Source organism: Aeromonas sp. S18(2024) (assembly GCF_041402525.1).
GTDB classification, from domain to species: Bacteria; Pseudomonadota; Gammaproteobacteria; order Enterobacterales; family Aeromonadaceae; genus Aeromonas; species Aeromonas enteropelogenes.
The window spans coordinates 339364-397034 of the sequence record NZ_JBGLQV010000002.1 but is presented as its reverse complement, the minus strand read 5'-3'; the positions used below and the strand labels follow the sequence as shown (position 1 = coordinate 397034).

The window sequence follows — 57671 nt, the reverse complement described above, 5'->3', positions numbered from 1 at the left end:
AGCAAGACCTTTACTGCGACCCTGGGCACCTACGCGATCGTCAAAGGGGGCTTTCGGCTGGATGACAAGGTGAGCCAGCACGCGCCCTGGTTGCAGAATTCGGCGTTTGATCGGGTCACCATGGCCCAGCTGGCGACCTACAGCGCAGGGGGCTTGCCGTTGCAGTTTCCCGATGCGGTCGACTCAAACGAGAGAATGCGCCAGTACTACCGGCAGTGGTCACCGCTTTATGTGGCGGGTACTCATCGCGAGTACTCCAACCCCAGCATAGGTCTGTTCGGCCATCTGGCGGCGAGCACCCTGGGCCAACCATTCAGACAACTGATGAGCCAGACCCTGCTGCCCAAGCTCGATTTGCAGCACACCTATCTCGAGGTGCCAGACGCAGCCATGGTTGACTACGCCTACGGCTATTCGAAGGAAGACAAACCCGTCAGGGTCAATCCCGGAGTGCTGGCGGACGAAGCCTATGGCATCAAGACCAGTGCGGCGGATCTCATCAAGTTTGTGGGCGCCAACATGACAGGCAGTGGCGACAAGGCGGTGCAGCAAGCGCTGGCCATGACCCGAACCGGTTTCTACTCGGTGGGAGAGATGACCCAGGGGCTGGGGTGGGAGAGCTACGCCTATCCCGTGACCGAACAGGCGCTGCTGGCGGGCAATTCACCGGCGGTGAGCTTCAAGGCCAATCCGGTCAAACCCTTTGTGGCTCCCAGAGTGATGGGGAACGAGCGACTCTACAACAAGACGGGCTCGACCAACGGCTTTGGTGCCTATGTGGTGTTTGTTCCGGCCAGAGGCGTGGGCATCGTCATGCTGGCCAATCGCAACTACCCCATCGAGGCCAGGGTCAAGGCTGCCTATGCCATCCTGCGCCATCTGGCGCCCTGATGGCCGCATTCAATGTTTGGCCATGATAAGTAGCTGGTTGACGTAAACAATGACGCCGGGCTGATCCCGGCGTCGTTGTTTACGGGGCTTGGAGGGGGATAAGCGGATTAGCCGTATTGCTCTTCCATCCAGGCTTCGACGATGAGCTGGGCGGAGACGCCGTCCACGCTGCCTTTCTCCAGGGCGCGATAGCCACCCTGCGCGAACAGGCGGGCCCGGGCATCCGTGGTGGTGAGCCGCTCATCCTTGAACTCCACCGGCTTGCCGAAGCGGCCGTGCAGGCGATTGCCGAACTTGCGGGCGCGCACCGTGATCTCCTGATCGGTGCCATCCATGTTGAGCGGCAAGCCGACAATGAGTAGGTCCGGTTGCCACTCCTTGAGCAGCTTCTCTATCTCGTCCCAGTTGGGGATGCCGTCGTTGGCCTTGAGGGCGCGCAGCGGGCGGGCCGTGCCGGTGAGCTCCTGGCCGATGGCGACCCCTATGCTCTTGGTGCCGTAGTCAAAGCCCATGATACTGCGTGATGACATTGAATAATTTCCTCAAAATGCGTCGCAAAATGCACAGCAGATTGCATCAGCCGTGGCCGATGTCGCTGGACAGGTGAACGGGATTGACGCCAATGCTGGCGGCTGCCCGCTGCCAGCGCTGGTGGATGGGGGTCTTGAACACCAGATCCGGATTGGGAGGGATCACCAGCCAGGCTCCCTCGACCAGCTCCTGCTCCAGCTGACCTGCACTCCAGCCGGCATAGCCCAGGGCGACCAGCCAGTGATCCGGCGCCTCGTCGGTGCCCAGGGTCTCGAGAATGTCCTTGGAAGTGGTCACCATCACCTCGTCCCCCACCTGCAGGGTGGAGTTGAACCCGGGGCGGAAGCTGTGCAGCACGAAGCCGCGATCGGCGTGCACCGGTCCCCCCTGTAGCACGGGCTGCTTGAGTTCCGGGTTGGCGGGCGGTGCCAGCTTGAGTTGCTCCAGCATGGTCTCCAGCGTCATATCCACCGGAATATTGACCACCAGCCCCATGGCGCCTTGTTCATTGTGTTCGCACAGGTAAACCAGCGAACGCTCGAAATAGGGGTCGGTGAGGCTCGGCATGGCGAGCAGGAAGTGATTTTGCAGTGTTTGCATATGGGCCAAATATTGCAAAGGTATTTGCGTCAATTATGGCAGCTCGCTTCGTCTGGCAAAACCGCTTTTTGGCGGCCGGTTCAGGCCTATCAATCTATTTCGGGTGGAGAGAAAGCCATGGAAGGTATTTCAATCAAGCAGAAGCTTATCCTGGGCTGCGTAGTCCCCCTGCTGGCGCTGTTGCTGCTGGTCATAGGGGCAACCCAGGCGATGTCCCAACTGATGACGGGGATAAACGCCATGTATCAGGGGGAGGTGGTCCAGCTCAAGGAGCTCAAGCAGATCGCCGATCTCTACGCGGTCAAGGTGATCGATGCTGCCAACAAGGCCAATGTCGGGGGCTTTGAACCTGCCCGCTCCAAGGCCGACATGAGCGCCGCCCAGCAGGAGATAACCCGGATCTGGCGCCAATATCGCAGCCACAACATGAGCGACGAGGAGCGCAGGCTGGCGGACAAGGTGGAAGGGTTGTTTGCCGCCGCCAATCACGAGATAGACAGCGTGATGCAGTTGCTGGATCGCTCGCAGGGGCAGGATCGCACGGCCCTCTCCGCCGCCATCATGCCCCTTTATCAGGTGATCGACCCGGTCAGCGATGCGGTGAGCGTGCTGGTGGAATATCAGCTGACGGAAGCGGAGAAAAAAGTGGCCGAGCTCAACCAGCTCAGGCAGCAGCTGACCCAGCTGTTTATCGCGCTGTTTGTGGTGGTGGGTGGCTGCGTGCTGTTTATCGGGATTTGGGCCGGGCGCAGCGTCAGCCAGCCGCTGGCGGCCATGGGCCAGATTCTGCGCGGTATGCAAACGGATCTCGACTTGAGCAAGCAGGCCCCCGTACTGCGCAAGGATGAGATGGGCAGCCTGGCGCACTCCCTCAACGAGGTGATCCGCCATTTCCGCGGCCTCATCGCCCAGATCAACGACATGGCGGAGCAGCTTGCCAGAGAGTCGGCCCAGCTGGCCCATATCGGGGTCGAGAGCCGCCAGCGTTTTGCCCAGCAGCAGGCGGAGACGGATCAGACTGCCACCGCCATGAACCAGATGAGCAGCACTGTGGCCGAAGTGGCCAACAGTTCCAACAACGCCGCCGATGCGGCCCGTCATGCCGATGACAGCGCGCGGCACGGCTACAAGACAGTGGAAGACGCCATCCACCGGATGTCCGGCCTCTCCTCCCAGATTCAGAACACGGCAGCCATGATCACCCAGCTTGCCGATGACAGCCGGGACATCGGCAGCGTGATGGACGCCATTCGCGGCATTGCCGAGCAGACCAACCTGTTGGCCCTCAACGCCGCCATCGAAGCGGCCAGGGCGGGGGATCAGGGACGCGGCTTTGCGGTGGTCGCCGATGAGGTTCGCACCCTGGCCCAGCGCACCCAGCGTTCCACCGAAGAGATTGGCAAGACCATCATCAAGTTGCAGCAGGGGGCAAACCAGGCGGCCAGCAGCATGGAGCAGGGGCTGGAGCAGGTCGAGGAGTCCAACCGCACCGTGCTGGCCTGTGGTCAGGCGCTGGGGGATATCGTCAGTTCGGTTAACGTGATCAACGAGATGAACACCCAGATTGCCACGGCGGCGGAGGAGCAGAGCAAGGTGGCCGAGGAGATCACCCGCAACGTGGTCAATATCGCCCATATCTCGACTGAGTCGACCGAGGCCGCCACCCAGCTCAACCAGAGTTGCCACGAGCTGGAGCAGCTGTCGAACGATCTCAAGGCGAAGGTGGGGCAGTTCCGCTGCTAAGAGCGTACCGCCCGGGTGTGACGGCCCGATCCGTGAGCGGGGCTGAATGGATCATGATGATTCCCGCGTCAGCGGCAGAAACCGGAGGCAAAAAAGAGGCGGCACAGGGTGCCGCCTCTTTCGTTGCTGTTTGTTCGCCAGCAGAACCTGTGATCAGGCCTTGGCCAACCGGCGCTCGATGGCGTCCATCAGCATGCCGGTGATGTGCACCGGGAAGGCCGCTTCGATCTCGCGGATGCAGGTCGGGCTGGTCACGTTGATCTCGGTCAGGCGATCGCCAATGATGTCGAGTCCGACGAAGATGAGCCCCTTCTCCTTGAGAGTCGGCCCCACCGCGCGGGCGATGGCCCAGTCGGAGACGCTCAAGGGGCGTGCCTCGCCACGACCGCCGGCGGCCAGGTTGCCGCGGGTTTCGCCCTGGGCCGGAATGCGTGCCAGGCAGTAGGGGACCGGCTCGCCGTCTACCACCAGCACCCGCTTGTCCCCCTCCTTGATGGCCGGCAGATAGGTCTGCGCCATGCAGTAGCGCTCGCCGTGCTCGGTCAATGTCTCGATGATGACGCCGACGTTGGCATCATCTTCCTTCATACGGAAGATGGAGGCGCCACCCATGCCGTCCAGCGGCTTGAGGATGACGTCCTTGTGCTCGGCGTGGAAGGCGCGCAGCTTGTCGGCACGACGCGTGACGAGCGTGGTCGGGGTGTGCTCGGCAAACCAGGCGGTGTAGAGCTTCTCGTTGGCGTCGCGCAGGCTCTGGGGCTTGTTGACGATGAGGCAGCCCTCGTCCTCGGCCCGCTCCAGCATGTAGGTGGCGTAGATGAACTCGGTGTCGAAGGGGGGATCCTTGCGCATCAGGATCACGTCCAGGCTGGAGAGCGGCTGATCCACCACCTCGCCGAGGCTATACCAGTCGGCATAGTCATATTTGACGGTGAGCGGACGCATGGTGCCAAATGCCCGGCCTTCCTGCATGTAGAGATCCTTCATCTCCAGATAGAAGAGCTCGTAGCCGCGCTTTTGCGCCTCTTCGAGCATTGCGAAGCTGGAATCCTTCTTGATGTTGATGGACGAGATGGGGTCCATCACGATGCCGAGTTTAATGGTCATCCGCTGTTCCTTTTTAATGGCTCGATAGGGTTGTAGGGTCGATTAGCGCAGCGTAATCGTCCGCTTGCGGCTGCGTCGATGCAGCCATGGGGCTGATTGATGCGGCCGATAGTATCAAGCGAGATCGCCGAAGCGACACTGCAGTGCCGTAATGGCGGTCAGGGCGGCGGTTTCGGTGCGCAGCACCCGTGGCCCCAGTAGCATCTCCTTGAAATCTTCCTGCACGGTACGGGCGATCTCGTCGCTCGACAAGCCCCCTTCCGGGCCGATCAGCAGGCGCACGCCATGCTCCGGTACCGGCAGGGTGTTGATGCTGTACTCGGCGCGTGGATGCAGGTTGAGCTTGAGCTCTTTGGTCTCTTCCGCCAGCCAGGCGTCCAGCTCCATCGGCATGCGCACTTCGGGCACCACGTTGCGGCCGCACTGCTCGCAGGCGCTGATCACCACTTTCTGCCACTGCTCGCGTTTTTTCTCCAGCCGATCCGCCGGCAGCTTGACGCCGCAGCGCTCGGAGAAGAGCGGGGTGATGCAGGTGACGCCCAGCTCCACGGATTTCTGGATGGTGAAATCCATCTTGTCGCCACGGCTGATCACCTGACCCAGGTGAATGGCGAGCGGTGACTCCACCGAGCGCTGTTCGCAGCTGTCTATGGTCACGTCCACCGACTTCTTGCCGACGCTGGTGATGGTGGCGGGGTACTGGTTGCCGTCGCCGTTGAACAGCTCGAGCTGTTGGCCCGGCTGCATGCGCAGCACCCGGCCGATGTGGTTGGCACCGTCTTCCGACAGGGCGAGGGTCTGGCCCACCTGCAGGGTGGCCGGTTCATAGATACGTGGAATGCGCATGGCGGCTTATCAGTCTCTTGCTCGTTCAACAGGCGAGGATGCCTGATCCTCGTCATTAGATAGGGTTATTGGCACTGCTTTTCAATAAAGGGGTTGGTATTGCCCTGCAGCTTGCCGATGCGACGGTTGCGCTCGCACTCCCAGCCCTCGGCCGGGTACTGGCGATCCCAGGCTTCGAACAGTCTACGCTGTTGCGCGGCGAGGCGCAGCCCATACTGCTGGCTCATGTAGAGATAGGCACGGGCGATCTGGCCGCGTACCGGCCCCTTGGGCGCCTGTACCCGGCGCTCCTTGAAGTCCACCAGAATCTGGCACTGGCCGTATTGATCCGGCTTGCCGTTCCAGTCGGAGAAACGGAAGTTGGCGCGATCGCCGTTCACCTCGCCGATGGCGGGGTAGAGGTTGTGCATGTCCCCCTCCATCTTGTTGAACTCGTCGCTCTTGCCGCAGTTTTTGCGGCCTCCTTCCTGCCAGCATTTGAGCTGGTGGCCGAACTCCCAGGCGGGCACCACGTGTTCCCACTCGATGCGGGCGGCGCGCTTGGGTTGCTTGCGTGGTTCATAGCCGCAGCTGGCGAGATCCGGGCTCATTTTCCTGCCCTGATAGTCGATGTCGCAGCCACAGTAGAAGCTGGTGACGGCGGGTTGGGTCTGGTAGAGCCTGACCAGATCCTGCTTGGCTTCGCGAAAGGTCTGGGCATGCAGGGGGGCGCTGAGCAGCGGCAAACCGGCCAGCAGGGTCAGAGTGAGGGACAACAGCGGACGAAACATGGAGATCCTTGAAAATAAAGCGGTTTAACGTAACGAAGCGGGCACCCTAGCACAGAGGTGCGACACAGGCTGGCTTATTCCGTCTGGGCTCGCTCCAGTGCCGTATGGCAGCGGCGACAGTGATAGCGAGCCTCGCCGCGCATCACCTTGTTGTGGCGACGGATCGACAGCTGATGGAGCTGGCACTGACAGCGATAGGGCACGGTCGGCTGTGCCAGTACCGCGAGATCGAAGTTGTGGGTGGTTCTGGGCTCAAGGCCGAACACTTCCCGCATCACCGACTGCCACTGCCGGCCGTGGGGCAGTACCCGCGCCTTGCCGCGCCCTTCACCCCAGAGGGCATAGACCAGCAGGTGGGCGACCTCGTGGGGCACCACCTCGGCCAGAAAGGCCTGCTGGTTGGCCTGATAGAGGGCGGGGTTGAAGCGCAGCTCCCAGGTTTGCAGCCGCGCCGACCCGGCTGCCCGGCCCCGCATGTTGCAATGAATGCGCGGGCGGGGGAAGGTGCGGCCAAGGCGCGCCTCGGCTTGGCTGAAGCAGGCGTCAACGCGTTGATGGAGCTGGGATTCTAGCTGGGCAGACATGGGACTTCCGGTGGTCGGCAGACAAGCAAAAGGGGAGCCAGGCTCCCCTTTATATCACAACCGTGAGCCTTACAGGCCGGCGGCAGCGCGCAGCAGCTCGGCCTTGTCGGTCTGCTCCCAGGGGAACTCGTTGCGACCGAAGTGACCGTAGGCGGCGGTAGCCTGGTAGATGGGACGCTTGAGATCCAGCATCTCGATCAGGCCATACGGGCGCAGTTCGAAGTGTTCGCGCACCAGCTTGACCAGCAGATCCTCGGCCACCTTGGCGGTACCGAAGGTCTCGACGCTGATGGAGGTTGGCTCGGCCACGCCGATGGCGTAGGAGACCTGCACTTCACAGCGATCGGCCAGGCCGGCGGCGACGATGTTCTTGGCCACGTAGCGGGCAGCGTAGGCGGCGGAGCGGTCAACCTTGGACGGATCCTTGCCGGAGAAGGCGCCACCACCGTGACGGGCCATGCCACCGTAGGTGTCGACGATGATCTTGCGACCGGTCAGACCGCAGTCACCCATGGGGCCGCCGATAACGAAACGGCCGGTCGGGTTGATGAAGTATTTGGTGTCCTTGGTGATCCACTCTTGCGGCAGCACCGGCTTGATGATCTCTTCGCGTACAGCTTCCACCAGATCGCTGTGGCTGATGGAGTCACAGTGCTGGGTGGAGAGCACCACGGCGTCCACGCCCAGGATCTTGCCTGCGTCGTCGTAGGCGAAGGTCAGCTGGCTCTTGGCATCCGGACGCAGCCACGGCAGGGTGCCATTCTTGCGTACTTCGGCCTGGCGCTTGACCAGCAGGTGGGAGTAGGTGATGGGTGCCGGCATCAGCACGTCGGTTTCGTTGGTGGCGTAGCCGAACATCAGGCCCTGGTCACCGGCGCCCTGCTCCAGCGGGTCGCTGCGGTCAACGCCCTGGTTGATGTCAGGGGACTGCTTGCCGATGGCGTTCAGCACGGCGCAGGAGTCGGCATCGAAGCCCATGTCGGAGTGGGTGTAGCCGATTTCGCGCACGGTATTACGCACGATCTCTTCGATATCGACCCAGGCAGAGGTGGTTACTTCACCGGCCACCATGACCATGCCGGTCTTGACCAGGGTCTCGCAGGCGACGCGCGCCTTGGTGTCTTGCTGGAGAATGGCGTCCAGCACCGCATCGGAGATCTGGTCCGCGATTTTATCGGGATGGCCTTCGGAGACCGACTCGGAAGTAAACAGCTTTGCCATGATGAAATTCTCAGTTTGTCCGGGTTATCGCCAGTGCAATAACCGGGTGATATTGGGATGACTGTAGAGGTATCTACATCTGGACGTCTATTCTAGTTAGCGCCCCCCTTGAATGCCAGTACTATTTTCCCGCTACCGGCCAGTTTGGTTTCTTATGACGCCTGGCTATCTCCAAAGGGATGGAGATCAAACGTTTGCAGTCGGTTTGGGCCGCCAACGCAAGGCGAGAAAAGCGATTGTCCTCCCAAAGCCACTTTATTCATCCAGATAACATTTGCACGGCGCGCGCCCTGCTGGGACAATAACGCGCCTTAATCTTGGCCATCAAATGAAGCAATCGCAGGAGATACAGATGCCTTCTCGTAAAGAGCTTGCCAATGCCATTCGCGCATTGAGTATGGATGCCGTTCAAAAAGCCAACTCCGGTCACCCGGGCGCCCCCATGGGAATGGCGGATATCGCCGAAGTATTGTGGCGCAGCCACCTGAAACATAACCCGAACAACCCCAAGTGGGCCGACCGCGACCGTTTCATCCTCTCCAACGGCCACGGCTCCATGCTGCTGTACTCCCTGCTGCACCTCTCCGGTTATGACCTCTCCATCGATGATCTGAAAAACTTCCGCCAGCTGCACTCTCGCACCCCGGGTCACCCGGAATACGGCTACGCGCCGGGCGTCGAGACCACCACTGGCCCGCTGGGTCAGGGCATCACCAACGCCGTGGGCATGGCGATCGCCGAGAAGGCCATGGCCGAGCAGTTCAACCAGCCGGGTCACGACATCGTTGACCACTACACCTACGCCTTCATGGGCGACGGCTGCCTGATGGAAGGTATCTCCCACGAGGCTTGCTCCCTGGCCGGCACCCTGCAGCTGGGCAAGCTGATCGCGTTCTGGGATGACAACGGCATCTCCATCGACGGTCACGTGGAAGGCTGGTTCACCGACGACACCGTCAAGCGCTTCGAAGCCTACGGCTGGCACGTCATTCCGGCCGTTGACGGTCACAACCCGGAAGCGATCAACGCTGCCATCGAAGCCGCCAAGGCCGAGACCGGCAAGCCGACTCTGATCTGCTGCCGCACCATCATCGGTTACGGTTCCCCGAACAAGTCCGGTTCTCACGACTGCCACGGTGCACCGCTGGGCAACGACGAGATCGCCGCTGCCCGCGCCTTCCTGAAGTGGGACCACGCACCGTTCGAGATCCCGGCCGACATCGCTGCCGAGTGGAACGGTCGCGAGAAGGGCGCTGCGCTGGAAGCCGACTGGGCTGCCAAGTTCGCCGCCTATGAAGCCGCTCACCCGGCGCTGGCTGCCGAGTTCAAGCGCCGCAGCGCTGGCGAACTGCCGGCCAACTGGGCTGCAGAATCCGCCAAGATCATCGAAAACCTGCAGGCCAATCCGGCCAAGATCGCCACCCGCAAGGCCTCCCAGAACGCTCTGGAAGCCTTCGGCAAGTTGCTGCCGGAATTCATGGGTGGCTCCGCGGATCTCGCGCCGTCCAACCTGACCATGTGGTCCGGTTCCAAGTCCCTGACCAACGACGATGCCTCCGGCAACTACATCCACTACGGTGTACGCGAGTTCGGCATGTCCGCCATCATGAACGGTATCGCCCTGCACGGTGGTTTCATCCCCTACGGCGCTACCTTCCTGATGTTCATGGAGTACGCCCGCAACGCCCTGCGCATGGCCGCCCTGATGAAGCAGCGTTCCATCTTCGTTTACACCCACGACTCCATCGGTCTGGGTGAAGATGGCCCGACTCACCAGCCGGTCGAGCAGATCGCCTCCCTGCGTCTGACTCCGAACATGAGCACCTGGCGTCCGTGTGACCAGGTTGAATCCGCCATCGCCTGGAAACACGCCATCGAGCGTACCGACGGCCCGACCTCTCTGATCTTCTCTCGTCAGAACCTGGCCCAGATGGACCGCACTGCCCAGCAGCTGGCCGATGCTGCCAAGGGTGGTTATGTGCTGAAGGATTGTGCCGGTACCCCGGAGCTGATCCTGATCGCCACCGGTTCTGAAGTGGAGCTGGCCGTGGCCGCCTATGAGCAGCTGACTGCCAAGGGCCGTGCCGTGCGCGTGGTTTCCCTGCCTTGCACCGACGTATTCGACGCCCAATCCGCCGAATACAAGGAGTCCGTCATGCCAGCGGCCGTCACCAAGCGTGTGGCCATCGAAGCGGGTATCGCCGACTACTGGTACAAGTACGTGGGCTTTGGCGGCAAGATCATCGGCATGCGCTCCTTCGGCGAGTCCGCGCCGGCCGAGCTGCTGTTCAAGGAATTCGGCTTTACCGTGGAAAATGTGGTTGCGACTGCAGAGTCCCTGTAACAGCCCCTGTAATAGCTGACCATTGGGTCGCGCAGGCCCAATAGCCGGAAAATAAAACGCCCTCCATCGCAAGATGGGGGGCGTTTTTATAAGAAATTTCTGATTGGGAGATATAGCTGAATCAGGGAATATATCTCTGACTTAAATTTCCTAATTTTGAACAGTCTCACTTTTATCTTAACCATGTTACATGATTGGTGTCATACGATGCTTTTCATAATATATTATGTGCCTGAATGGCGATTTTTTCGCGCTCAATGAAGTATCGTTTTTGGTTATAAAGGGCAGGTGAATTACAATTTCGAATTGTCATGCTAGTGATTGGTTTAATTATAAATAAATCAGGTGATATATAGCCTTTTAAAAGGATAGGAGTATCTATAATGGTTTGTTCTATCGTAGTTGATCAGTCAGAAAGAAAATTGAAGATAAATGCTGATTCGTATGATGTGAACCGAATTTCTGATGTCCAAGTGAAAGTGCTTACATGGAAGGATAATTTGATAAATATGCTATTGCTTGGGCTGATCACATCAAGCATTCTCTTCTACTTTATCCCACCTGAAGCGCAGGGCAAGGGAATGACATTATTTCTGCCCGCGGTGGCTTTTCTGGTAGGAATGGTGATGGCCCTGATCACCAGTGCCAAGTACGTCTTCAGACTGGAATTTAAAAATGCCGATGAAACTGGCGTGCAATGGATCACTGTCGCCAAGAGTAGAAATGCGCAGGAGTACGAGATCTTCAAATTGAAAGAGGCGGAGCTTAAACAGATCCTCGGATAATGAAGGCTACTTTTTAACTGCGGGCCGCCAATGCTGACTCCCGAAAAAAACACCGGCCTAAGCCGGTGTTTTTTATTATTTAACGCAACCTTAAACCTGCGGCGGGGTACTTTCCGCATTGGACATCACCGCATCCATCTGCACCAAGGCCCCAGCGGGCAGCTCGTAGGTTCGATTAGCGAAGCGTAATCGGACGTTCGCGTTCTTTATGTCGATGCCATAAAAATAATGTCCCTTCCTGTTACCTAAAAAGAGACCGGCCATCAGCCGGTCTCTTTTTATTATTTAACGCAACCTTACGCCTGCGGCGGGGTACTTTCCGCATTGGACATCACCGCATCCATCTGGATCAGGGCGCCTGCGGGCAGCTCGCGTACCGCGATCACGGTGCGGGCGGGCTGATAATCCGGGAAGTAGCGGGTATAGATGGCGTTGACCGCCTCCAGATCCTCGATACGGGCCAGCTGGATATTGACCTTGACGATATCGTCCATCACATGGTCGATGCTCTCAACGATTGCCTTGATATGGTTCAGGCACTGGGCGGTCTGCTCCTTGACGCAACCGGTCAGGATCTTGCCGGTGGCCAGATCGACCGGCAGCTGGCCGGCGATATGGTTGTAGTGGGAGAAGGCGACAGTCTGGGTGTGCAGCGGGCTGCGCGGTGCCTTGTCGGTATTGCGGGCGCGGATCACCAGGTTGTGTCTGTCTTCCACCAGTTGCGGCGGAGTGCCGTCACCGTGGGAGATGACCGCATCCATCTGTACCAGGGCGTCCATCGGCAGGGCAGAGGCGGCAATCACGCTGCGAGCCGGCAGATAGGCGGCGGCGCGGGCGATGGCGGAATCCGGGAAGAAGGTGGTGTAGACCTCGTTGACGGCATCCAGATCGGCGAGGTTTTTCAGATAGACGGTCACCTTGACGATATCGTCGAAGGGCACGTCGATCCCCTCCAGAATGGCCTTGATGTTATTCAGGCACTGGGCCGCCTGCTCCTTGATGCCACCGGCAACCAGCTGGCCGGAGGCTGCATCGATGGGCAGCTGGGCGCCGATGTTGTTGTAGTGGGAGAAGGCAACGGTCTGGGTGGAGAGGGCGCTTTGCGGCGCACGGCTGCTGTTGCGAGCCAGCTTCACCAGGGCGCAGGGGGCCTGCGGATAGGTGCCTTCGCCGTTGGAGATGATGGCGTCCATCTGAACCTTGGCGCCCAGCGGCAGGGCGGCTACCGCCAGGGAGGTGCGGGTCGGCACATAGCCCGGGAAGAATTCGCGATAGACCTCGTTGACCGCATCCAGATCGGCGATGTCGCTGAGGAATACGGTGAGTTTCACCATATCGTCCATCACGTGATCGATGCTCTCGACGATGGCCTTGATATTGGTCAGGCACTGTCTGGCCTGCATTTTGACATCACCTTCGATCAGCTTGCCGGTGCGGGGATCGACCGGTAACTGGGCCGCAATATTGTTGTAGTGGGAGAAAGCCACCGTCTGGGTGTAGGGGCCCAGGCCCTGGGGGGCGTTGGAGGTATTTCTGGCAGCCTTGATGATGGTGTCACTCATGGTGATATTCCTCGTTGTAATACTGGTTATCGATGTAGGGACAGGTTAACCCTCGCCAACGCCTTATCTATTTTGACGTCGCTCCTGCCTTGCCGTGTTTTATCTCTTTAATATTTACCCTGGCCCGCAATCACTGCAGGCATAAGGCTATAAAGGCAAACACAGGTGCCGCTGCCTCTATTTATGACTAAATCCATCAATTGAGGGATTTGATAAAAAGAAGCCCGGGTTGGGTTAATGATTTCAGACAGGGGAAATCCTATGAGGCGCGAACACGGGATGCAAACCGGGATCTCATTTCTATGAGATGGCTCAACGCGCGGAAATATAGCCAGATTGCGATTCAATTCACGGGCAGGAGGGGGACAAAGCGGGCTAAATGACTCTTAACACCAGGGCACATCAGCTATGACAAGGCTCTCTCCTGGGTCGAACCGGGGGCGAATCTGTGAATAAAGCGTTAATAATATGCCGAAACCCGGTAGTTCATGCATTCAATTATGCATAGATATGTATTTTCAGGATTTTTGAGGGGCTATCAAAACGCTGGAAAATATGCCTGCCTGCGTCAATAAAGATGCATCTGGAATATAATTCAGTGGCGCTGCATGGGCGACCTATAAGAGTGATATCGGTATTGTGCGTCCATGACGCACCAACAGGTGAAAAGGGTTCTTTTCTGATTACCTTGGTAATAACGAAATATGCCATGAATTTGCAGCACCGAAATAAGCGACCATCGTTCGGTTGCTGGCCAATCTGATCCGCCGGATGGTACGCGGGGAGCGGGTTGTTTCGGATTGGTTCACATTCTCCGGCGCCCTGCTCGGCGATAAGGCGATAAGAGTGCCTTGAGGAGGAAAGATGCTCAGCGGGTTGAGTGTGAGCTGCGACAGAAGCGGCGGTGGCCTGACGAGCCCTTCCCGTGCCACAGAATGCCGCCATGGCTGCACTTCCCGGGCGTTATATGGAAACGGGGGCTGGGGGATATGGCGCATCATCTTAAAAAACTATCGCCTAACTGATTGTTTAAAAAATAGAAATGATCGAAGAGAGCAGCCGCTTGCCATTTTGTCGTAGCCGCCCGGTAACACAATGAATAACGGGAGCTGATATGCAATATGTTGCTTTTTTGATCGCCTGTTGATGGTGGTGTTGGTATGGTCATCAAAGGGTCTGCCGGATAACGCACAGGGTCCGGCACTCAACTGCCAGGAAGTTGGCCAGCGCGATCGCAATGCGGTCGCCCTTACCTGATGGTGGAGGGCTTATGTTGGGTTTTGTTCTGGGTGATATGTACTGTCAAGGGGGCTCGCACTCCTTGCCTCCCAAGCTGGGGAAACACTTCCCCATTCCCCTTGGTTATCAACTACATGGTCGCGTGTCGGCCGCCATCATGACTATAGAGATCCTGCTCAATACCCCTTATCCACAGAAGCGGTATCGGGAGCTGATCTATGGGACCTATATTGAACGTCAGCGTCTCCTGTTTGCCGAGCACGTCATCGTGGCCCGGCTGGAAGGAGACGAGGGACTGGCGCTCTCCATCGACCTCTCTTTTATCGCCACCGCGGTGCCTGTCGGTCTGATCGCCATCTCCGAGGAGTTGGCGCTGCTGACGGCGCCGCGTCCCAAGAAGGCTCACCCTCACTACGAGGTGCTGTGCAAGGTGATCGACTGCGTGGTGATGCTGATGTTCTATGGCAAGGTGATCCGCCAGCGCAATGCGGTGCTGGAAGACATAGGCCACCAGTTTGGCTATCGCCCGGCGCCCGATCTGACGGCGCGGATTGGCAAGGGGGAGGGGGACGATTACGAGGCTTTCATGGTCAATATCCTCACCTGCATCGCCCACTCGGGCTCCTTCAAGGAGGCGCTGGAGAACGGGGCCAGGATGGGGATACGGGAGCCCGCCTTTTTCTGCATCGTCGGCGCCATTGCCAGCACTCTCTGGGGAGTGCCCAAGTTGTGGGCCTACCAGGCTTCACAGCTGATCAATCGCTCTCACCCCTACTACATCCAGAACCTGATGCGCTGTGAGGCGCGCGCCGGCCTCAGCCAGGTCAATCTGGTGGCCCCTAGGCCGTCCCCGTTTGTCTGGCTGTGGCAACAGGTTGCTCGCCTGTTCAAGGACGCCGCTTAGGGCATCCTGATATCGAGCCCTGTGCTTACGCGGGATAGAGGGCGCCCAGTATGGCAGGGCGGCTGGCGCCGGTGACGGCGGGCAGGTTGCCGGGCAGGCGATGGATAAAGCGCTGCGCCAGCCAGGCGAAGGCGGCCCCCTCTACCCAGTCCGGGGCGATGCCCAGCTCGTCGGTGGTGGTGATGCGCCACCCGGGCAAGAGCGCCGCAAGTTCCGCCAGCAGCGGGCCGTGATGGGCGCCCCCGCCACAGACAAACAGTTCGCCGTTTTCGGCCATTCCCTCAAGGGCTGGCAGCTGACTGGCGATGCTGTGGCAGGTCAGTGCCTGCAGGGTGCGCTGCACATCGGCTGGGTCGTAAGCCTGACCCGCCAGGGCCTCGTCCAGCCAGGCCAGGGTAAACATCTCCCGCCCCGTGCTCTTGGGCCAGGGGGCGGTGAAGTAGGGGTGAGCAAGCAGCTGCGCGAGCAGATCGGGGATAAGAGTGCCACTGGCCGCCCAGCGGCCGCCCGCGTCATAGTCGCCCCCGTGCGGATGGTGGCGGCGATACCAGCCATCGAGCAGGGTGTTGGCGGGGCCGGTATCAAAACCGTATACCCCGTCGGCGGCGCCCGGCAGCACAGAGATATTGGCGATGCCGCCGAGGTTCAGCACCACCCGCAGAGCGCCGGGGCTGGCGAAGCGTGCCTGATGGAAGGCGGGCACCAGCGGGGCGCCCTGGCCACCGAGGGCCATGTCCATGGTACGAAAATCGGCCACCACATCGATACCGGTGAGGGCAGCCAGGAGCGCCCCGTTGCCGATCTGCAGGGTAAACCCGAGCTGTGGGCGATGGCGGATGGTCTGGCCATGGGAGCCTATGGCGCGGATATCGGCAGGGGTCAGCCCGGCCTTGACGAGCAGGGCACGGGTGGCGGCGGCAAATTCCCGGGCCACCAGGTTGTCGGCGATGCCCATGCGATCTATCTCGTTCTCGCCCGGGGTGCAGAGGGCATGCAGCTCGCGGGCAACCGGTGCCGGCCAGGGGTGGCAGAGCGCCGCCTCGACCTTAAGCCGCTCCCCGTCGATGGCCAGCAGCACGGCATCTATCCCGTCCATGCTGGTACCCGACATCAACCCGATATAGCGCTCACTCATGACATCTCCTTGTATGACGGAAAACCTGGTCAGGGGTTACAGAGAGGGGAGGGTGACACATGATGCCGGGGCCAGCTCCGGTGCCCGACATTGGCCCTGTATCACGTTCACTCATCTTGTCTCCCCGTGTGTCGCCTTCGGCCATGTGCCAAAGGCGCCAGATAAAAGTCCGGGGGCCATGCCCCCGTCGTTACTGTTAGTTGTCATCCGGCGGTAATGACCCGCCCGAGGCTCAATTGCCGCGGTTGCTTCGCTTGTTCTGGGCCAGCTGGATCTCGGAGCTGTCCAGCTTGGCCAACTGCGGCGTCGCCAGTTTTTTGAAGTTGGCGAGCTCGCGCCCGGTGAGTGTCTCTGCCTGGGGCAGGGTGAGAGTGCGCGGGTTTTTGTGCACGCCGCCCACTACGAATTCATAGTGCAGGTGCGGACCCGTTACGCGGCCCGTGCCCCCCAGAGTACCTATGGTCTGCCCCTGTTTCACCCGCTGCCCCTTGTTGACGGTGCGCTTGGTGAGGTGCAGGTACTTGGTCACATAGTTGCCCGCATGCTTGATGAAGACATAGTTGCCGTTGAACTGGTTGTAGCCGGCGGCCACCACGCTGCCTGAGCCCGCCGCCATGATGGGGGTACCCACAGGCGCCACATAGTCGATGCCGTTGTGGGGGCGGATCTTGCCGGTTACCGGATGGAGGCGGCGCGGGTTGAAGTTGGAGCTGATGTATTTGAAGTTGACTGGCGCGCGCAGGAAGCTCTTGCGCATCGCCTTGCCCTGGGGCGTGTAGTAGTTGCCATCGTCATGGAGGACGGCGCGGTAGATCTCGCCCTGGTTGATGAATTCGGCGGCCAGAATATCGCCGGAGGCAACCCGCTCGTCGTCGCGGAATTTCTCCTCATAGACCACCCGGAAGCTGTCCCCCGGCTGCAGATCCTGGGCAAAGTCGATGTCCCAGCCGAAGATGGCGGCCAGATCCATGATCTGATCCTCTGTCATGCCCGCCTCGACGGCGGCGCCCCAGAAGCTGGAACGGATCTCCCCCTTGCTGACCAGCTCCCGGGTATCGAGGGCCATCTTGACGTTGCGGGCCACGAAGGTGTCATCCTGACGGCTCACCTTGAGGGCCTGCTCCAGGCTATGGGGATAATAAAGGCTGTGCAGCTCACCGTTCTGGGTGAGCTTGAAGGTGAGCTCCTGGCCAGGCTGCAGCATGCGCAGCGGGTTGCTGCCCTCGAGCTGATCGATAAGGTGCAGGTCAGTGGTGCTCAGACCCAGGCGCTGGAAGATGATCCCCATGTTGTCGCCCCGGCGAACCTTGACCTGCTTGGTGATATAGGTCGGTTTGGGCGGGGTGACCGGCTGCTCCACTTGTGCAGTCAGCTCGGCAGGAGTGGGGGCCTCGTCGGTTTGCTCGCTCATGGCAATCTCGTTGCCGTTGTCATCGACCCGGGTGGCGACGGCCTGTTCACTGGGCCAGGCGATCAGCATCATGGTCAGGATGCTCAGGATAAGCACCATCTTGCGATGCCAGTGGGGAAGAGAATTGAAGGCGTGCCAAATAACCATGGAAGTTGATGCAGTCGAGCAGAATGGAAGGATTTTACAGCCTTTCCAATTGGCCCGCCATTCCAGTAATATGTCTGGCCCTGTGGAATCGTGATTGGAGTGTCAAAAAATGTCCCAGCTCGAGGTGGCGCTAGCCGAGATCAAGCGCGGAGCGGAAGAAATTCTGGTTGAAGAAGAACTGGTTGCCAAGTTGAAGGAAGGGCGCCCCCTGCGCATCAAGTTGGGCATGGACCCGACCGCTCCCGACATTCACCTGGGTCATACCGTGATCCTCAACAAGCTGAAGACCTTCCAGGATCTGGGTCACGAGATCATCCTGCTGATCGGCGATTTCACCGCCATGGTGGGGGATCCCTCCGGCAAGAACACTACCCGTCCGCCGCTCTCCGAAGAGGCCATCAAGCACAACGCCCTCACCTATGCGGAGCAGGCGTTCAAGATCCTCGATCCCAAGAAGACCCGCATCGAGTACAACTCCAGCTGGCTGGGCGAGCTGGGCGCGACCGGCATGATCAAGCTGGCGGCCAAGCAGACCGTGGCCCGCATGATGGAACGCGACGACTTCAAGAAGCGCTACAGCAACGGCCAATCCATCGCCATCCACGAATTCCTCTATCCGCTGCTGCAAGGCTATGACTCGGTTGCCCTGAAGGCGGACGTCGAGCTCGGCGGTACCGACCAGAAGTTCAACCTGCTGATGGGTCGCGAGCTGCAAAAGGATGCCGGCATGGCCGCCCAATGCGTGCTGATGATGCCGCTGCTGGTGGGTCTGGACGGCGTCAAGAAGATGTCAAAGTCCGCAGGCAACTACATCGGCGTGCACGACGCTCCGGGCGAGATGTTCGGCAAGATCATGTCCATCACCGACGATCTGATGTGGAACTACTACGAGCTGCTCTCCTTCCGCCCGCTCGCCGAAATTGAAGAGTTCAAGGCCGGTATCGCCACCGGTACCCTGAACCCGCGCGACGTCAAGATCTGGCTGGCGAAAGAGATCATCACTCGCTATCACGACGAGGCGGCGGCCGAGGCGGCCCACGAAGATTTCACCCAGCGTTTCTCCAAGAACGCCATTCCGGACGAGATGCCGGAGGTCGAACTGGCGCTGGAAGGGGAAGGGCTGGCGATTGCCAACTTGCTCAAAGACGCCGAGCTGGTTGCCACCACTTCAGAGGCGCTGCGCATGATCAAGCAGGGCGCGGTCAAGGTTGACGGCGAGAAGCTGGAAGATGGCAAGGTGCTTATTGGTGCCGGCACTGCCGTCTACCAGGTCGGCAAGCGCAAGTTTGCCCGGGTGACCGTTAAATAAGCCGTGATCTGAACACCGCTGCCATGAAAAAGCCTCCCTTGCGGAGGCTTTTTTGTAACTGTCATTCGCGGTCTTTACCGAGCGTCAGCGTGCCAGCTCGACGGTGCGTGCCGCCGTCGCCACGGCCCGGCGCCGATGAGTTTGGGGGGCACAGGCACGCTTGAGGCGCAGCCACTCGCGCCACAGCAGCCAGCACAGCGGCGGGGTGAGCAGCAGCACGGTGGCGGGCTGGGCCATCAGTACCCCGTCTTTGCCCCACATCAGCGGCAGCAGGAAGATGAACGGCAGCAGCAGCACCGTTTTGGCGATCGAGATGATCAGCGCCTGGCGGGTGCGCGCCATGGATTGCAGCAGCACTATGCCGAACATGATGACCCCCTCCAGCGGAATCGCCCCCAGATTGAGCAGCAGGCTGCTGACCGCGGCATCGATGAGTTCGGGATCCTCCCTGCCGGTATAGAGCATGGCCACTTGCCGGGGCAGCAGCTGGATGGTGAGCCACACCAGCATGCCGTAGATAAGGGTGAACTTGAGGCCCATCTCCATCAGGTACTTGAGATTGCGATGACGCCTGGCCCCCGCTGCCTGGCTGATGAGGGGCTGGATGCCGAAGGCGAGTCCTTGCAGGATCACGATAAAGACCGCCTCGGTATAGCCGGCCACGGTAAAGCCCGCCAGATCCTTCACGTTGCCATGCACCATCAGCTGGCTGTTGTGCAGCATCAGCAGCAGTCCCAGGTTGAACTGGGCGATGAGGCTCGGCAGGCCGGTAAAGAGCAGGTTCGGCATGGCGGGAAGATGGGGCACCAGATCACGCCAGCCCAGCCGCAGTCTGGCATAGGGGGTAAAGAAGTAGCCAAGGCCGATGAGGCTCACTGTCCCCTCCGCCATCAGGGTGGCCTGGGCGGTACCGGTCAGGCCCAGCTCCAGCTTGGCCACCATCACATAGTTGAGGAGGATGTTGAGCACGGCGCCGGCGCTCACCAGCACCATGGCGAGCTTGGGGCGCCCGTCGTTGCGCAGCAGATAGGGCACAGCCAGGTTGCTGGCCAGCAGCAGGGTACCGCCACCGATCCAGTAGAGGTAATCGCTGGCCTGTTGCCAGGTCTCGGTGCCCTGCTCTATGCCAAGCCCCAGCAATATATCCGTGTGGGTGTAATAGAGCAGCACGGGAGCGGTCACCCCCAGCACCAGCAGCAGCCAGAGGGCATTGACCAGCGCCTGGCGTGCCAGCGGGATGTTCTTCGCCCCCTGCTGGAAGGAGATGGCGGTGGCCGCTCCCATGCTGATCATGGCGGCGAGACCGATCAGCACCATGATGACGGGGTAGACCAGGTTGATGCCGGCAAGGCCAGCGGCGCCGACAAAATGGCCGACGAAGATGCCGTCAATGAGGTAATAGGCACCGGATACCAGCATGGCGAGGATCGAGGGGAGGGCGTAGGCCCAGAAGCGGCGGGTCATGGCCCGTTGTCGCAATGTGAAATAGGCAGACATATCTGTTCTCTTGCGGAGTTCGATTATCGAGCAGACAGTCTAGATTAATTCTTTTTTGGTGATAATCCTGGTTTTACTTGATGAATTGATGAGTATTGCTCATTAATTCAGGGTTTTGGTAGTGCGCCTTGAGCATGTCGATCAGGATGCGCAACCCGCTGCCCAGCTGGTGCCGGCTGGGATAGAAGAGATAGAAACCGGCAAAGGTGGGGCTCCAGGGCTCCAGCACCGTGACGAGTTTGCCCTGGGCCACCTTCTGGGTCACCTCTTCTTCCAGGCAATAGGCCAGCCCCAGCCCCGCCTCGGCCGCCCCCAGATAGAGGGCAGGGGTGCTGGTGGTGAGTGGCCCCGTCACCTCTATCTCCAGCAGGTTGCCATCGGCGGCGAAGGCCCAGCGGTAGTGATGATGAGGGGTGAGGCGATAGCCGATGCAGGCGTGACGGCTAAGCTCGCTCGGGTGCTTAGGCATGCCGTGCTGTGCCAGATAGGCGGGGGAGCCCACCACCAGATAGCGCTGGGGCGGGCCCAGGGGGATGGCGATCATCTCCTTGGGCAACAGATCCCCGTAAAAGAGGGCGGCGTCATAGCCATCCTCGATCATCCGCGGCATCAGCTCCTGCTCCACCACCTCCACCTGCATTTTGGGGTAGCGCCCCAGATAGTCGATGAGTACTGGCGCCAGCAGGCTGTCGATGGCGCTGCGCGGGGCGCAGATCTTGAGCCGTCCCACCGGCTCGTCGCTATTGCGGGCCAGTTCGCTGAGGGCCTCTTCCAGGGTATTGAGGGTGGGCAGCAGCTGCTTGAGCAGGCGTTGTCCCGCCTCGGTCGGCACCACGGCGCGAGTGCTGCGGTTGAGCAGGCGCACCCCCAGCCGCTCTTCCATACCTTTCAGACTGTGGCTCAGGGCTGAGGCAGAGACGCCCAGCTCAAGGGCTGCCTTGCTGAAACTGCGGTGGCGGGCGACGGCGGCAAACACCGCCAGTTCGGCGAGATCGGTACGGGTAATGGTCATCGGCAATCCACGAAGAGGTGTGGCTCACAAGGGTACGCCAAGGGGGAGCGGGGCACAATCCACCGTAAAAGACGGAATGTTGCCGAAAAGTAACAACTAAAAATGGAGTGAAAATACCAAATGAAATTTGAATTGTTAAAAAAAGTTCAAGGCAAGGCATCTCTAATGTGATCTTGGTCGGTCGAAAAGCGATTCGAATCAAACTTTGGTTGATTAATTCAAAAAAACGCTGTGATTGATAGGGTCTTTTAATTACAGTCATTCCATCGAGAGCGTCTCTTGTTTCCAGATTGTTAATCTGGGCTGATTTGGACCTCAATGGCTATGTTTCGCGGCACCGATTGTTGCGGCCTTGTTGTCACAAGGAGTGATGACTTGATTGCCGGGGTGTACGTGATGAATTGCAAGCATGGACGACCGCTGTTCCAGGGATGAGGAGCCGGGCCAAGGCCCGAATGAACAACAAGAATCCCTTTTCCTAGATGACAGGAACAACATATGTCTGACATGAATATTGCAGCTGATGGTCTTGTAGCCAGCAAGGCTTCCCGTGGCCTCAACAAGGCCGATGTGGTCTGGATGCTGGGTCTGTACGGTACCGCCATCGGTGCCGGTGTGCTCTTCCTGCCGATCAACGCCGGTGTCGGTGGTCTGTGGCCGCTGGTGGCCATGCTGATCCTGGCACTGCCGCTGACCTTTTTCGCCCACCGTGGTCTGACCCGTTTCGTGCTGTCCGGTTCCACCCGTGATGGCGACATCACCGAAGTGGTGGAAGAGCACTTCGGCAAGACCGCAGGCAAGTTCATCACCCTGCTCTATTTCTTCGCCATCTACCCGATCCTGCTGATGTACTCCGTGGCCATCACCAACACGGTCGAGAGCCTGATGGTGCACCAGCTGGGCATGACGCCGCCCCCGCGCGTCCTGCTTTCCCTGGGTCTGATCCTCGGCCTGATGGCGATCGTTCGCCTCGGTGGCGACGTGATCGTCAAGGCGATGAGCGTGTTGGTATTCCCGTTCGTGATCACCCTGATGGGCCTGGCGCTCTACCTGATCCCGCACTGGAACGGTGCCATCATCACCGAAGCGCCGGCACTGTCCGAAGCCTTCAGCGGTGACTTCATCAAAACCCTGTGGTTGGCAATTCCGGTAATGGTGTTCTCCTTCAACCACTCCCCGATCATCTCCTCCTTCGCGGTGGACAACAAGGGTCGCTACGGTGAAGGAGCCGAGAAGAAGTGCAGCAACATCCTGCTGGGCGCCCACGTCATGATGGTGATGACAGTGATGTTCTTCGTGTTCAGCTGCGTGCTGAGCCTCTCCCCGGCTGACCTGGCGGCTGCCAAGGAGCAGAACATCTCCATCCTGTCCTACCTGGCCAACCACTTCGACAACCCGGTGATCGCCACAGTGGCACCGCTGATCGCCATGGTTGCCATCAGCAAATCCTTCCTGGGTCACTACCTGGGTGCGCAAGAGGGCATGAACGGCCTGATGGCCAAGGCGCTGCGCGAGAAGGGCAAGAAGGTTGACACCAAGCAGCTGAACAAGATCACCGCGGTGTTCATGATCCTGACCACCTGGGCCATCGCCACCATCAACCCGAGCATCCTCGGCATGATTGAAGACCTGGGCGGCCCCATCATCGCGATGCTGCTGTTCCTGATGCCGATGTACGCCGTCGCCAAGGTACCTGCCATGCGTAAGTACGCCGGCAACATCAGCAACGGCTTCGTGACCATCATTGGCCTGATCGCCATGTCCGGCATCATCTACAAGCTGATTGCCTGATAACACAGATCAATCAGTTGAAAGAGAAAGCCGCCTCGCAAGAGGCGGCTTTTTTGTTTTTCGAGCTTGAGCGATGCGCCGTGTAACAGAGCGGGCCGCGCCTGTATTTTCTTCTCAGGGATGGCGCGGTTCTCCTCGTGTTTCTTCCCCATTGACGCTTTTTGAGTGATCAGTCGACAAGCCTTGGCCACCTGGCGCCAAAAGGCTTAACAAAGGGGCGGGGGAGGCCTAACATGGCTGGACATTTTTTGAATCGGGACAAAAGGATATGTCTGCGTTGAAGAAGGATCTCGGGCTCTGGCAGGGGATGGGGCTGCTCGCTACCTCCCTGCTCGGCACCGGTATCTTTGTGGTACCGGCGACTGCGGCGTCGCTGGCGGGTGGGGCCTCGCTCTGGGCCTGGTTGCTGCTGATTGCGCTGGTGCTGCCCATCGCCTTTACCTTCGCCCGCCTCGGGCGCCGTTATCCCCATGCCGGTGGGGCGCCGCACCTGATAGGGCTCGCCTTCGGCAATGGCGCCGAGCGTTTCTCCGCCTTCCTGTTTCTGGCTGTGTTGCCGGTGGGATTGCCCGCCGCCCTGATGATCGCCGCCGGGTTCTGGCACGCCCTGTTTGACATGGGGGAGTGGACTCTGTGGGGTATCCAGCTGCTCACTCTGCTCGGCGTCTTTCTGCTCGGGCTGCGGGGGGCGCGCTCCTCCGGCAACCTGCAGCTGCTGATCGCCCTGGCCATTTTGGGGCTCACCCTGCTTATCTGGTTCAAGGGGGATCTGAGCTGGCGCGACGCGGCTCAGCCGTTGCCGGCCGCCAGTGAGTGGCCTGCCATGGGCACGGCGCTGGCGGTGATGTTCTGGTGTTTCGTCGGGCTGGAAGCCTTCGCCCATATGGGGGAGGAGTTCAAGCGGCCGGAGCGGGATTACCCCCTTGCCCTGCTCGGTGGCGTGCTGTTGGCGGGGCTCATCTACTGGATCCACTCGCTGGTGGTACTGAAATATGGCCTCTATGGGGACGAGGCGAAGAATGCCACCGCCATCCCCTCCCTGCTGGCCCTGCTGTTTGGTCCCGCCGCCAAGTGGCTGGTGGCGATCCTCGGCTACCTCTCCTGTTTTGCCAGCATCAACATCTATCTGCAGGGCTTTGCCCGACTGATCTGGAGCATGGCGCGCGAAGGCAAGTTGCCAGCCTCCCTGGCCCGCCTCACCGCCCGGGGCGCCCCCTTGCTGGCGCTCAGCTGGGTGCTTGCCATCTGCCTGCTCTCCATCACCCTGATCATCTGGCTGAAGCTGCCGCTGGATGAATTGATCCGCTACGCCAACGGCAACTTCGTGCTGGTCTATCTGCTCTGCATGGCGGCGGGCTGGCGCCTGCTCGGCGGGGTGGGCAAGGGGTTGGCGGGGCTCAGCGTGCTGCTTTGCGCCGCCGTGCTGGTGGCGCTCGCCTCCGAGGTGCTCTATGCGGTGGTGCTGAGTGCAGGCTACGGCCTCTTCTCCCTGTGGCGCCGTCATCTGCGCCGTAGCCGCGAACGGGACATGCTCGCCGTCTGCAAGTAAAGGGCTACGGATAAAGGACTACGGATAAAGGGCAGAACAAGCCTCCGCTACACGGGGGCTTTTGTTTTTCATATGGATACTGACTTGCTCGCCAGCCCGCAAAAACCCCCGTGCCGGATCAATTCAGAGGCGATTTGTCGGCAAAAAAAGTGGGATCTATCTCTCGTTTTGCTTAAAGTGATTTTCCCCGTTCGCCGAGTTCGGGGTGCCCGCAAGGATGCCATCCAGACGTAACAGGATGGTGTGGCCAGACTGACTCCCGATTATCTTCACGGTTTCCCAACGCTGTCGCCCGGTGTGACGGCAGCCTGTGCCGTTTCGTCAGTGTCGGCCTTACGTCGCTCTCATCGTGCATCGTCTTCATCTGCAGTGAGTGAACCATGAGCGAATCGATTTTTGAGATCCATGACTGGACCCTGAGGGTGGATGACAACATGTTGTCGCGCCCCGAGCGGGAGGTCTACCTCGAGCCCAGACTGGTCAATCTGTTGCGGTTTCTGGCGTGCAATGCCGGCACCGTGTTTGGTCGTGACGCCCTGATCAACGAAGTATGGGAGGGCGCCGAGGTCACCGATCAGGTGGTTACCCAGTCCATCTTCGAGTTGCGCAAGATCCTCAAAGATGGCCGCACCGATGCGGCCGACTATATCGTGACCGTGCCCAAGCGCGGCTACAAGCTGGTGGCGCCGGTGCGCGTGCAGCAGGTGGTCGGTCTGGTGATGGCGGACGAGTTGCCGGCCGCCAGCCAGACGGACGGCGAGCCGGAGAGCGTCGACAAGGTGGTGGATGAGACGGCGCATAATGTGACTCCTTTCCCGGCTGGCCCCCTGACCCGCGCCATCTCCACCCATGGCAAGGACGGTCGCAGCCGCTGGAAGATGGCGAGCTTCGATATCTTCGTCGCCCTGGTGCTGGTCGCCATCGTCAGCATGCTCAGCTACCAGCATGCTGCTCCCCAGGTGCACACCATGCTGGATCCGGATCTGCTGGTGTTTCGCTTCCACGCCGGCCTGGACGGTAACAACCAGGATGTGCGCCTCGCCGACGGCATCACCCGCACCCTGATGGGGGAGGTGGCGGCCGCCACGCCGCTGCGGGTGCAGTATGGGGCTACCCGGTTGATGGGGGGGATCAGGCCCGGCAAGGAGCTGAGCGTGCGGGTTTCCCGCCAGCCGAGAGGCGCCTATCTGGATCTGGAGTATCGCAATCTCAATACCAACCGGGTGCTGTTCAGCCACCAGTATCTGTTCAGTCGCGACAACGTTCACGAGGTGCTGCAGGCGAGCAGCCGGGATTTGCTGCAGGTGCTCGAACAGCCACAGGCGCAGCCGGGCATGGGCTGGCCCACAGATGCGGGTTCCCTGATCGCTATGATGGAGGCTCGCTACTACACCAACAGCCGCGACCCGGTGGCGCTGAAGCAGGGGGTCGACCTGCTCGACAAATCCCTGGCCAGCCAGCCGGATCAGCCCCTGTTGCTGGCGGAGCGTTATCTGGCCGGTGAAGTGCTGGCGACGCTCACGGGTGAACCCGAGAGCGACCCCCTGCAGGAGATTGGCGATCATCTGGCCCATGTGGTGCAGGTTCAGAGCGGAACCTTGCCCGCCCGGGTCTGGGAGGCACTGAGCCTGAGAGCCATCCTGAATGGCCAGCAGCAACAGGCAGGCGAGCTGCTGGCGCAGGCCGCCGGTCGGGGCCGCTCCGTGCTCTATTACATACTGCAGGGCAAGCTGGCCGAGCTGGATGGCCGCCCCGAGGCGGCGGGGGATGCCTACAGCCACGCCTTCCTGATGGAGGCCACCGAGCAGACCTATCTACTCTGCCAGCAACTCGGTTTCTACAGCAATATGGAGACCCTGACCCCGGCGCTGTTCAACACTCTGGGCCAGAGCAAGGTAAAGCTGTTCTAAGTGCCTGCATAAAGCGGCTGACCGCCACTCAGGTCAGTCGTGAAGGCCGCCTGCGGGCGGCCTTTTGCTTGTCTGGCGTCCGCTATTGAGGGATGGCTGCAAGAGTCGCTCGCAGACCAGATGGTGTGTTAGCTTGCCCTTGTCCCTTCTTTCTTTTGCTCCCTTTCTGCTTGCCATGACGCAGTCCGGTCGGGTTGCGACTTGCCACTCTTGTCCCGTTGCAGCCTCTCTGCCCTGAGCGACTGCGCGCTTTCCTCTGCCTTTGTGCCTCTTTGTTAGAGGTGTCCGTTTTTGTGCCTTGGGATGGCTTGTCCGGCGCACCACCTTTCACGCTTGCGGTGGTCCTCTTGGTGGAGATGAGCGTCATCCGGCAGCGATTTTGTCGATGGCTGCGAAGCCGTATCCGGTTGCCGGCTAGCGATGGGGAGGGCAGGGGAATGCCATCTGCCCTTTGTACTTATCAAGGAGGTGAGAAAAATATCAAGGCGGCTTGATAAGGGGATTATCAAGGCCCATCAAGAGGCGCTGCCGGTATCAAGGTTTTATCAAGGTGGGGCTTGATGGGTGAATCAACCTTCTGTTTTTAAACAGCTTTATCTCTATGGGAAAGAAGGCGAAAAAAACTTCACTCATATTTTTATCCCTTAGCGGGACTTTATGTTTTCCGGTGACCGGGAGCCTAGTCTGTGGCCATTCCCTGGCGGGTGACGCCGTCAGATATGTCTGTGACGACCCGACTTTTTATAGCACCGGAGATCTTATGTCCCTAGATACGAGCAAGAAGATCGGCCTTATCGCCTGTACAGGCGTGGTGGCCGGCAACATGATGGGGAGCGGCATCGCCCTGCTGCCCTCTGCCCTGGCCACTATTGGCTCCATCTCGATTTTCAGTTGGGCCATCTGTCTGGTTGGCGCCATGGGCCTGGCCTTTGTGTTTGCCCGCCTCGCCACCAAGAACCCGCAGGAAGGGGGCCCCATCGCCTACGCCGGCGAGATCTCCCCGGTGTTCGGTTTCCAGACCGGCGTGCTCTATTACCACGCCAACTGGATTGGCAACCTGGCCATCGCCATCACCGGCGTCTCTTACCTCTCCGTCTTCTTCCCCATCCTGAACAGCCCGATCCCGGCCGCCGTGGCCACCATAGCTGCGGTGTGGATCTTCACCTTCGTCAACCTGCTTGGCGGTAGCTGGGTGAGCCGGCTCTGTACCCTGGGTCTGGTGCTGATCCTGCTGCCGGTGGTGGGCACCGCCCTGATCGGCTGGAGCCACTTTGACAGCGCCCTCTACAGCCAGAACTGGAACACCACTGGGAGCAGCGATATCCATGCGGTCATCAGCGCCGTGCTGATCTGCCTCTGGTCCTTCGTGGGTGTGGAGTCCGCTGCCGTTTCCTCCGGCATGGTGAAAAATCCCAAGCGCACCGTACCGCTCGCCACCATGCTGGGTACCGGCATCGCGGGTGTCATCTACATCCTCTCCACCCAGGTGATCGGCGGCATGTTCCCGGCCGATGAAGTGGCCGCCTCCGGCGCTCCGTTTGCCATGGCCTCTTCCGCCATCTTCGGCAGCTGGTCCGCCCCCTTCGTGTCCGCCTTCACCGCCCTGGCCTGCTTCACCTCCCTGGGCTCCTGGATGATGCTGGTGGGCGAGGCGGGCAAGCGCGCCGCCCACGATGGCAACTTCCCGAAAGTCTATGGCGAAGTGGACAAGAACGGCGTGGCCAAGAAGGGGCTGATCCTGGCTTCCCTCAAGATGACTGCCCTGATGATCGGCCTGACCGCCTTCACCTCCCAGTCCGCCCACGCGGCCGACCTGTTCAACGTGCTGACCACGGATGCTGTGCTGCTGACCATGCTGCCCTACTTCTACTCCAGCATTAACCTGATCCGTTTCGAGGGCATGACCTCCCGCAGCGTTGGCGCCATGATCTTCTCCGGTGTCGCCTGTGTCTTCTGTCTGGTGGCCCTGATGGGTGCTAAGGGGTCAAACCTCACCGCTACTTTCGTGGTGTCGCTCATCATCCTGATGTTCTACGCCAAAAAACAGGGGCTGCGTCAGCATGACGCCCTGCTCAAAGAGCAGACCAGCCACTAATTCTCCCTTTTCATCTTCCGTGCGCTCTTCACTCACCATCCCTGATGGAGAGCGCCCCCTTACGTGTGGAGCATTACGATGAATATCATTGCCATCCTCAACCACCTGGGCGTTTTCTTTAAAGAAGAACCCATCCGCCAGCTGCAAGCCTCCCTCGAGCGCAAGGGTTTCGAGGTCGTCTATCCGGTCGATGTGGCCGATCTGCTCAAGCTTATCGAGAAGAACCCGCGCGTCTGCGGCGCCATCTTCGACTGGGACAAATACTCGCTGGGTCTGTGCAAGGAGATCCACGATCGCAACGAGAAGCTGCCGATCTTCGCCTTCGCCAACGATCAGTCCACCCTCGACATCCACCTGACCGATCTGCGCCTGAACGTGCACTTCTTCGAGTACCGTCTCGGCATGGCCGACGACATCGCCCTCAAGATGAACCAGGCCACCCAGGACTATCAGGACGCCATCCTGCCGCCGTTCACCAAGGCGCTGTTCAAGTATGTGGAAGAGGGCAAGTACACCTTCTGTACTCCGGGTCACATGGGCGGTACCGCCTTCCAGATGAGCCCGGCCGGCAGCCTCTTCTATGACTTCTACGGCCCCAACGCCTTCAAGGCGGACGTCTCCATCTCCATGCCGGAGCTCGGCTCCCTGCTGGATCACTCCGGCCCCCATAAGGATGCCGAAGAGTACATTGCGCGTACCTTCAACGCCGATCGCTCCTACATAGTCACCAACGGCACCTCCACCGCCAACAAGATTGTCGGCATGTACTCGGCGCCGGCGGGTAGCACAGTGCTGGTGGATCGCAACTGCCACAAGTCGCTCACTCACCTGATGATGATGAACGACGTGACCCCCATCTATTTCCGCCCGACCCGCAACGCCTACGGCATCCTCGGCGGCATCCCGCAGAGCGAGTTCCGCCGCGAGACCATTGCCACCAAGGTGGCCACGACTCCGGGTGCCCAGGCGCCGCGTTACGCCGTGGTGACCAACTCCACCTATGACGGTCTGCTCTACAACACCGGCTTCATCAAGGAGGCGCTGGATACCCCCTTCATCCACTTCGACAGCGCCTGGGTGCCCTACACCAACTTCAGCCCGATTTATGAGGGCAAGTGCGGCATGAGCGGCGACGCCATCCCGGGCAAGGTGTTCTACGAGACCCAGTCCACCCACAAGCTTCTGGCGGCCTTCTCCCAGGCCTCGATGATCCACATCAAGGGCGACGTGGAGGAAGAGACCTTCAACGAAGCCTTCATGATGCACACCTCCACCTCGCCGCAGTACGGCATAGTGGCGTCCACCGAGATCTCCGCCGCCATGATGCGGGGCAACACCGGCAAGCGGCTGATCAAGGACTCCATCGATCGCGCCATCTCTTTCCGTAAAGAGATCAAGCGCCTGCGTACCGAGAGCGAAGGCTGGTTCTTCGACGTATGGCAACCGGACAACATCGACACAGTCGAGTGTTGGAAGCTGGATCCCAAGGATGACTGGCACGGCTTCAAGGATATCGACGACGAACACATGTACCTGGATCCCATCAAGGTGACCCTGCTCACTCCGGGCATGGGCCGCGATGGCCAGCTGCTGGAGAGCGGTATCCCGGCCTCCCTGGTCTCCAAGTTCCTGGACGAACGCGGCATCGTGGTAGAGAAGACCGGCCCCTACAACATGCTGTTCCTCTTCTCCATCGGTATCGACAAGTCCAAGGCGATGCAGCTGTTGCGCGCCCTGACCGAGTTCAAGCGCGGCTATGATCTGAATCTCACCATCAAGAGCATTCTGCCGAGCCTCTATCGCGAAGATCCGGCCTTCTATGAGGGTATGCGTATCCAGGATCTGGCCCAGCGCATCCACGATCTGACCCGCAAGTACCGTCTGCCGGAGCTGATGTTCAAGGCGTTCGACGTGCTGCCGGAGATGAAGATGACTCCGCACGCCGCCTGGCAGCAGGAGTTGGCCGGCAACGTGGAAGAAGTGCCCTTGCGTGACATGGTGGACCGCATCAGCGCCAACATGATCCTGCCCTACCCGCCGGGAGTGCCCCTGGTACTGCCGGGCGAGATGGTGACCTCCGACTCCCTGCCGGTGCTCGAGTTCCTCGAGATGCTGTGCGAGATCGGTGCCCATTATCCGGGCTTCGAGACCGACATCCACGGCCTCTACCGTCAGGCCGATGGCAGCTACACCGTCAAGGTGCTGCGCCAGGCAGACTAATCACAACGGGCCGTGAGGCCCGTTTTTCCTTCGGTTTTCTTGTGTGAGTCGCCAATCATGAAGCGAGTGATCTCCATTCAATCCCACGTGGTCTTTGGCTGTGCCGGCAACAGCGCCGCCGTTTTCCCCATGCGTCGTCTGGGGGTGGAAGTGTGGCCCGTCAACACGGTGCAGTTCTCCAATCACACCCAGTACAGCCAGGGGTGGCAGGGGATGGTGATGCCGGCGGGCCACATCGGCCAGCTGATGGTGGGCCTCACCGACATCGGCGTGCTGGGGCAGTGCGATGCGCTGCTCAGCGGGTATCTCGGCTCTGCCGCTCAGGGGGAGGAGATACTGGCGGCAGTGGCCAGGCTCAAGGCGTGTAATCCGCGCGCCCTCTATTTTTGCGATCCCGTGATGGGCCACCCCGACAAGGGGTGTATCGTCGCCCCCGGCGTCGCCGAGTTCTTCAAGGATCGGGCGCTGGCCTGCGCCGACATGCTGGCCCCCAACCTGCTGGAGCTGGAGCGGCTCACCGGCCGCGAGATCCACAACGTGCCCGAGGCGGTGGCAGCCTGCCAGCAGCTGCGGGCGCGGGGGGCCAGGCTGGTGCTGGTCAAGCATCTGGGGCGGGCCGGATTTGGCCACGATCGCTTCGAAATGCTGCTGGTGTGCGACGAGGGGGCCTTTCATATCTCGCGCCCCCTCTATCCGTTTGCTCGCCAGCCCATCGGGGTGGGAGATCTGCTAAGTGCCACCATGCTGGCCAATCTGCTGGCCGGATACGAGCCGGTGGTGGCGTTCGAGCGGACCAACGCCAGCGTGGATGCGGTGCTGGCCCAGACCTGGCTGGTCAATGCCTATGAGCTGCAACTGGTGGCGGTCCAGCACGAGATGGCGCAGCCCCATGTGCGCATCCGGGCGACCCGGCTTGCCCTGACCTGTGCCGCCTGATTGGCGCCAGATAGCAAAAAGCCCTGATGATCAGGGCTTTTTATTGCGTGCTGGTTTGGGCTGTGGTCAGTCTTGCGGGCTCTTGAGCGCCTTGATGATGTCCTCGCCCGGGGGCAGATCCCTTATCTGGTGAAACAGTTCGAGTTCCCCCTGGGGGCCTATGGTGAAGGCATCGCCGCTCAGGTAGCTGCCGCTGCCGGCACTCTCCATGATGACCACCAGCTCGGGCTGCTTGTCACCGTTGAGATCCAGCAGTTTCAACTCCCTGATGCTGCCCTCCCGGGGCAATACCTTGCCCTCGACAAACTGGTCGAGGGGAAACTGGGGATTGGCCCCGGTGTAGAGGCGCACGTCATAGCTGCCGATGGAGGCGGGCTCGCCGCGACCCTCGCTCACCACGAGGATCTGGCCGGAGGGAAGGGTCAGCTGGCGGGAGGCCCCTTCCGCCCCTTGTGCGACCATGGGCAGGGCGAAAAGAGGCAGGGCGAGCAGCCCCAGCGCCATCATCCTGTTTTTCATCGTTGACTCCTTACGGGGACGCCTGGGCGCCCCCGTTGGTGGTGTTTACCAGATCTTCACCCGCTTCTCGGGCGGCAGATAAAGCTTGTCACCCGGCTGGATGTTGAAGGCCTCGTAGAAGGCGGGAATGTTCGGTACCACGCCGTTGACCCTGTATTCGGGCGGGGAGTGGGGATCGGAGCGCAGCAGCATCTGCATCAGCTCGGGGCGGTACATCCCCTTCCACACCTGGGCCCAGCCGAGGAAGAAGCGCTGCTCGCCGGTGAAGCCGTCCAGTACCGGTGCCTCCTTGCCATCGAGCGACAGCTCGTAGGCTTTGTGGGCGATGGTGAGGCCGCCGAGATCGCCGATATTCTCGCCCAGGGTGAACTGGCCGTTGACGAACTGCCCCTTGATGGGCTCGAAGCGGTTGTACTGGGCCACCAGCCGGCTGGTGCGGAAGCGGAACTCCTTGAGATCCTGCGGTGTCCACCAGTTGCGCATCATGCCGTCGCCGTCGGATTTGGCCCCCTGATCATCGAAACCGTGGCCCATCTCGTGGCCGATCACTCCGCCGATGGCGCCATAGTTGACCGCATCGTCCGCCGTCATGTCGAAGAAGGGGGGCTGCAGTATGGCCGCCGGGAAGACGATCTCGTTGTTGCTCGAGTTGTAGTAGGCGTTCACCGTCTGGGGTGACATGTGCCATTCGTCCCGATCGACCGGCTTGCCGAGGCGGGAAAGATCGTCGGCGTATTCAAACGCCTGGGCCCGCTGCAGGTTGCCCACCAGATCGTCCGGCTTGATGACGATGCCGCTGTAGTCCTTCCACTTGTCCGGATAGCCAATCTTGGGTCTGAACTTGGCCAGCTTCTCGAGGGCCTGCGCCTTGGTTTCTGGCGACATCCAGTCGAGTTCTTCGATGCTCTGGCCGTAGGCGGTGCGCAGGTTTTCCACCAGCTGCTCCATCCGGGCCTTGGCCTCGGGCGGGAAGTAGCGGGCCACGTAAAGCTGGCCGACGGCCTCGCCCAGGTGATCATTGAGCACCCCCAGTGCCCGCTCCCAGCTGGCGCGCTGCTTGGGTGTGCCGCTTAAGGTGGTGCCGTAGAAGGCGAAGTTGGCGCGATCCGTCTCGCCGTCGAGGTAGGGGGCGTAGTCGGTCAGCAGCTGCCACTTGAGGTAGGCCTGCCAGTCGGCGATGGGGGTCTGGGCCATCATCTTATCCAGCGCGGCCAGGTAGCTCGGCTGGCCGATGATGAGATCGGGCTGGGCGGCGATGCCGGCACCATCGAGATAGGCCTGCCAGTCGATGGCGGGAGCGAGGCGGGCCAGCTCGCTAGCCGGGCGCTTGTTGTAGTTCTTCTCCCGATCCCGCAGGGTGACGTTGTCCCACTGGATGGCTGCGAGCCGGGTCTCGAGGGCGAGAATGCGTTTGGCCTTGCCGCTCGGGTCGGACTCACCGAGCCGGGTCAGCATGCTGGCGATGTGGCGCTCGTATTTTTGGCGCAGGGTCTGGCTGTCGGCATCCGTTTTGAGGTAATAATCCCGATCCGGCAGTCCCAGGCCCCCTTGATAGAGGTAGACAGCGTAGCGATCCGGCGCCTTGGCGTCGGGGCCGATCCCGATCCCGAACGGGGCGCCGCCCCCGAGCTTGCTCGCCTCGGCAAAGGCGCGGGCCAGATCCCGTTGGTCGTGGATCTGATCGATCAGGGCGAGGGCGGGAGCGAGTGGTGACAGCCCCTTGGCATCACGGCCCGCCTGATCCAGATAGCTGGCGTAGAGATCGCGGATCTGCTGGGTAGGCGTGCCGTCGGCGGCGCTCTGGTTGGCCAGCCCCTCGACCAGCACCCGCACGTCTGCGAGGGATTTGTCCCTCAGCATGTAGAAGGCGCCATCGGCGGGGCGATCGTCGGGGATCTTGGCGCTGGCGAGCCATTTGCCGTTTACGTAGCGAAAGAAGTCGTCGCCCGGGCTGACGGTGGTGTCCATGTTGGCCAGCGCCAGTCCAGAGTGTTTGGGGTCGCCTTGCGGTGCCTGACTGCAGCCGGCCAGCAGGGTCAGTCCAATGAGGCCGGCCAGTATGCTTTTCTTGTTGTTCATGCTGTTTGATTCCAATTCCGGTTGTTTGCTTCCCTTGCAACGGGGGCATCCTGGCACCACTTTCGGTACCATTTGGAGTTCTGGGATGCAGCTCACTCTAGCAGTCGGGCTGCAGCTTGATAAGCCTGACTCTGTTAAGATCGGCCGGTCCGTTTCGGGGAAGCCTATGATTTCTCATCTTTATTCTCGCTTTTGTCAGACCCTGCCAGTGCCGGAAGGTTCCACCCGCCTGCTGGTGGCGTTCAGCGGCGGGCTCGATTCCACCGTGCTGCTGGTGCTGGCGGCGCAGTTCGCCCGCGAGCATGACCTTGGCCTGCGTGCCCTCCACGTTCACCATGGTCTGAGCCCCCACGCCGATGAGTGGGTCGCCCACTGCGAAACCGTCTGTCAGCAATTGGCGGTAGAACTCATGGTGGAGCGGGTGCAGCTGGTGCGCGGCAATGGCGAGAGCCTGGAGGCCCAGGCCCGGGAGGTGCGCTATCGCTGCCTGACTGCGCACATGGGGGAGGGGGAGTGGCTGCTCACCGCCCATCATCAGGACGATCAGTTGGAGACTCTGCTGCTGGCCTTGAAACGGGGCACCGGGCTGCGCGGCCTGGCCGGGATCCTGCCAAGCCAGCCCTTTGCCGGGGGTCAGTTGCTGCGCCCCTTGCTCGATATCAGCCGCAGCGAGCTGGCCGAGGCCGCCGCCACCCTGCCTTATGGCTGGGTGGAGGATGAGAGCAACCGGGACGTGAGCTACGATCGCAACTTTTTGCGCCAGGAGCTTATTCCCCGGCTCAAGGCGCGCTGGCCCGCCATGGCCCAGACCGCAAGCCGCACCATGGCGATCTGCGCCGAGCAAGAAGCACTGCTGGAGGAGCTGGCCGCACAGGACTGGCATCTGGCGGGCGAGGGAGAGGCGCTCCATATCGCGGCCCTGCAGCCCCTCTCGCCTGCGCGGCGCAACAATCTGCTGCGCTACTGGCTCCGTCGCCAGGGGGGCGAGATGCCCTCTCGCGAACAGCTCAACCGGCTCTGGCAGGAGGTGGCACTGGCCCGAGGGGATGCCAACCCGCAGCTCAACTGGGGCAAGCAGAGCTGTCGCCGCTTCCAGGATCGCCTCTATCTGGTCACCCCCGACCTGCAGCCTTGCCAGCAGGAGCTGCCATTGACCACGGGAGAGGTGATTTCACTGCCTGACGGACTGGGCACGCTCCTGCTTCGCCGGCAAACCGGCGGGGAGGGATTGCTGCGGTTGCCCCGGGGCGATGAGCCGCTCTCGGTGCGCTTTCAGGTGGTGCCCGGCACCATGCTCAAACCGGTAGGGCGCGCCGGCAGTCGCCGTCTGAAAAAACTGCTGCAGGAGTATGGCGTACCCTCCTGGCAGCGGGGGCGCATTCCCATCCTCTACTATGGCGATCAGGTGGCGGCCGTGGTGGGGCTTTTTGTCTGTGACGGTTTTCTGGCGCAGGAGGAGGGGCTGAGATGTGAGTGGCAGGCGGCCCGGCTTGCCTCCGTCATGCCGGAGTCAGGCGATCTGGATTGAATCGCGGCCCCCATCCTGTTGCCATGGCGGGGCCGCCAGATTGTCTATTCGCCGGGGTCTGTCTTGCCCGCTTTCTTGCGGGCATAGAGGTGGTTGTCGGCCGCCTCGTAGAGGCTCTGCACGTCGACCCCGGATTGCCAGGTCGCGGCCCCCAGGCTGCAGCCAACCGAGAAGGCTGAGAGTTCCTTGCTGGTCATCAGCATGTGCTGCAGACGCAGCCAGACCGGACGCCATGCCTCGGGTTCGGCCGGTTGCAGCAGCAGCGCAAACTCGTCCCCCCCGAGCCGGAATGCCTGATCCGTGCTGCGGATACACCCCTTGAGCAGCAGGGCGAAGCGGCTCAGCACCAGATCCCCCACCGGATGACCCCAGGTGTCGTTGATCTGCTTGAAGCGATCCAGATCCAGCAGCACCAGCACCAACCCGTGGGGCTCGCGGCCATGCTGCTCGATGGCGCGGCCGATGGCCTCATCGAAGTAGGAGCGGTTGCCAAGGCCGGTCAGGTGATCGAGTCGCACCAGCTGATCGAGCTTTTCAAGGCGCAGATAGAGCGGCAGCAGCAGGCTCAGCAACTGATGGCACTGCAGCAGTCGTCGTTGCTGGTGGCTGCTCATGGGCAGATCCAGCTCGTAGTGCAGCTGGCCGAGCAGCTGGCCATGCTGGCCGCGTAGCTCGAAGGAGTGGTTGTGCGGTGTCAGGGTCGCCAGGGGCGGATGTTGGATCAGGGAGCGGGGCTGCTCGTGCTCGAAGTAGAGGCTGTGGATCCTGACAATTTTTGCCGCCTGGGCGGCAAAGGTTGTCAGCAGAGCGTCGAGATCCTGCTGCCCCAGCAACTGTTCCAGCAACTGGTTACGCTCGACGCTATGTAACGGCACGACCCGCTCGCTCTGGTGCACCCACAGCTCGAGGCTATGGGCAAAACCATTGAGTGACGACGTATTTTCCATGGCTTTCCACCTGTAAACACCTGACTACTCCCTCTTCCCTGCAATTGGCATGCCCAATATATCTTTCCTGCCTCCCGGCCCGGCTGACTAGACTTAAGTTGATAAAAGGAGAGGAAAATTTGTATACAGATCTGCTGATCCTGCTGTTTGCCGCCGTCTTGCTAGTGGCGATTTTCCGGCGCCTCGGGCTGCCGGTGATCCTCGCCTACCTGATCGCCGGGGTACTGCTCGGCCCGCACGGACTGGCCATGGTGACCGGCCAGTCCACCATGCAGACCATCGCCGAGCTCGGCATCGTCTTTTTGATGTTTTCCCTGGGGCTGGAATTCTCCCTGCCCAAATTGCTGGCGATGCGCCGGCTGGTGCTGGGGGTGGGGGGGCTACAGGTGCTGCTCACCTCCCTGCTCTTTTTCTGGCTTGCCCGCTGGTGGGGGCTCAGTCTGCCCCAGGCGCTGGTGGTTTCCGGCACCCTGGCGCTCTCCTCGACCGCCGTGGTGATCAAGCAGCTGGGGGAGCAGAAACAGCTCCATACCCGCCGTGCCCAGCTCGGGGTGAGCGTGCTGCTGTTTCAGGACCTGGCGGTGGTGCCGCTCTTGGTGATGATCCCCATCCTGGCCAGGCCAGAAGTGCAGGGCAGCGCCCTGCTGGCGGAGATCGCCTGGGCCACTCTCAAGGGGCTGTTCGCCCTGTTTAGCCTGCTGGCGGTCGGCAAGTGGTTGCTGCCGCTTTTGTTTCACGAGGTGGCGCGGGCCCGCTCCGACGAGCTGTTCGTGCTGAGCGCTCTGTTGGTGGCCCTGCTAGCCGCTGCCATGACCTATTCGCTGGGCTTGTCGATGGCGCTGGGGGCCTTTCTGGCGGGCATGATGCTGGGGGAGTCCCACTATCGCCACCAGCTGGAGGTGGACATCAAGCCGTTTCGCGACGTGCTGATGGGGCTTTTTTTTATCACCATCGGCATGGCCATGAACTGGGAACTGGTGGCCAGAGACTGGTGGCAGGTACTGCTCTGCGTGCTGGGACTGGTGCTGTGCAAAGCCCTGCTGGTGCTGCTGGCCGGTCGTCTGATGGGGGAACGCAAGCGCGACGCCTTGGCGGCGGGCATCATGCTGAGCCAGGTCGGCGAATTCGGTTTCGTGCTGCTGGCGCTGGCCAGCCACCATGGATTACTGGCCAGGGAACTGGTGTCGCTGCTGATCGGCATGGGGATCATCTCCATCGCCATGACCCCCTGGCTGGTGATCCAGGCCCACTCCCTGGCCCGCAGTCTGACCGATCCCGCCCTGCTGACCCGCTCCGAGGTAGCCCAGTCAGGCCTTAGCAAAACCCAGCACGTGATCATCGCCGGCTTCGGCCGTGCCGGGCAGACCTGCGCCCGCTTCCTGAAGCTCGAAGAGATCCCCTTTCTTGCTCTGGATCTCGACCCCGAGCGAGTGAGCGAAGCGAAACTGGCGGGGGAGCAGGTGGCCTTCGGCGATGCCAGCCGGCGCGATATCCTGCTGGCCGCCGGCTTGCTGCGGGCCCGGCTGGTGATCATCACATTCGACGATCGCAAGCGGGTCGAGGCCATGCTGGCGCTAATCCGCGAGCTGGCCGGGGATCTCAAGGTGCTGGTGCGCACCCGGGATGACAGCTTTCTCGAGCAGCTGAAACAGGCGGGGGCGTTCGAGGTGATCCCAGAATCCCAGGAGGGGGCCCTGATGCTTGTCTCCCATCTGCTGGTCAACTGCGACGTCCCCCTGGGGCGGGTGATCCGGCGAATGGAGCACGAGCGCAGCAGCCAGTACCGCTTTCTGCATGGCTTCTACTGGGGGGATCAGAGTGCCAGCAACATGGAGGCCGATCAGCTGCTCGAACGGCTCCACCCGCTGCTGCTGCACGATCAGGCCTGGGCGGTGGGGCGCGAAGTGCAGGAGTTGCCGCTGGGGGAGGTGAGGATCAAAGAGGTGCAGCGCGGTGAGCAGACTCTGGAACCCAGGGCCGAACTCCGGCTCGCCGCCGGCGACCGGCTGATCCTGTTTGGCACCGCGGTGGCAATGGAGCAGGCCGAGCAGCGACTGCTGGAAGGGCACTGAGCCCAGTTACAGCTGGGGCTCCAGCATGGCCTCGTCTCTGAGCAGCGCCTCCAGATTGAGAAATTCGATCACCCGCGCCCGCTCTTTCAGGGTGTCCTGATAGCCCAGCTTGATAAGCTGCTGGCTGTAGCCCGGATAGAACATCAGGAAACTGGCCAGGCTGCTGGTTTCGTCCCCCTTCACTCCCAGAACTCGCAACAGGCGGCGCAGATGCAGCGGCAACTTGCGCAGGTAGGGAAGCGCCATCTCGTCGAGATCCTGACTCGGTTTCAGCACGCAGGTCTCCACCCGCTTGAGCTTGAGACGCCGGCGCTCGCGCTCGGGGATGAGATCCAGGGTCTGGTTGATGCGCCACAGCCGCTCCAGATCCGAGTTGAGGGTGTCGGTGAACACGGTATCGAGCAGGTGGCTGGCGATGTTGGAGCTGGTCAGGTGACCATGGTGCTGGGTGGGCGCCGTGCGGGTCGGCGGATCCAGGGTGATGAGCAAGATCCGCTCCGCCCCCAGATGGATCGCCGGGCTGAGGGGGCTCAGTTGATGGATGGAGCCATCGCCGTAAAACTTGCCCTCTATCTGGGTCGCCGGAAAGACAAAGGGCAGCGCTGCGGAGGCCAGCAGGTGCTCCGAAGTGAGCAGGGTGCGCACCCCGCGCCGTCTGGCCCGCTCCCAGGGATGGTGCTCGTTGCGCCCCTGGAAGAAGGTGGTGGAGAGGCCATCGTCATAGTCGGAGGCGGTAATGGCCAGCGCCTCCAGGCTGCCGTAGAGGATGTTGTCGTCGATGCGATGATAGTCGATGAGCTGATCCAGCAGACGGTGCAAGGGGGCATTGTCGAACAGGTGAAAGGCGTGGTTGGTGTCGGGGGTGATGAGCCCGGCCGAGCCTTCATACATCAGGCGCCACAGCAGGCGGCCGGGGTGAAAGTCGAAGATATGGTGGGTCTCGAAGCGGCGCCAGACCCACTCCAGCTTGCGCACCCCAAGATGAAAGCAGGAGGCGTAACAGGCCAGCGCGGTGACATTGAGGGCCCCCGCCGAAGTGCCGCACAGGATGGGAAACGGGATACCGAGATTGCGGGGATAGAGCTCCGCAATCGCCTTGAGGGCGCCGACCTGATAGGCGGCCCGGGCGCCGCCTCCGGTGAGCAACAATGCGGTGTTGGGTCTGGCCATAGGGGTGCGCCTTATCGTTATCCATGCCGTTTTTCCCACTGACAAGTTAACTATAAAGCGCTGTATCAAATATAAAAAAGGGCGCTGACGCGTTTTTTTTCGTCCCTTGCTTACAAGTCGCGATGAGGATGCTCGGGCCTTGCCAGCTGGTCGAAGGCGGCAAAGACAGGGGCGCTGGCGAGGATGCGCCCGTGGCCGAGTCCCCGGGTGCTCACCAGTTTGGTGTGGCCCTCCTGGCTGGCGCGAAGCGAATCGTCGTGGGGGGCAAATCTGTCCTCCTCATCGTGCACTATCATGGCGGGGCCGTGGCGGCTGGCGAGCCGGCCCAGGGGATCGACCGTGCTCAAGGGGTGTTGGTACTCCTGCTCAATTTCCTTGACCACCGCATCGAACAGCCGGATGGAATAGCCGGAGCGGGCCACCATGCCGTAGAGCTGGGGCACATAGTCGAGCACCGGCGAGATGAGTAGCAGCGGCAGTGTATCCATGGCCGGTTGGCGGCTGGAGAGGGTGACGGCGCCCCCCATGCTGTGGGCTATGATGCCGGCGATGGGGCCCAGCTCGTCGGCCACGCTGGCTGCCAGTTCGTCAAAGGCGCGTACGAAGCGGGGCAGGTGACCGGTCTGGCCGGCGCTGTGGCCGTGGGCCGGATGATCGTAGGCAATCGCCGTAAAGCCCTGGGCGGCGATATGGCGCATCAGCGGATAAAACTGGCTGGCGCTGCCGGACCAACCGTGCATCAGCAGCCAGACCGGCCCCTGACCGAGGCGGTAGCTCATCAAGACGCCTTCGCTGGTATGCACGGCCTGCTTGACCAGCCCGGCCGGGGGAGTCTCGTCCCGCTTGCTGCGCTGGGGTGTGAGCAGCAGCTTGCTGGCGGTGCGCTTGGCGTGGGCGGGAGCGATCCTGTGGTGCAGACGGGTGCCGATCCCCAGCAACCATTTGCTCGGGTTGAAGCGGCGGGTGTTGAAGTAGATCTTGCTGCTCATGATAATCCTGTCGGTTTTATGTGCGAACGGTCGTGCTTTTTTGTCGGTTTTTAAAAGGATCAGCGCCAGCTGGCCAGTACCTTCTCCACCTCGGGCCAGAAGTGACGGGCCGGATCCTGGCAAAGATCCAGGGCATTGAACACCTGATCCGCCAGATAGAGGCCGTAGAGCCGGTAGACGGCGCGCCAGGGATCCATGTCGCCGCGCCACTCCCCCTGCGCCTGGCCCTTCACTACCTGGCGAGCCAGGTAGTCGAGCCAGAAACGTACCAGCTGGCGGGCCGCCTGCTGCACCTCACCATCCTGGGCCGAGGTCCAGGCATCGAGGAACATGCAGCGACCGGCAAAGCATTGGTTCCAGGCCAGCCAGGCTTGCAACAGGGCGGTCAGCTTGTCGTGCTGGCTGGCGTGCTGCTGCTGGCGTACCGGCTGGATCACCCGCTCGCGAAACACCTGGGCTGCATACTCCAGCACGGCGATCTGCAGGTTGTCGCGGGACTGAAAGTGGGCAAACAGGCCGCTTTTGGACATCTCGCATGCAGTTGCCAGCGAGCCTATGGTCAGGCTCTCCAGCCCTTGCCGGCTCGCCTGCTCGAACGCAGTCTGCAAAATGTTGTCGCGGGTCAGGCGGCCCTTGCTCATCGCTCTCTCCTCCATTGCCCGGGCAGCATAAAGTACGATCGTGCTAATTGTCGAGCGGCAAAGCGATCGGGGCGCTGTTGCTTTCTGTCGGGTCTACGAAAAAAGAGGAGCCGCTAAGGGGGAGCGCCTCAGTTGTCCTTGATATCCATCTGTTGCAAGGCGATTACTGCCTGGGTGCGGTTTTTGACGCCGAGCTTGCGGAAGATGGCGGTGATATGAGCCTTGATGGTGGCTTCGGAGACGTTGAGCTCCCAGGCGATCTGCTTGTTGAGGCTGCCATCGCGCAGCATCACCAGCACCTTGTACTGCTGGGGTGTGAGGCTTGCCAGCTTGCTGGCAAAATCGGGACCGTCCTCGGATTCCGGGTGCAGCGAGATGCCCTCAGGCACCCAGTTGTCCCCCCCGATCACCGTATTGAGGGCGCTGACCAGCTCCTTCATGGGGGCGGATTTGGGGATGAAACCGAGGGCTCCCAGTCGCAGCACCTGCTGGATGATGGCGGGATCTTCCGAGGCAGAGACCACCACGATGGGCAGGTCGGGATACTGACCGCGCAGATGGGCCAGCCCCTCGAAGCCATTCGCACCCGGCATCTTGAGGTCGAGCAGCAGCAGATCGACCTCGGGGTGCTCCCCCAGCAGCAGGGTCAGGCTGTCGATGGAGTCCGCTTCCAGCAATTGGGCCTCGTCGATGGCCATGTGGACTGCCTGATAGAGGGCGCTGCGAAACAGGGGGTGGTCATCTGCAATGACGATGGTAAATTGGCTATCCATAGCTCACATGGTTGCTAACTGATTGTTTTGAAAACTCAAACTAGCATCGCTCCCCAAGGGGGTCAAACCCGCTGGTGTGCAAATGTGAGGTGACCATCGGATGTGATGCCACTGGGGCAGACAGGATGGCTGGCACGGATTCATGCAGGAGGCAAATGATGGGATCCCTGGTATTGACGGTGGGCACGGGTTCCACCTGGGCGATGCGGGCGGCGCTGGTGCTCGCCATGAGTGGACTGGAGTGGCAGGTGCAGGTGTTCGATCTGGACGATGCCGCCGCCCTGGCGCGGCTCAAACGGCAGGCTCCGGCCGGGCTGGTGCCCTGGCTGGATCATGACGGGGTGCGGGTACACGACTCGCTGGCTATCGCCGAATATATCCACGAGCTGTGCCCGGATCGCCAGCTCTATCCCCCCTCGCTGGCCGAGCGGGCCCTGGCCCGCAGTCTGTGCGCCGAGCTGCATGCCGGTTTTCGCCAGATACGCACCCTGCTACCCTTCTTTCTGGGAGCGCCGACCCGCATCGACCCGCCGGTGGAGGCCATCGGCGAGCTTGCCAGATTGCAGGAGATCTGGGGGCAGGCGCGGGGTCCCTTCTATTTTGGCGAGGCGGGCATCATAGACGCCTTCTACGCCGTGATGGCCTACCGGCTGGCGAGCTATGGTTTCCATTTGCCCGGTTTGGCGGGAGAGTATCAAAAGGCTCTGCTGGCCTGGCCCCTGTGGCAGGAGACTCTGGTCAAGGCCCGTCTGCAGTGGCCGGCCGAGGCGCAGCGCCAGGACGCCAGCGCCTAGCATCAGGCAAAAAGAGGAGGGGAGCCATGGGCTTCCCTCCTGTCAAATGGCGGGTGTTAAACCGGCTGGCTTACGGTTGGCGCCCGGCGAACACCACCACCACCTTGTCATCTCCCTTCTCTCGCACGAAGGCGTAGGGGGCATCTTCGATCTTCTTGTGGCTGCCTGCCGCAATGGCCGGATGGGCGGCGCGGAACTGGCCGAGGCGCTGCCAGTGCCTGACCAGCTCGGCCTTCTCGCCGCTCCCCAGCTCCTGCCAGTTCATGTCGGAACGCAGTGCTTGGTCAAATACCCCACCGTCCTTGGCGAGCCCCCGGCCTGACTCGTCCCCGTAGTAGATCTGGATGCCCCCCGGCAGCAGCATGAAGCTGTTCGCCACCCGCCGCTGCAACGGCACGTCCTGATAGTCGCCGAAGAACAGCTTGGTGTCGTGGGAGCTGATGTAGCTCAGCACGTTGAACCCGGGATCCTGATTGATACGGCTGGCGTAGCTGGCATAGGTGGGCTCGGCACCCGCCAGACACTGGGCCTGGGGCAGGGCGAACTCACGCTGGTAGTCGAAGTTGATCAGGGAATCAAAGCCATTTTGGTACCAGAAGTCCTTGGCGACCCCGTGATCCCACACCTCGCCCACCATGTAGAAGGGCAGGTCATCGAGCTTCTTGTCCGGGTTGGCAGCCTTCCACTCCTTGAGGGCGGCGGTGCCGGCTTGCTTGAGCTTGGCCCACACCTCGGGCTCCAGATGTTTGACGGTATCGGCGCGAAAACCGTCGATGCCAAAGCGGCGCACCCAGTCGGTGTGCCAGGTGATCAGGTAGTCGCTCACAGTGGCGTTGGGCAGCGTTTTGGCCCTGGTATCCTTTTTCGCCGTGAGCAGAGGCGGTAGGCCCACCGGTTTGGTGGACTCGGTGAGAAAGTCAGGGAGCCCGGCCACCGAGCCGGTCACGTCGTCGGTGCCGGGTTGCGGATAGCCCGGCAGGCCGGCGCGCACCCAGTCAGGGCCCCACCACTTGCTCCAGGCGGGTGATTGATAGTCGATAAACTGGTTGTAGCCATGCCAGTCGAGGCCGCCGCTCGGGCGCCACTCGCTCCAGCGGCCTGGCAAATTTCCGGTATTTTGGACCAGATCCGTGAGCCCCTGATCCTGCAGATCCGCCAAGGTGGCGTAACCGGCGTGGTTCATCACCACGTCCAGGATGATCCGCATGCCGCGTCTGTGCGCCTCGTCCACCAGGGTTTTCAGGCTCTCCTCGTCACCGTAGTTGGGATCAATTTTGGTGAAGTCCAGCGCCCAGTAGCCGTGGTAGGCGTAGAAGGGGAAGTTGCCTTGCTCGCCGCCGCCGATAAAGCCGTGCACCTGTTCCACCATTGGGGTGATCCAGATGGCGTTGATGCCGAGCTGCTTGATGTAGTCAAGCTTCTCGGTCAACCCCTTGAAATCGCCGCCGTGCCAGGTGGCCACCTCGTCCTGACCATCCTTCTGGCGGCCGAAGCTGTGGTCGTTGGAGGGGTCGCCGTTGTGAAAGCGATCGGTCAGCAGGAAGTAGACGCTCGCCAGATCCCAGCTGAAGGGAGCCGGTTTGGCCGCCTTGAGCGGTTCGAGCAACAGCAGGCCGCCGCTCTCTTTGGTTGGCGTCAGGGTCAACTTGCCCTGTTTCACCACGCCTTCCTGCCCCGAATAAGCATCCCGCAACCGGGTGCCGTCGGGCCAGACCCCGTTTAGCGATACCGTGACCGGGCCGCCATCCCAGCTGATGCAGGGCTCTTGTGGTGGCTGGCGCTTGAACTCGCTCTTTTTGGTGGCGCGCAGCACCTTGAGGCTGGGGGTATCCGGGTTGAAGGTGAACTCGTAGTCCCCTGCCAGCATCACCCGCAGGGTAAAGCTCTCTCCCTTGCTGCATTTATCCATGGGCTGGGCGGTGCCGAAGGGGAGCGGCTTGGCCTCGATCGGGCCAAAACTGGAGCCACAACTGTTGGCGGCGTCGCCGATGCGAATTTTATGGCTGCCCTTGGCCAGGGGATGGGTCAGCGTCACCGTCCCCTTGTCCAGTGCCAGCGGAGTCGCCACTGCCTGGCCATCCACATAGAGGTGGATGTCGGGGGCGGCCAGAGCCTGGGAGACAAAGGGCTGGCTGGCCAGCAGGGCGAGCCACAAGGGGGAGAGACGATTAGCGCGACGCATAAGCCATTCCTTGAGCGGGGCGAGATGAAGGTGCGCCCATTCTAGGAGGCAGGCCCTTGGCCCTGGAGCGCTAAAACGCCGATTTGTGACGTTAGTTCAAATGGTTACGTTTTCAAGAAGGGGAAAGTGTGATGCCTGCCGTGTCGGTGTAAAAACCGCTGCCATAAAAAGTGCCGGTCCAGGGACCGGCATTGTCAGGCTGTGGTGTCGTCAGACGGTAAAGAACTTGAAGTTGACGAAGGCGACAGCGATGAAGGAGGCCACCATGCCGCTGATGCAGAGCACTGCCGGACGAATGGCCGGCCAGCGATGGGTCATCAGTATGATGGCCAGCAGGGTCGGGTAGAGGCCGAACATGTAGCGCGGCATGGCGTTGAGCCCCGTCATCAGCGGTATGGTGCAGCAGATGAACATCAGGGTCGCCTCGGCCCAGCGCTTCTGGCTGAACAGATAGGCATTCAGGCACCAGCCGAAGATCACCATGATGGAGAGGTAAGCCTTGCGACCGCCGAGCTCGAAACCGCTCAGCCACCAGTCCAGCGGGCTGTCCATGGAACGGCCCCAGGCCACCTGAATGTGCTTGAAGGCAAACGCATCCCCGGTGAGGTGATAGAGGTAGAGCATATAGGCGAATAGGCCGAACGGGATCAGCCAGAGGGTGAATACCACCTTGAAGGCGCGCTCGGTGAAGCGGAAGAACTCGCGCCAGCCGTAGGCTTGCAGCGCCAGGATCAGCACGGGGAACACCATCATGACCCCCAGGTTGCGGGTGGCCGAGATACAGACCCCGAGCGCCGCTACCATCAGCCACTGCTCCCGATAGGCGAACAGGAACATTCCCAGCATCAGCGCCATGAACATCGACTCGGTGTAGCCGGAGACGAAATAGGCGGAGAAGGGGGAGAAGGCGAGCAGCCAGACACCGAAGCGGGCGGTCTCGTCACCCAGCTTGAGTTGACGCAGCACCAGCAGCATCAGCGGCATGCTGGCGAAGAAGCCGATGTTGGCCACCAGCATCAGGCCGATCAGACTCTCCACGTTGAGCAGGCTGGAGAGGGAGCCGGCCAGCATGGGATAGAGGGGCATGAAAGCCCAGTTGGCTGCATTGCCCTTGCTGAGCCAGCGCGGGTAGAGGTCGTAGCCGTTTTCGATGATGCGCTGGAACCAGACGCAGTCGAACTGGCAATAGGCCTGCAGCGGACCGATATCGGTGGCGCCGTAGAGCTGGACCCCGAAGTAGCCCATGCCATAGAGCGCAACCCGGCTCAGCACGAAGGCGGCGATGATCATCAGCCAGTCACGGCCGCTGATCCGCAGTGATGGACGATAGGGGCCCGCCTGCGCGGGGGCCATGGTGGTCATGTCATTCATCAGGCAAACACCCAGACGCGAGAGAGGAGATAGGTCAGCACGGTCACGGTCAGCGTGGCGATCACCACGGGCAACAGACCGGAGAGCCCTGCAAATAGCAAGCCGCTCAGAATGAGGTTACGTACCGCCAGCGAGAAGAGGGCGACCAGCAGAAACTTGCTGGCGGCACCCTGCTTCTGGAAGGTGATGTAACGATGGCCGAAAAAGGAGAACCAGAACGCGATGGCAAACGCCAACGTCGTGACCAGATGCTCGGAGATGGTGGGCCAGGTGTGAAACAGCGCGAACGAGGTGCCGAGATCGACGAGGGTCGCGCCCCCGCCGACAAAACCGAACCGTACCAGCCGCCAGAATTCCTCGCGGGAGATCATTGGGACGCCTGCTCCTGCTTGTCAGCTTCTGGATTGGCATCCTGCCCTTGCCGGGCCTCCTGCCGGGCATACTGGCCATAGACCCCTTCGATAAGGTAAACAGGGCGCTGCTTTACTTCCACGAACATGCGGCCGATGTACTCGCCAATGATGCCGAGAGACAACAGTTGGATACCGCCGAGGAACAGCACCACGGACATGAGGGACGCATAACCGGGTACGTCAATGCCGAAGAAGACCACCTGGGTGATGATCTTGATGAGATAGAGGAAGGCGATGAAGGAGACACCGACACCCACATAGCTCCAGACGCGCAGCGGCCAGCTGGAGAAGCTCAGCAGACCGTCGAGAGCGAAGTTCCACAGCTTCCAGTAGTTGAACTTGGTCTCACCCGCGTGGCGGGCAGGGCGCTCGTAGGGAACGCCGACGGCGCGAAAACCGGCCCAGGCAAACAGCCCCTTCATGAAGCGGTTGCGCTCCGGCAACTGTTTGATCGCCTCCACCACGCGGCGGTCGATCAGGCGAAAATCGCCGGCGTTTTCCGGCAGCTTGGTGCTGGTGGAGAGGGCGTTGAAGAAGCGGTAGAAACCACCGGCGGTGACACGTTTCATCGGGGTGTCGGCACTGCGATCCACCCGGATGCCGTAGACGGTGTCATAGTCGCCGGTCTGCCAAAGCTTGACGAATTCGAGAATGAGGGCGGGGGGATCCTGCAGATCCACGTCCATCGGGACTATGGCATCCCCTTTGGCCTGGTGCAGACCGGCGGTGAGGGCCGCCTCCTTGCCGAAGTTGCGGGCCAGGTTGACCAGGGTTACGCGGGGATCGCGAGCGATGGCCTGCTCGACCACTTCACGGGTGCGGTCACGGCTGCCGTCGTTGACGAATACAATTTCAAGCTGGTCTTTCAGCGGGGCCAGTTCGTTGTCTATCGCATTGATGAAGGCATCGATGCTCTCTTCCTCGTTGTATACGGGAACGACCAGAGAGAGTCGAAAATCTGGATACGACATAAGAACGTCCTTATTTTGGATAGTTGCTTTTATCAAACCGTGCGCGTGGCAAGGCTCACTGGGCAAGGGTCATGCGTACCGACTGCACATTGATGGGGGTCGGTGCCGACAGGGCCAGAAAGTTGGGGTGTTTAGGGTCTGCCGTCAGTGAATTGCCCGGCAGGCTGAGGCGGATCTCGTTGATACCCGCTTTCGCCAGCTTCACCGTGGTGGTGAAGTTGTTGCCAAGGGCCACCTTCAGCAGGGCGCCGGCTTGCGGGCTGTTGATTCGGGCATGCACGGTCAGCTCATCGGGGTTGGCTGCCTGCTTGGGCAACACGAAATAGAGGCCACCCTGACCGCTAAGCTGGGTGCCCTCGGCGCCGGGTTTCTTGGCCCAGCCTTCACTGGAGAGAAAACGGCTCGGTTTGGTCAGATTGAGCTCGTTGCCCGGCTGATAGGTCATGCTGGAGTTGTGCTCCCAGAAGCGGGTCTTGCCTTCCAGGTAATAGAGCCGGTAGGCCAGGCTCACGTTGGGGTGAGCGGCCAGATAGAGGGTGTAGAGGTAAAAACCGCTCAACGCCAGGATTGCAGTTAGAAAACCAAACTTTTTGTACGTCATATCACTCTCTACGCCTGACAAAAAATAGGTAGGCCGATTTCGCGCATATGCTAATCCAATTGCAAAAAAAGCATAGTGGATCACAAAAAAATATTTGTTCACATATTAACCCCTTCACTCCCTTTACCCAACCCCGGGAGTTCAAAAGGCAGGACTTGGTAATTTGCCGCTCGGACGGCAAGGCGTGCTGACGGCAAGAGGGGCGTCAGTCTGGGAAGAAATACGAGCCGATTGCTTGCTGCGTCAGCTTCCTGCACATATAGATCGTCATAGGAGTGCTATCGCCATTTTGGCGAGGCCGTTTTATGATGACTCATCTGTTTGTCAAGGACGACATATGAAATGGACTGCCTACTGTTTGCTGCTTTGCTGCTGGATGCCGCAGGCATTTGCCGCCAGCCTCTGCCCGGCTCCACTTCGGGTCGGTTTTGACAACTGGCCACCCTATCACTACTACGATGACGGAGATGCACGCCAGCAGGTGCACGGGTTTGCCGTCGAGACGCTCAACGGCGTGCTGGCCCGCATCGGCTGCCAGGCCAATTATGTGGAACTGCCCTGGAAGCGGGTGCTGCACGAGATTGAGCTCGGCAAGCTGGATATGGCGATGGAGGTCTATTTCAACGAAGACCGGGCCCGCTACGGCTATTTCTCCGATACCTACAACCCGGGACGCACGCTCCTGTGGGTGCGCAAGGGGCAGCATTATCACGAACAGGAGCTGGCGAGCTGGCTGGTCAGTGGCCACAAACTCGGGGTGACCAAGGATTACTTCTATGGTGACGAGGTGATGTCCCTGCTGGCTTACCATGGCGCCCAGGTGAGCACGGTCAACGATGAGCAGAACTACGGCAAGCTGGTGCTCGGGCGGATCGACGGTTTCCTCGGTGACATGCTGGCCACCCCCTGGGGGCTCAAGGAGCAAGGGCTGGCCGGCCAGATCGTACCCCATGGCAAGCCGGTGCATGAGTTGCCCACCTTCTTTCTTTTCAGCAAAAAGCGTTTTTCTCCGGACTTTATTGCGCGTTTCAATCAGGAGCTGGCCGCCTTCAAGGTGACGAGCGAGTATGACGCCATCTGGCGACGTTATGTGTCGCCGGAACTGGCAAAGTGATAGCCATTCGCGCATCATGAGCAACCCGACCGCAGGGGCGGGCAGAGTAAACAAATCGTTTTTGAGGTATCCATGGGGATGAAGTATTGGCTGGCTCTGGCCAATCTGGTGTGGCTGGGCTGCCTGCCCGCGACTGTGGCACAGGCTGCAGAGACGCCCATCGTGGTGGCTGTCGGTGAAACCCGGCATGACTGGTATCAGGGTTCCCAGGCCGAACTGGCCCGGGCCGAGCTGGAACAGCAGTTGCAGGAGGCTGTGCTGGCCCGCTTGCATCCGGATTTTTTTGCGTTGTGGAAGCGTTTGAACGCCACACCCGCCTCCCGGCGTGGCGCCATTTATGACGAGGTCTTTACCAAGCTCACTCGCTTCCAGCACGCCTGGCGGGGGATGGATCTGGTCTCCCGCGAGCAGATGAAGACCCTCAAGCTGGATCTCAATCAGCCAATCAACCTGACTCCGACGACTGATGATCTGCTGACTCAGGTCAGGGCACTGCGTCCGCAGGTCGCCGAGTATGAGGCTGTGCGAGAAAAAGTGCGCAAGTTGCTGGCCATGCCGATGGCTCGCAAGTGGCCTTCCCTCGACATTCCTACCCTGCGTGCCGGTGAAACCTCCGCCGAACTCGGGACGATCCGCGCCATGCTGAACGAGCTGGGGGATGTCGCCCCCCTGCATCAGGATGCCGTTTATGATGCCGAGACCGAGCAGGCCATCAAGGCATTCCAGCGCCGTCATGGCCTCACCGCCGACGGCATCATAGGCCGTCAGACCCGTACTTGGCTCAATACCGGCCCCGAGGTGCGCGCCAGCTTGCTGCTGCGCAACCTGTGGCGTCGCGATCTGGTGGATCAGCTCGCCAAGCCCCGTTATGTACTGGTCAATATCCCCGATTACCGCCTGAGCGTGGTGGAGTCAGGTAGCGAGGTGTTTACCAGCCGGGTGATCGTCGGCAAGGAGCAGCGGGCGACCCCCATCCTGGCCAGCGAGATCCGATCCATCGTGCTCAACCCGGCCTGGCATGTGCCGCGATCCATTCTGAGCAAGGATATTCTGCCCAAACTCGGGCGGGATCCCGCCTACCTGAGCCGTGAGCAGTTCGAGGTGGTCGACGGTGAAGGCAATCCGGTGCAGTTCACCGAAGAGGAGTGGCATCAGGCGCTGGCTTCAGGTTTCCCTTACCGCCTGCGACAAAAGCCGGGGGATCACAACGCCCTGGGGCGCTACAAGTTCTACCTGCCCAACAACGATGCCATCTATCTGCACTCCACCCCCCGCAAGGGATTGTTCGAGCAGGGTGCGCGGGCCTTCAGCTCGGGTTGCATCCGGGTGGAACATGCCGACGATCTGGCTGAACTGTTGCTGGCGGACTCCCGCTATCAGCCGGACAAGGTCGCCAGCATCCTCAAGCAGTCCCAGACCAAGTGGCTGCCGCTGACCTCCCCGATCCCGGTGTTTACCGTCTACTGGAGCAGCTGGGTCGACGAGACCGGGCGCCAGCAACTGCGCAACGATATTTACGGATTTGATCGAGTCAGCTTCCAGAGCCGTTTGTTGTGATCCCTGCCACAGTGTGAAAAGCCCGACCCCGGTCGGGCTTTTTCATGGAGCCTTGCGGTTTGACATAGTCCCTCGCACACGGGTAGTTTCAAGCGTCTTTGTCACATTTACTTACCCGTTTTGCATCAATGAGCGATGGATCAACTCCTTATGCTGGAACAAGAGATAAGTCGACGTCGTCTGCTGCTGGGAGCCGGTTGTCTGCTGGGTGGCGCCCTGCTTCCCCTCCCGGCGCTGGCAAGCCGCAGCACGGCCGGGCGTGAACTGAGCTTTTTCAATCTCAACACCGGCGAGCGGGTGCGCGCCAGTTACTGGGAGAATGGCCATTACCTGAGCGACGGGCTGGCCGAGCTTAACCACATACTGCGGGATTACCGTCGCAACGAAGTGTTCAATATCGACAGGCGGTTATTCGATCAACTCTATCTGTTGCAGCAAAAACTGGGGCGGCGCAGCGAGATCCAGCTCATTTCCGGCTATCGTTCACCGGCCACCAATCGCCAGAAGCGCAGCAAGAGCCGTGGTGTGGCCAAGCAGAGCTATCACACCCTGGGGCAGGCGGTGGATGTGCGGATCCCCGGGGTGCAACTGGCCCACCTGCGCAAGGCCGCCCTCAATCTGGGGGTCGGCGGGGTCGGTTATTATCCCCATGACAATTTTGTCCATCTCGATACCGGCCCGGTTCGTAGCTGGTAAATGTATCAACAAGCTGACAAGATCGTCGCTCCAGTGAGGAGATAACGATGAAACAGATAATGATTGGCGCTCTGGTCGCCCTCTTGCTGACCGGTTGCAGCAAACTCAACCGCGATAATTACGACAAGTTGAAGATGGGCATGACGTACGCGCAGGCCAGTGAAATCCTTGGCAAGGCGGAGCGCTGTGACGATGCGCTGGGCACCACCAGCTGCGTCTGGGGCGGGGAAGGCAAGAACATCAAGATCCGCTTCATCGCTGACAAGGCGACCTTCTTCAGCTCGGAAGGGATCAACTGACACCTGAGTCTGTCATGACAAAAAAGCGCCCGAGGGCGCTTTTTTGTGTTCTGAATTTAAGCGGCTTTGCCAGAAGCTGGCGTAATCAGTGGGTTGCGTACTGGTAGTTGAAGGTGGGGAGTCCCCACTTGAAACGTACCGCCAGCAGGCGCAACACAAAACCGATACCGATAGACCCGAACGCCGCCCAGTCATTGGGCAGGCCCTGCTCCAGGGCAAAGCAGTAGAGGGCGGCTGTCACCAGCGAGATGGCGGCATAGAGTTCGCGACGAAACACCAGCGGAATGCGCTGGCAGAGCAGATCCCTGAGCACACCGCCAAACACCCCGGTCACCACCGCCATGATGCAGGCGATGCCGGCACCATGGCCCATATCCAGAGCCCTGGCTGCACCGAAGATGGAGAAGACCACCAGCCCCAGGGCATCCAGCGCCATGAACAGCTTGCCGAGGTAGCGCATCAGCGGTGCCGAGATAACTCCCGCCATGGCGGCGCCTGCCACCAACAGCACATATTCCGGATGCTCAACCCAGAGCAGGGGATAGTGGCCCAGCAGCACATCGCGGATGGTACCCCCTCCGATGGCCGTCGCAGACGCGATGATCACTACGCCAAACAGATCCATCCGCCGCCGACCCGCTGCCAGCGCGCCGGTCATCCCTTCGGCCACCAGGCCGAGCAAGAAGAGAGCATGTAACATGAGTTATCCCAGGGTGCGTTTCAGGCCTGCATCCTAGCAAGTCGCGCCATATGGGACAAGGAAAGCAATGTATTCATTAGTTTAATTCATGTGAAATGGGGCGAAAAAGAAAAAGGCACCCGAAGGTGCCTTGGTTGCATCAGGTTTGGGGATCAGCGGCCAAGCTGTTCCTGGCGGTAGTGATCAACCCACATGGCGGTCGCGCCACAGATGGCGACCGGCATTACGAACAGGTTCACCACCGGGATGGCGGAGAAGAGGGTGACCAGGGCACCGAAGCTCAGGCATTTGCCGCGGCGTTGCTTGAGGGCGTCACGCATGGTGATGAAATCGATCTTGTGGTTGTCGAACGGATAGTCGACGTACTGGATCGCCATCATCCAGGCGCTGAACAGGAACCAGAGCACGGGAGCCAGGGTCTGGCCGACCACGGGGATGAGGAACAGGATGAGACAACCGATCGCCTTGGGCAGGTAGTATTTGAGCTTGATCCACTCGCGACCGAAGGTACGTGGCACATCCTTGACGATATCCAGCATGCCGCTGTCATTCGGGGTCTCGCCGGTGAGGATCTGCTCCACCTTCTCTGCCAGCAAACCGTTGAAGGGGGCGGCTATCCAGTTCGCCACCGAGCTGAACACAAAGGAGAAGACCACCAGTATGGTCACCAGGGCGATGGGCCAGAGCAGATAGTCCAGCCAGTCGAGCCAGGCAGGGATCTGCTGGTGCAGCCAGGCGAACAGGCCGTCCAGCTGCAGCAGCAGGGCGTAGAAGGCGCCGGCAAACAGCACGAAGTTGACCAGCAGGGGGATCAGGACGAAGGTGCGGATACCGGGTTGGCGGATGAGAGAAAAGCCGCGCAGGAAGTAATCGGCGCCGCTGATTGAATCTTTTACCATACGGGGTGATTGGCTCATATGAGCTCCATCTGTTCATGGGAAAGTGCCTGCATATTACAAACAAGCCTTTGATTTGGTAAAGTCACCAGTCAATTCCTTTTCCGACTCGGTTCAGCCGGGCTCCGGATGTTGTTGCGGGGAAGCCGCCTGCCTGTGACAAACCAGGCTCCGGTTTGGATTTGGTAACGTCGGCTGCTCGCCCCCCTCTTTATTTTTTATTTGTGTAGGCCTCCATGCGTCTGAAGTTGATCAAACTCGCCGGTTTCAAGTCGTTTGTCGAACCGACCCGTATCGAGCTTGATGCCGACATGACCGCCGTGGTCGGGCCCAATGGCTGCGGCAAGTCCAATGTGATCGACGCGGTGCGCTGGGTGCTGGGAGAGAGCTCGGCCCGCCACCTGCGCGGCGAGAACATGACGGATGTCATCTTCAACGGCTCCATCAACCGCAGCCCCCATGGCCGCGCCTCGGTGGAGCTGGTATTCGACAACCCCCACAATCGGGTGCCCGGCGAATTTGGCCGCTTCACCGAGATTTCGGTACGCCGTGAAGTGTTGCGCGACGGCTCCAACCACTACCAGATCAACGGCCAGAAATGCCGCCGCAAGGATGTCACCGATCTCTTCCTCGGCACCGGCCTTGGGCCGCGCAGTTACGCCATCATAGAGCAAGGCACCGTCAGCCGGCTGGTGGAGTCTCGCCCTGCCGACCTCAAACTCTTTATGGAAGAGGCGGCCGGGGTCTCCCGCTACAAGGAGCGGCGCCGGGAAACCGAGCAGCGTATCCGCCACACCCAGGAAAACCTTGAACGCCTCGGCGATATTCGCGGCGATCTGGGATCCCGCCTTGAGCACTTGAAGTCCCAGGCCGAGACCGCCGAGCGTTACAAGCAGCTCAAGAGCCGCTCGCGCGCCGCCCGTGCCGAGCTGATTGGCTCCGAGCTGTGGGCGCTGGAGACCCGCCTTGGCGAGGCGAAAAGCGAGCTGGCCCAGGCCGAGCAGGCGCTGGCTGCGCTCGATGCCAAGCGCACTGCGGACGAGGGGCGCCACGTCACTCTGTCGGTGGCTCGCCAGGAGGCCCAGGCCGAGCAGGCGAGCCGCCAGCAGCAGCTCTTTCTCGGCGGCCAGGCCATCGCCCGTCTCGAGCAGCAGCAACTTCACCAGCACGAACTGGGCCGCGACTGGCAGGCCCGCCAGCAGACGCTGGGGGAGCGGATCGCCCAGCGCAAGGCCCAGCTCGCCAGCCAGCAGGAACAACTGACCGACGGGGTACTCAAAGCCGAACTTGAGGATGCCAGGCTGGAGCAGTGTGAGCAGTTGCTCACCGAGCAGCAGGAGGCGCGACTTATCGCCAGCGAACAGCTGGAGCAGGCTCGTCAGCGGCAACAACTGTGGCAACAGCAACTGGCGCAACTGCAGGGGCAGATCAACCAGACTCGCGCCCGGGTCGGAGGCCTGCAGGAGTTGCAAGCCAAGACCCGGCTGGCGCGACTCAAGCTGGAAGATGAGCGTGCCGGTCCCATCAAGGGGGACGATGAGACGCTGCAACCCCGTCTCGACGAGCTGGGCGCCGAGCTGGAGCTGACCCGGGCCGGATTGGGGGAGCTGACCGCACAATTGCAACAGGCGGTGGATGAACATGAGCGGCTCAGGCAGGAGCATGGCCAGCAGCAGGGCTTGCTGCGCGAACTCGAAGCCAGGCTGACCACCCTGGATCAGATCCTCGGGGAGCAGATGGAAGGGGACACCCTGGCAGACCGGTTGCAGGTAGCCCCCGAGTGGGCCCAGGCCCTGGACAAGGTGCTTGGCCGCTGGCTCACGGCCACCCCGTCCGATGAGTGCAATCTGGCACAAGAGGGGCTCTGGATTGGTCCAGCCCAGCCCGTGGTTCCCGGCACCCTGGCGGCGCAACTCGATGGCGACCATATTCCCGCCTTTCTCAACGCCATCTGGCTGGCCGATATGCGGGACGCAGCCCTGGCCCGCCAGCCAACGCTGTTGGCCGGTGAGTCGGTGCTGACTCCTGCCGGAGATTGGTTTGGTTCCAACTGGGCCGATCTGGGGCAGGGCAGCACCCTGGGCACCCTGGCGCTGCTCGGCGAGCGTGAGCGGTTGCATACCGAGCAAAGCACGGCCATGGCGCATCTGGCGCGGCTGGCCAAGCAGTTAACCGCGGCCGAGGCCGGACGAGCCCGGCTGTCGAGTGCGCAGGAGCTGTCGCAGCGAACCCTGCGCGAGCAGGAGCAAAAGTGGCAGCAACTGCGGGAAGCCTGGAGCTTGCAACAGGGGCAACGGCAGGAGCGAATGCAGCGGCTCGGCCAGCTGGGTGAAGAGCTTGCCCGGCTTGACCAGGAGCAGGCCGACGAGGTGCAGCGGCTGGAGCTTGCCTGCCAGCAACTGGCGCAGGAGGAGGCGCAGCTTGCCGAGTTGCAGGAGCAGGGCGAGCCGCTGACCCAAGGGCTGCAGGCCGCCCAGGAGCGGGTCAGCCAATGCGAGCGAATGCTGGAAGAGGCGCGTGTGCGGCGCGAGCAGCAAGGGGTGGTCTGTCAGCGTCTGCTACTGGAGCAGCAGAATCTGCGTCAGCTGATCACTCTGGGGGAGGAGGAGCTGGCGCGGCTTGGGCTGGAGCTGGCCAGCCTGAAAGGGCCGGGTAGCGAAGGGGTGCCGGATCTCGCCCCCCTGCTCGCCGAGCAGCGCAATCTGGAGGCGCAGCAGCTGGCCTGTCATCAGCGGCTCGCGGAGCTGGAACGTCAACTGGCCGAGCTGGAACAGGCGCGCAGTGCCGATCACAAGCAGCTGGTGGCCTTGCAGGAGAAGCTGGCCCAGCTCAGGCTCGAGCGCGAGCGCAACCTGACCCGCCGCCAGGGACTGCACGAACAGTTCGAGGAGCTGGGCGTGCGGCTGGTGGATCTCGATCAGGCTGTGTTGATTGCCGCCGATCGCGGCAAGCTGCGCCAGGAGATCCAGACCCTGGAGGCGCAAGTGGAAGCGCTCGGCGCCATCAACCTGGCGGCGCTGGAGGAGTATGAGGAGGCGAAAACCCGCGCAACCTACCTCGAAAACCAGTGTCAGGATCTTGAGCAGGCCCTCGAAACCTTGAGCCAAGCCATTAAAAGAATTGATAAAGAGACACAAATACGGTTCCGGGACACTTTCGATAAGGTCAACGAAGATTTAAAATCCCTGTTTCCAAAAGTGTTCGGGGGAGGCAGTGCCTG

At 61.1% G+C, this 57671-nt stretch carries 47 protein-coding genes (2 of these 47 only partly in view); 20 read left to right on the top strand and 27 right to left on the bottom strand.

Annotation, left to right across the window (positions count from 1 at the left end; all coding sequences use genetic code 11):
• Positions 1–891, top strand: the 3' portion of a protein-coding gene (ampC, locus tag ACB034_RS04975; RefSeq protein ID WP_371172248.1) for an FOX/MOX family class C beta-lactamase. 258 nt of this gene lie to the left of the window's left edge; the window shows 891 of its 1149 coding nt (coding positions 259–1149); its start codon lies off the left edge, out of view; the stop codon is at positions 889–891.
• Between the two features lie 107 nt (positions 892–998).
• Here ampC and ruvX read toward each other — a convergent pair whose 3' ends face one another.
• Both ruvX and ACB034_RS04965 read right to left on the bottom strand, forming a co-directional pair.
• A complete protein-coding gene (gene ruvX, locus ACB034_RS04970; protein WP_026457452.1) occupies positions 999–1421 on the bottom strand; it encodes a Holliday junction resolvase RuvX in 423 nt (140 codons plus the stop codon).
• Positions 1422–1467: 46 nt separating this feature from the next.
• Positions 1468–2022 (bottom strand): YqgE/AlgH family protein, encoded by a 555-nt coding sequence (locus ACB034_RS04965; protein ID WP_185378261.1) that lies wholly within the window; start codon positions 2020–2022, stop codon positions 1468–1470.
• A gap of 117 nt (positions 2023–2139) precedes the next feature.
• Here ACB034_RS04965 and ACB034_RS04960 point away from each other — a divergent pair, with 117 nt between their 5' ends.
• The gene (locus ACB034_RS04960) at positions 2140–3765 is read left to right on the top strand and encodes a methyl-accepting chemotaxis protein (protein WP_371172247.1); all 1626 of its coding nucleotides are present in this window, start codon (positions 2140–2142) and stop codon (positions 3763–3765) included.
• 153 nt (positions 3766–3918) lie between these two features.
• Here ACB034_RS04960 and gshB read toward each other — a convergent pair whose 3' ends face one another.
• The 5 genes from gshB to metK all read right to left on the bottom strand — a co-directional run bounded on the left by gshB (position 3919) and on the right by metK (position 8293).
• Positions 3919–4872, bottom strand: coding sequence for a glutathione synthase (gene gshB / locus ACB034_RS04955; protein ID WP_371172246.1), 954 nt, complete (start codon positions 4870–4872; stop codon positions 3919–3921).
• Positions 4873–4986: 114 nt separating this feature from the next.
• A complete protein-coding gene (rsmE, locus tag ACB034_RS04950; protein ID WP_042027917.1) occupies positions 4987–5718 on the bottom strand; it encodes a 16S rRNA (uracil(1498)-N(3))-methyltransferase in 732 nt (243 codons plus the stop codon).
• Between the two features lie 65 nt (positions 5719–5783).
• Positions 5784–6488 carry an endonuclease gene (locus ACB034_RS04945; RefSeq protein WP_371172245.1) on the bottom strand — a complete coding sequence of 235 codons (705 nt, stop codon included), beginning with the start codon at positions 6486–6488 and terminating at the stop codon, positions 5784–5786.
• 74 nt (positions 6489–6562) lie between these two features.
• Complete coding sequence (locus ACB034_RS04940; protein ID WP_225634286.1) at positions 6563–7072, bottom strand: SprT family zinc-dependent metalloprotease; 510 nt, start codon at positions 7070–7072, stop codon at positions 6563–6565.
• A gap of 69 nt (positions 7073–7141) precedes the next feature.
• Positions 7142–8293, bottom strand: coding sequence for a methionine adenosyltransferase (metK, locus tag ACB034_RS04935; RefSeq protein ID WP_026457661.1), 1152 nt, complete (start codon positions 8291–8293; stop codon positions 7142–7144).
• Between the two features lie 352 nt (positions 8294–8645).
• On the opposite strand from metK, the gene tkt reads away from it, so the two are divergent.
• Together tkt and ACB034_RS04925 are read left to right on the top strand one after the other, a co-directional pair.
• On the top strand, positions 8646–10637 hold the full coding sequence (gene tkt, locus ACB034_RS04930) for a transketolase (protein WP_371172244.1): 1992 nt from the start codon (positions 8646–8648) through the stop codon (positions 10635–10637).
• A 383-nt stretch (positions 10638–11020) separates the two neighbouring features.
• Entirely contained in the window at positions 11021–11422 is a 402-nt protein-coding gene (locus ACB034_RS04925) for a hypothetical protein (RefSeq protein WP_260391785.1), read from the top strand.
• A gap of 90 nt (positions 11423–11512) precedes the next feature.
• Here ACB034_RS04925 and ACB034_RS04920 read toward each other — a convergent pair whose 3' ends face one another.
• Positions 11513–11686 carry a hypothetical protein gene (locus tag ACB034_RS04920; protein WP_371172243.1) on the bottom strand — a complete coding sequence of 58 codons (174 nt, stop codon included), beginning with the start codon at positions 11684–11686 and terminating at the stop codon, positions 11513–11515.
• Positions 11687–11718: 32 nt separating this feature from the next.
• Positions 11719–12984 (bottom strand): RidA family protein, encoded by a 1266-nt coding sequence (locus ACB034_RS04915; RefSeq protein WP_371172242.1) that lies wholly within the window; start codon positions 12982–12984, stop codon positions 11719–11721.
• A gap of 1270 nt (positions 12985–14254) precedes the next feature.
• On the opposite strand from ACB034_RS04915, the gene ACB034_RS04910 reads away from it, so the two are divergent.
• Positions 14255–15127: a hypothetical protein gene (locus ACB034_RS04910; protein ID WP_371172241.1), complete on the top strand. Its 873-nt coding sequence runs from the start codon at positions 14255–14257 to the stop codon at positions 15125–15127.
• 25 nt (positions 15128–15152) lie between these two features.
• Here the strand turns inward: ACB034_RS04910 and ACB034_RS04905 are convergent, their stop codons facing one another.
• Both ACB034_RS04905 and ACB034_RS04900 read right to left on the bottom strand, forming a co-directional pair.
• Complete coding sequence (locus ACB034_RS04905) at positions 15153–16262, bottom strand: anhydro-N-acetylmuramic acid kinase (protein ID WP_371172240.1); 1110 nt, start codon at positions 16260–16262, stop codon at positions 15153–15155.
• A gap of 232 nt (positions 16263–16494) precedes the next feature.
• Positions 16495–17820 (bottom strand): peptidoglycan DD-metalloendopeptidase family protein, encoded by a 1326-nt coding sequence (locus ACB034_RS04900; protein WP_371172239.1) that lies wholly within the window; start codon positions 17818–17820, stop codon positions 16495–16497.
• Positions 17821–17929: 109 nt separating this feature from the next.
• On the opposite strand from ACB034_RS04900, the gene tyrS reads away from it, so the two are divergent.
• Positions 17930–19129, top strand: a complete 1200-nt coding sequence (gene tyrS / locus ACB034_RS04895) for a tyrosine--tRNA ligase (RefSeq protein ID WP_371172238.1) — start codon at positions 17930–17932, stop codon at positions 19127–19129.
• 84 nt (positions 19130–19213) lie between these two features.
• Here the strand turns inward: tyrS and ACB034_RS04890 are convergent, their stop codons facing one another.
• Both ACB034_RS04890 and ACB034_RS04885 read right to left on the bottom strand, forming a co-directional pair.
• A complete protein-coding gene (locus ACB034_RS04890; protein ID WP_224210183.1) occupies positions 19214–20626 on the bottom strand; it encodes an MATE family efflux transporter in 1413 nt (470 codons plus the stop codon).
• A 73-nt stretch (positions 20627–20699) separates the two neighbouring features.
• Positions 20700–21638, bottom strand: coding sequence for a LysR family transcriptional regulator (locus tag ACB034_RS04885; RefSeq protein WP_042027891.1), 939 nt, complete (start codon positions 21636–21638; stop codon positions 20700–20702).
• Between the two features lie 498 nt (positions 21639–22136).
• Between ACB034_RS04885 and ACB034_RS04880 the strand changes: the two genes are divergently transcribed.
• From ACB034_RS04880 to pdxY, 6 genes are all read left to right on the top strand, one after another.
• Complete coding sequence (locus tag ACB034_RS04880; protein ID WP_026456090.1) at positions 22137–23429, top strand: HAAAP family serine/threonine permease; 1293 nt, start codon at positions 22137–22139, stop codon at positions 23427–23429.
• A 268-nt stretch (positions 23430–23697) separates the two neighbouring features.
• Complete coding sequence (yjeH, locus tag ACB034_RS04875; protein ID WP_371172237.1) at positions 23698–24978, top strand: L-methionine/branched-chain amino acid transporter; 1281 nt, start codon at positions 23698–23700, stop codon at positions 24976–24978.
• A 380-nt stretch (positions 24979–25358) separates the two neighbouring features.
• Entirely contained in the window at positions 25359–26888 is a 1530-nt protein-coding gene (gene cadC / locus ACB034_RS04870) for a lysine decarboxylation/transport transcriptional activator CadC (protein WP_371172236.1), read from the top strand.
• 760 nt (positions 26889–27648) lie between these two features.
• The gene (cadB, locus tag ACB034_RS04865; protein WP_042027882.1) at positions 27649–28983 is read left to right on the top strand and encodes a cadaverine/lysine antiporter; all 1335 of its coding nucleotides are present in this window, start codon (positions 27649–27651) and stop codon (positions 28981–28983) included.
• Between the two features lie 78 nt (positions 28984–29061).
• On the top strand, positions 29062–31203 hold the full coding sequence (locus tag ACB034_RS04860; protein ID WP_371172235.1) for a lysine decarboxylase CadA: 2142 nt from the start codon (positions 29062–29064) through the stop codon (positions 31201–31203).
• 57 nt (positions 31204–31260) lie between these two features.
• Entirely contained in the window at positions 31261–32139 is an 879-nt protein-coding gene (gene pdxY, locus ACB034_RS04855) for a pyridoxal kinase PdxY (protein WP_371172234.1), read from the top strand.
• A 66-nt stretch (positions 32140–32205) separates the two neighbouring features.
• On the opposite strand, the gene ACB034_RS04850 is transcribed toward pdxY, so the two are convergent.
• Together ACB034_RS04850 and ACB034_RS04845 are read right to left on the bottom strand one after the other, a co-directional pair.
• Positions 32206–32658, bottom strand: coding sequence for a PliI family lysozyme inhibitor of I-type lysozyme (locus tag ACB034_RS04850; protein WP_201978458.1), 453 nt, complete (start codon positions 32656–32658; stop codon positions 32206–32208).
• A 45-nt stretch (positions 32659–32703) separates the two neighbouring features.
• Positions 32704–34737 (bottom strand): M13 family metallopeptidase, encoded by a 2034-nt coding sequence (locus ACB034_RS04845; protein WP_371172233.1) that lies wholly within the window; start codon positions 34735–34737, stop codon positions 32704–32706.
• A gap of 166 nt (positions 34738–34903) precedes the next feature.
• Between ACB034_RS04845 and tilS the strand changes: the two genes are divergently transcribed.
• A complete protein-coding gene (gene tilS, locus ACB034_RS04840) occupies positions 34904–36265 on the top strand; it encodes a tRNA lysidine(34) synthetase TilS (RefSeq protein ID WP_371172232.1) in 1362 nt (453 codons plus the stop codon).
• Positions 36266–36309: 44 nt separating this feature from the next.
• Here tilS and ACB034_RS04835 read toward each other — a convergent pair whose 3' ends face one another.
• Positions 36310–37212: a GGDEF domain-containing protein gene (locus tag ACB034_RS04835; RefSeq protein WP_371172231.1), complete on the bottom strand. Its 903-nt coding sequence runs from the start codon at positions 37210–37212 to the stop codon at positions 36310–36312.
• Positions 37213–37331: 119 nt separating this feature from the next.
• Between ACB034_RS04835 and ACB034_RS04830 the strand changes: the two genes are divergently transcribed.
• On the top strand, positions 37332–39284 hold the full coding sequence (locus tag ACB034_RS04830; protein WP_371172230.1) for a cation:proton antiporter: 1953 nt from the start codon (positions 37332–37334) through the stop codon (positions 39282–39284).
• A gap of 6 nt (positions 39285–39290) precedes the next feature.
• Here the strand turns inward: ACB034_RS04830 and ACB034_RS04825 are convergent, their stop codons facing one another.
• From ACB034_RS04825 to ACB034_RS04810, 4 genes are all read right to left on the bottom strand, one after another.
• Positions 39291–40454: a patatin-like phospholipase family protein gene (locus ACB034_RS04825; protein ID WP_371172229.1), complete on the bottom strand. Its 1164-nt coding sequence runs from the start codon at positions 40452–40454 to the stop codon at positions 39291–39293.
• Positions 40455–40564: 110 nt separating this feature from the next.
• The gene (locus ACB034_RS04820) at positions 40565–41443 is read right to left on the bottom strand and encodes an alpha/beta hydrolase (protein ID WP_201978440.1); all 879 of its coding nucleotides are present in this window, start codon (positions 41441–41443) and stop codon (positions 40565–40567) included.
• 59 nt (positions 41444–41502) lie between these two features.
• Positions 41503–42084 carry a TetR/AcrR family transcriptional regulator gene (locus tag ACB034_RS04815; protein WP_371143670.1) on the bottom strand — a complete coding sequence of 194 codons (582 nt, stop codon included), beginning with the start codon at positions 42082–42084 and terminating at the stop codon, positions 41503–41505.
• Positions 42085–42212: 128 nt separating this feature from the next.
• Positions 42213–42857 (bottom strand): response regulator transcription factor, encoded by a 645-nt coding sequence (locus ACB034_RS04810; RefSeq protein WP_124238738.1) that lies wholly within the window; start codon positions 42855–42857, stop codon positions 42213–42215.
• Positions 42858–43015: 158 nt separating this feature from the next.
• Between ACB034_RS04810 and ACB034_RS04805 the strand changes: the two genes are divergently transcribed.
• On the top strand, positions 43016–43651 hold the full coding sequence (locus tag ACB034_RS04805; RefSeq protein WP_371172364.1) for a glutathione S-transferase N-terminal domain-containing protein: 636 nt from the start codon (positions 43016–43018) through the stop codon (positions 43649–43651).
• 70 nt (positions 43652–43721) lie between these two features.
• On the opposite strand, the gene ACB034_RS04800 is transcribed toward ACB034_RS04805, so the two are convergent.
• From ACB034_RS04800 to ACB034_RS04780, 5 genes are all read right to left on the bottom strand, one after another.
• Entirely contained in the window at positions 43722–45833 is a 2112-nt protein-coding gene (locus ACB034_RS04800) for an alpha-amylase (RefSeq protein ID WP_371172228.1), read from the bottom strand.
• 210 nt (positions 45834–46043) lie between these two features.
• Positions 46044–47204: a membrane protein gene (locus ACB034_RS04795; RefSeq protein ID WP_042073111.1), complete on the bottom strand. Its 1161-nt coding sequence runs from the start codon at positions 47202–47204 to the stop codon at positions 46044–46046.
• Entirely contained in the window at positions 47204–47575 is a 372-nt protein-coding gene (locus tag ACB034_RS04790) for a GtrA family protein (protein WP_026456917.1), read from the bottom strand. The genes ACB034_RS04795 and ACB034_RS04790 overlap by 1 nt, the downstream gene beginning before the upstream one ends.
• On the bottom strand, positions 47572–48588 hold the full coding sequence (locus ACB034_RS04785; protein WP_026456916.1) for a glycosyltransferase family 2 protein: 1017 nt from the start codon (positions 48586–48588) through the stop codon (positions 47572–47574). The genes ACB034_RS04790 and ACB034_RS04785 overlap by 4 nt, the downstream gene beginning before the upstream one ends.
• 55 nt (positions 48589–48643) lie before the next feature.
• A complete protein-coding gene (locus ACB034_RS04780) occupies positions 48644–49189 on the bottom strand; it encodes a hypothetical protein (RefSeq protein ID WP_026456915.1) in 546 nt (181 codons plus the stop codon).
• A gap of 337 nt (positions 49190–49526) precedes the next feature.
• Here ACB034_RS04780 and ACB034_RS04775 point away from each other — a divergent pair, with 337 nt between their 5' ends.
• The 4 genes from ACB034_RS04775 (at position 49527) to ACB034_RS04760 (ending at position 52855) form a co-directional block, all read left to right on the top strand.
• A complete protein-coding gene (locus ACB034_RS04775; protein WP_223378670.1) occupies positions 49527–50303 on the top strand; it encodes an ABC transporter substrate-binding protein in 777 nt (258 codons plus the stop codon).
• Positions 50304–50375: 72 nt separating this feature from the next.
• Positions 50376–51860 carry a murein L,D-transpeptidase gene (locus ACB034_RS04770; RefSeq protein WP_371172227.1) on the top strand — a complete coding sequence of 495 codons (1485 nt, stop codon included), beginning with the start codon at positions 50376–50378 and terminating at the stop codon, positions 51858–51860.
• Between the two features lie 150 nt (positions 51861–52010).
• Positions 52011–52556: a DUF882 domain-containing protein gene (locus ACB034_RS04765; RefSeq protein WP_042027856.1), complete on the top strand. Its 546-nt coding sequence runs from the start codon at positions 52011–52013 to the stop codon at positions 52554–52556.
• 47 nt (positions 52557–52603) lie between these two features.
• On the top strand, positions 52604–52855 hold the full coding sequence (locus tag ACB034_RS04760) for a lipoprotein (protein ID WP_026458071.1): 252 nt from the start codon (positions 52604–52606) through the stop codon (positions 52853–52855).
• 85 nt (positions 52856–52940) lie between these two features.
• Here ACB034_RS04760 and ACB034_RS04755 read toward each other — a convergent pair whose 3' ends face one another.
• Positions 52941–53555 (bottom strand): trimeric intracellular cation channel family protein, encoded by a 615-nt coding sequence (locus ACB034_RS04755; protein ID WP_042027855.1) that lies wholly within the window; start codon positions 53553–53555, stop codon positions 52941–52943.
• A gap of 152 nt (positions 53556–53707) precedes the next feature.
• The gene (gene cysZ, locus ACB034_RS04750) at positions 53708–54472 is read right to left on the bottom strand and encodes a sulfate transporter CysZ (RefSeq protein ID WP_026458070.1); all 765 of its coding nucleotides are present in this window, start codon (positions 54470–54472) and stop codon (positions 53708–53710) included.
• A 215-nt stretch (positions 54473–54687) separates the two neighbouring features.
• Between cysZ and ACB034_RS04745 the strand changes: the two genes are divergently transcribed.
• A protein-coding gene (locus ACB034_RS04745) for an AAA family ATPase (RefSeq protein WP_371172226.1) crosses the window boundary here: on the top strand, positions 54688–57671 show its 5' portion. It continues 391 nt past the right edge of the window; the window shows 2984 of its 3375 coding nt (coding positions 1–2984); the start codon lies at positions 54688–54690; its stop codon lies beyond the right edge, outside the window.

Bases quoted from the DNA above. Each gene is read 5' to 3' on its own strand.
- ACB034_RS04900 (WP_371172239.1), bottom strand. From the start codon at position 17,820: ATGGTTATTTGGCACGCCTTCAATTCTCTTCCCCACTGGCATCGCAAG.
- ACB034_RS04820 (WP_201978440.1), bottom strand. From the start codon at position 41,443: ATGAGCAGCAAGATCTACTTCAACACCCGCCGCTTCAACCCGAGCAAA.
- ACB034_RS04790 (WP_026456917.1), bottom strand. From the start codon at position 47,575: ATGATCTCCCGCGAGGAATTCTGGCGGCTGGTACGGTTCGGTTTTGTC.
- ACB034_RS04835 (WP_371172231.1), bottom strand. From the start codon at position 37,212: ATGGAAAATACGTCGTCACTCAATGGTTTTGCCCATAGCCTCGAGCTG.
- ACB034_RS04780 (WP_026456915.1), bottom strand. From the start codon at position 49,189: ATGACGTACAAAAAGTTTGGTTTTCTAACTGCAATCCTGGCGTTGAGC.
- cadB (WP_042027882.1), top strand. From the start codon at position 27,649: ATGTCCCTAGATACGAGCAAGAAGATCGGCCTTATCGCCTGTACAGGC.
- ACB034_RS04890 (WP_224210183.1), bottom strand. From the start codon at position 20,626: ATGTCTGCCTATTTCACATTGCGACAACGGGCCATGACCCGCCGCTTC.
- ACB034_RS04940 (WP_225634286.1), bottom strand. From the start codon at position 7,072: ATGTCTGCCCAGCTAGAATCCCAGCTCCATCAACGCGTTGACGCCTGC.
- ACB034_RS04770 (WP_371172227.1), top strand. From the start codon at position 50,376: ATGGGGATGAAGTATTGGCTGGCTCTGGCCAATCTGGTGTGGCTGGGC.
- ACB034_RS04815 (WP_371143670.1), bottom strand. From the start codon at position 42,084: ATGAGCAAGGGCCGCCTGACCCGCGACAACATTTTGCAGACTGCGTTC.
- ACB034_RS04860 (WP_371172235.1), top strand. From the start codon at position 29,062: ATGAATATCATTGCCATCCTCAACCACCTGGGCGTTTTCTTTAAAGAA.
- gshB (WP_371172246.1), bottom strand. From the start codon at position 4,872: ATGACCATTAAACTCGGCATCGTGATGGACCCCATCTCGTCCATCAAC.
- ACB034_RS04760 (WP_026458071.1), top strand. From the start codon at position 52,604: ATGAAACAGATAATGATTGGCGCTCTGGTCGCCCTCTTGCTGACCGGT.
- ACB034_RS04845 (WP_371172233.1), bottom strand. From the start codon at position 34,737: ATGAACAACAAGAAAAGCATACTGGCCGGCCTCATTGGACTGACCCTG.
- tyrS (WP_371172238.1), top strand. From the start codon at position 17,930: ATGTCCCAGCTCGAGGTGGCGCTAGCCGAGATCAAGCGCGGAGCGGAA.
- metK (WP_026457661.1), bottom strand. From the start codon at position 8,293: ATGGCAAAGCTGTTTACTTCCGAGTCGGTCTCCGAAGGCCATCCCGAT.
- ruvX (WP_026457452.1), bottom strand. From the start codon at position 1,421: ATGTCATCACGCAGTATCATGGGCTTTGACTACGGCACCAAGAGCATA.
- ACB034_RS04765 (WP_042027856.1), top strand. From the start codon at position 52,011: ATGCTGGAACAAGAGATAAGTCGACGTCGTCTGCTGCTGGGAGCCGGT.
- ACB034_RS04880 (WP_026456090.1), top strand. From the start codon at position 22,137: ATGTCTGACATGAATATTGCAGCTGATGGTCTTGTAGCCAGCAAGGCT.
- ACB034_RS04810 (WP_124238738.1), bottom strand. From the start codon at position 42,857: ATGGATAGCCAATTTACCATCGTCATTGCAGATGACCACCCCCTGTTT.
- pdxY (WP_371172234.1), top strand. From the start codon at position 31,261: ATGAAGCGAGTGATCTCCATTCAATCCCACGTGGTCTTTGGCTGTGCC.
- ACB034_RS04910 (WP_371172241.1), top strand. From the start codon at position 14,255: ATGTTGGGTTTTGTTCTGGGTGATATGTACTGTCAAGGGGGCTCGCAC.
- ACB034_RS04795 (WP_042073111.1), bottom strand. From the start codon at position 47,204: ATGAATGACATGACCACCATGGCCCCCGCGCAGGCGGGCCCCTATCGT.
- ACB034_RS04885 (WP_042027891.1), bottom strand. From the start codon at position 21,638: ATGACCATTACCCGTACCGATCTCGCCGAACTGGCGGTGTTTGCCGCC.
- ACB034_RS04945 (WP_371172245.1), bottom strand. From the start codon at position 6,488: ATGTTTCGTCCGCTGTTGTCCCTCACTCTGACCCTGCTGGCCGGTTTG.
- tkt (WP_371172244.1), top strand. From the start codon at position 8,646: ATGCCTTCTCGTAAAGAGCTTGCCAATGCCATTCGCGCATTGAGTATG.
- ACB034_RS04850 (WP_201978458.1), bottom strand. From the start codon at position 32,658: ATGAAAAACAGGATGATGGCGCTGGGGCTGCTCGCCCTGCCTCTTTTC.
- ACB034_RS04775 (WP_223378670.1), top strand. From the start codon at position 49,527: ATGAAATGGACTGCCTACTGTTTGCTGCTTTGCTGCTGGATGCCGCAG.
- ACB034_RS04755 (WP_042027855.1), bottom strand. From the start codon at position 53,555: ATGTTACATGCTCTCTTCTTGCTCGGCCTGGTGGCCGAAGGGATGACC.
- ACB034_RS04965 (WP_185378261.1), bottom strand. From the start codon at position 2,022: ATGCAAACACTGCAAAATCACTTCCTGCTCGCCATGCCGAGCCTCACC.
- cysZ (WP_026458070.1), bottom strand. From the start codon at position 54,472: ATGAGCCAATCACCCCGTATGGTAAAAGATTCAATCAGCGGCGCCGAT.
- ACB034_RS04925 (WP_260391785.1), top strand. From the start codon at position 11,021: ATGGTTTGTTCTATCGTAGTTGATCAGTCAGAAAGAAAATTGAAGATA.
- ACB034_RS04805 (WP_371172364.1), top strand. From the start codon at position 43,016: ATGGGATCCCTGGTATTGACGGTGGGCACGGGTTCCACCTGGGCGATG.
- tilS (WP_371172232.1), top strand. From the start codon at position 34,904: ATGATTTCTCATCTTTATTCTCGCTTTTGTCAGACCCTGCCAGTGCCG.
- cadC (WP_371172236.1), top strand. From the start codon at position 25,359: ATGAGCGAATCGATTTTTGAGATCCATGACTGGACCCTGAGGGTGGAT.
- ACB034_RS04920 (WP_371172243.1), bottom strand. From the start codon at position 11,686: ATGGCCGGTCTCTTTTTAGGTAACAGGAAGGGACATTATTTTTATGGC.
- rsmE (WP_042027917.1), bottom strand. From the start codon at position 5,718: ATGCGCATTCCACGTATCTATGAACCGGCCACCCTGCAGGTGGGCCAG.
- ACB034_RS04800 (WP_371172228.1), bottom strand. From the start codon at position 45,833: ATGCGTCGCGCTAATCGTCTCTCCCCCTTGTGGCTCGCCCTGCTGGCC.
- ACB034_RS04785 (WP_026456916.1), bottom strand. From the start codon at position 48,588: ATGTCGTATCCAGATTTTCGACTCTCTCTGGTCGTTCCCGTATACAAC.
- ACB034_RS04905 (WP_371172240.1), bottom strand. From the start codon at position 16,262: ATGAGTGAGCGCTATATCGGGTTGATGTCGGGTACCAGCATGGACGGG.
- yjeH (WP_371172237.1), top strand. From the start codon at position 23,698: ATGTCTGCGTTGAAGAAGGATCTCGGGCTCTGGCAGGGGATGGGGCTG.
- ACB034_RS04960 (WP_371172247.1), top strand. From the start codon at position 2,140: ATGGAAGGTATTTCAATCAAGCAGAAGCTTATCCTGGGCTGCGTAGTC.
- ACB034_RS04825 (WP_371172229.1), bottom strand. From the start codon at position 40,454: ATGGCCAGACCCAACACCGCATTGTTGCTCACCGGAGGCGGCGCCCGG.
- ACB034_RS04915 (WP_371172242.1), bottom strand. From the start codon at position 12,984: ATGAGTGACACCATCATCAAGGCTGCCAGAAATACCTCCAACGCCCCC.